General features: G+C 41.4%; 60 protein-coding genes (1 of these 60 cut by a window edge). 40 read left to right on the forward strand and 20 right to left on the reverse strand.

Annotated features, from left to right (window positions below):
* Positions 1–3,521, reverse strand: the 5' portion of a protein-coding gene (locus tag DFO72_RS09675) for a polysaccharide deacetylase family protein (protein WP_113881495.1). 169 nt of this gene lie to the left of the window's left edge; the window shows 3,521 of its 3,690 coding nt (coding positions 1–3,521); it begins with the start codon at positions 3,519–3,521; its stop codon lies beyond the left edge, outside the window.
* 238 nt (positions 3,522–3,759) lie between these two features.
* Positions 3,760–4,362 (reverse strand): TetR/AcrR family transcriptional regulator, encoded by a 603-nt coding sequence (locus DFO72_RS09680; RefSeq protein ID WP_113881496.1) that lies wholly within the window; start codon positions 4,360–4,362, stop codon positions 3,760–3,762.
* Between the two features lie 183 nt (positions 4,363–4,545).
* Between DFO72_RS09680 and DFO72_RS09685 the strand changes: the two genes are divergently transcribed.
* The 4 genes from DFO72_RS09685 to DFO72_RS30670 all read left to right on the forward strand — a co-directional run bounded on the left by DFO72_RS09685 (position 4,546) and on the right by DFO72_RS30670 (position 6,488).
* A complete protein-coding gene (locus DFO72_RS09685; protein ID WP_113881497.1) occupies positions 4,546–5,307 on the forward strand; it encodes an SDR family oxidoreductase in 762 nt (253 codons plus the stop codon).
* A gap of 316 nt (positions 5,308–5,623) precedes the next feature.
* A complete protein-coding gene (locus DFO72_RS30660; RefSeq protein WP_243856112.1) occupies positions 5,624–5,722 on the forward strand; it encodes an NAD(P)-binding protein in 99 nt (32 codons plus the stop codon).
* 192 nt (positions 5,723–5,914) lie between these two features.
* Entirely contained in the window at positions 5,915–6,127 is a 213-nt protein-coding gene (locus tag DFO72_RS30665) for an FAD-dependent oxidoreductase (protein WP_395858149.1), read from the forward strand.
* A 10-nt stretch (positions 6,128–6,137) separates the two neighbouring features.
* Positions 6,138–6,488, forward strand: coding sequence for a flavin monoamine oxidase family protein (locus tag DFO72_RS30670; RefSeq protein ID WP_395858150.1), 351 nt, complete (start codon positions 6,138–6,140; stop codon positions 6,486–6,488).
* A gap of 409 nt (positions 6,489–6,897) precedes the next feature.
* Here the strand turns inward: DFO72_RS30670 and DFO72_RS09695 are convergent, their stop codons facing one another.
* Positions 6,898–7,542, reverse strand: coding sequence for a 2OG-Fe(II) oxygenase (locus DFO72_RS09695; RefSeq protein WP_113881498.1), 645 nt, complete (start codon positions 7,540–7,542; stop codon positions 6,898–6,900).
* Positions 7,543–7,814: 272 nt separating this feature from the next.
* Here DFO72_RS09695 and DFO72_RS09700 point away from each other — a divergent pair, with 272 nt between their 5' ends.
* The 4 genes from DFO72_RS09700 (at position 7,815) to DFO72_RS09715 (ending at position 9,931) form a co-directional block, all read left to right on the forward strand.
* On the forward strand, positions 7,815–8,435 hold the full coding sequence (locus tag DFO72_RS09700) for a YitT family protein (RefSeq protein ID WP_113881499.1): 621 nt from the start codon (positions 7,815–7,817) through the stop codon (positions 8,433–8,435).
* A gap of 66 nt (positions 8,436–8,501) precedes the next feature.
* Positions 8,502–8,738, forward strand: a complete 237-nt coding sequence (locus DFO72_RS09705; RefSeq protein ID WP_113881500.1) for a hypothetical protein — start codon at positions 8,502–8,504, stop codon at positions 8,736–8,738.
* Between the two features lie 99 nt (positions 8,739–8,837).
* Positions 8,838–9,329: a MarR family winged helix-turn-helix transcriptional regulator gene (locus DFO72_RS09710; RefSeq protein WP_113881501.1), complete on the forward strand. Its 492-nt coding sequence runs from the start codon at positions 8,838–8,840 to the stop codon at positions 9,327–9,329.
* Positions 9,330–9,364: 35 nt separating this feature from the next.
* Entirely contained in the window at positions 9,365–9,931 is a 567-nt protein-coding gene (locus tag DFO72_RS09715) for a hypothetical protein (protein WP_113881502.1), read from the forward strand.
* A gap of 52 nt (positions 9,932–9,983) precedes the next feature.
* Here DFO72_RS09715 and DFO72_RS09720 read toward each other — a convergent pair whose 3' ends face one another.
* On the reverse strand, positions 9,984–10,436 hold the full coding sequence (locus tag DFO72_RS09720; protein WP_113881503.1) for a nucleoside deaminase: 453 nt from the start codon (positions 10,434–10,436) through the stop codon (positions 9,984–9,986).
* A gap of 213 nt (positions 10,437–10,649) precedes the next feature.
* Here DFO72_RS09720 and DFO72_RS09725 point away from each other — a divergent pair, with 213 nt between their 5' ends.
* From DFO72_RS09725 to DFO72_RS09755, 7 genes are all read left to right on the forward strand, one after another.
* Positions 10,650–11,375 (forward strand): GntR family transcriptional regulator, encoded by a 726-nt coding sequence (locus DFO72_RS09725; RefSeq protein ID WP_113881504.1) that lies wholly within the window; start codon positions 10,650–10,652, stop codon positions 11,373–11,375.
* Between the two features lie 191 nt (positions 11,376–11,566).
* Entirely contained in the window at positions 11,567–12,700 is a 1,134-nt protein-coding gene (gene ald, locus DFO72_RS09730; RefSeq protein WP_113881505.1) for an alanine dehydrogenase, read from the forward strand.
* A gap of 63 nt (positions 12,701–12,763) precedes the next feature.
* Entirely contained in the window at positions 12,764–14,125 is a 1,362-nt protein-coding gene (locus tag DFO72_RS09735) for an aspartate aminotransferase family protein (RefSeq protein ID WP_113881506.1), read from the forward strand.
* Positions 14,126–14,218: 93 nt separating this feature from the next.
* Positions 14,219–15,988, forward strand: coding sequence for a sulfoacetaldehyde acetyltransferase (gene xsc, locus DFO72_RS09740; protein ID WP_113881507.1), 1,770 nt, complete (start codon positions 14,219–14,221; stop codon positions 15,986–15,988).
* Positions 15,989–16,292: 304 nt separating this feature from the next.
* Entirely contained in the window at positions 16,293–17,753 is a 1,461-nt protein-coding gene (locus DFO72_RS09745; RefSeq protein ID WP_113881508.1) for a sodium:solute symporter family protein, read from the forward strand.
* A 15-nt stretch (positions 17,754–17,768) separates the two neighbouring features.
* Positions 17,769–19,433 carry an amidohydrolase gene (locus DFO72_RS09750; RefSeq protein WP_113881509.1) on the forward strand — a complete coding sequence of 555 codons (1,665 nt, stop codon included), beginning with the start codon at positions 17,769–17,771 and terminating at the stop codon, positions 19,431–19,433.
* A gap of 145 nt (positions 19,434–19,578) precedes the next feature.
* The gene (locus DFO72_RS09755) at positions 19,579–21,060 is read left to right on the forward strand and encodes an APC family permease (protein ID WP_113881701.1); all 1,482 of its coding nucleotides are present in this window, start codon (positions 19,579–19,581) and stop codon (positions 21,058–21,060) included.
* 594 nt (positions 21,061–21,654) lie between these two features.
* Here DFO72_RS09755 and DFO72_RS09760 read toward each other — a convergent pair.
* The 3 genes from DFO72_RS09760 to DFO72_RS09770 form a co-directional block, all read right to left on the reverse strand.
* A complete protein-coding gene (locus tag DFO72_RS09760; RefSeq protein WP_113881510.1) occupies positions 21,655–22,542 on the reverse strand; it encodes a selenium metabolism-associated LysR family transcriptional regulator in 888 nt (295 codons plus the stop codon).
* A 59-nt stretch (positions 22,543–22,601) separates the two neighbouring features.
* Positions 22,602–23,645, reverse strand: a complete 1,044-nt coding sequence (locus DFO72_RS09765; protein WP_113881511.1) for a YeiH family protein — start codon at positions 23,643–23,645, stop codon at positions 22,602–22,604.
* A 116-nt stretch (positions 23,646–23,761) separates the two neighbouring features.
* Positions 23,762–24,691, reverse strand: a complete 930-nt coding sequence (locus tag DFO72_RS09770; protein WP_113881512.1) for a DMT family transporter — start codon at positions 24,689–24,691, stop codon at positions 23,762–23,764.
* 101 nt (positions 24,692–24,792) lie between these two features.
* Between DFO72_RS09770 and DFO72_RS09775 the strand changes: the two genes are divergently transcribed.
* The 3 genes from DFO72_RS09775 to DFO72_RS09785 all read left to right on the forward strand — a co-directional run bounded on the left by DFO72_RS09775 (position 24,793) and on the right by DFO72_RS09785 (position 27,727).
* Entirely contained in the window at positions 24,793–26,178 is a 1,386-nt protein-coding gene (locus DFO72_RS09775; protein ID WP_113881513.1) for a PLP-dependent aminotransferase family protein, read from the forward strand.
* A 203-nt stretch (positions 26,179–26,381) separates the two neighbouring features.
* The gene (locus DFO72_RS09780; protein ID WP_113881514.1) at positions 26,382–27,176 is read left to right on the forward strand and encodes an extracellular solute-binding protein; all 795 of its coding nucleotides are present in this window, start codon (positions 26,382–26,384) and stop codon (positions 27,174–27,176) included.
* Positions 27,177–27,292: 116 nt separating this feature from the next.
* Positions 27,293–27,727, forward strand: a complete 435-nt coding sequence (locus DFO72_RS09785) for a hypothetical protein (protein ID WP_113881515.1) — start codon at positions 27,293–27,295, stop codon at positions 27,725–27,727.
* A 49-nt stretch (positions 27,728–27,776) separates the two neighbouring features.
* Here the strand turns inward: DFO72_RS09785 and DFO72_RS09790 are convergent, their stop codons facing one another.
* From DFO72_RS09790 to DFO72_RS09800, 3 genes are all read right to left on the reverse strand, one after another.
* Positions 27,777–28,526 carry an anti-sigma factor gene (locus DFO72_RS09790; protein WP_113881516.1) on the reverse strand — a complete coding sequence of 250 codons (750 nt, stop codon included), beginning with the start codon at positions 28,524–28,526 and terminating at the stop codon, positions 27,777–27,779.
* Positions 28,516–29,100, reverse strand: a complete 585-nt coding sequence (locus DFO72_RS09795; RefSeq protein WP_113881517.1) for an RNA polymerase sigma factor — start codon at positions 29,098–29,100, stop codon at positions 28,516–28,518. Before DFO72_RS09795 ends, DFO72_RS09790 begins: the two co-directional genes overlap by 11 nt.
* A gap of 130 nt (positions 29,101–29,230) precedes the next feature.
* Positions 29,231–29,740 (reverse strand): COG4315 family predicted lipoprotein, encoded by a 510-nt coding sequence (locus DFO72_RS09800; protein ID WP_113881518.1) that lies wholly within the window; start codon positions 29,738–29,740, stop codon positions 29,231–29,233.
* Between the two features lie 297 nt (positions 29,741–30,037).
* On the opposite strand from DFO72_RS09800, the gene eutH reads away from it, so the two are divergent.
* Positions 30,038–30,508: an ethanolamine utilization protein EutH gene (gene eutH, locus DFO72_RS09805; protein ID WP_258549809.1), complete on the forward strand. Its 471-nt coding sequence runs from the start codon at positions 30,038–30,040 to the stop codon at positions 30,506–30,508.
* 93 nt (positions 30,509–30,601) lie between these two features.
* Here the strand turns inward: eutH and DFO72_RS09810 are convergent, their stop codons facing one another.
* Positions 30,602–31,792, reverse strand: a complete 1,191-nt coding sequence (locus DFO72_RS09810) for a CynX/NimT family MFS transporter (RefSeq protein WP_113881702.1) — start codon at positions 31,790–31,792, stop codon at positions 30,602–30,604.
* A 249-nt stretch (positions 31,793–32,041) separates the two neighbouring features.
* Positions 32,042–32,548 carry a PadR family transcriptional regulator gene (locus DFO72_RS09815; RefSeq protein WP_113881520.1) on the reverse strand — a complete coding sequence of 169 codons (507 nt, stop codon included), beginning with the start codon at positions 32,546–32,548 and terminating at the stop codon, positions 32,042–32,044.
* A gap of 74 nt (positions 32,549–32,622) precedes the next feature.
* On the opposite strand from DFO72_RS09815, the gene DFO72_RS09820 reads away from it, so the two are divergent.
* Positions 32,623–33,372 carry an SDR family NAD(P)-dependent oxidoreductase gene (locus DFO72_RS09820; RefSeq protein WP_113881521.1) on the forward strand — a complete coding sequence of 250 codons (750 nt, stop codon included), beginning with the start codon at positions 32,623–32,625 and terminating at the stop codon, positions 33,370–33,372.
* Between the two features lie 98 nt (positions 33,373–33,470).
* Here the strand turns inward: DFO72_RS09820 and DFO72_RS09825 are convergent, their stop codons facing one another.
* Positions 33,471–34,205, reverse strand: coding sequence for an SDR family NAD(P)-dependent oxidoreductase (locus DFO72_RS09825; RefSeq protein WP_113881522.1), 735 nt, complete (start codon positions 34,203–34,205; stop codon positions 33,471–33,473).
* Between the two features lie 193 nt (positions 34,206–34,398).
* Here DFO72_RS09825 and DFO72_RS09830 point away from each other — a divergent pair, with 193 nt between their 5' ends.
* The 13 genes from DFO72_RS09830 to DFO72_RS09890 all read left to right on the forward strand — a co-directional run bounded on the left by DFO72_RS09830 (position 34,399) and on the right by DFO72_RS09890 (position 44,111).
* The gene (locus DFO72_RS09830; RefSeq protein WP_113881523.1) at positions 34,399–34,983 is read left to right on the forward strand and encodes a TetR family transcriptional regulator; all 585 of its coding nucleotides are present in this window, start codon (positions 34,399–34,401) and stop codon (positions 34,981–34,983) included.
* A 75-nt stretch (positions 34,984–35,058) separates the two neighbouring features.
* The gene (locus tag DFO72_RS09835) at positions 35,059–35,394 is read left to right on the forward strand and encodes a DMT family transporter (protein WP_113881524.1); all 336 of its coding nucleotides are present in this window, start codon (positions 35,059–35,061) and stop codon (positions 35,392–35,394) included.
* On the forward strand, positions 35,394–35,708 hold the full coding sequence (locus DFO72_RS09840; protein WP_113881525.1) for a DMT family transporter: 315 nt from the start codon (positions 35,394–35,396) through the stop codon (positions 35,706–35,708). Before DFO72_RS09835 ends, DFO72_RS09840 begins: the two co-directional genes overlap by 1 nt.
* Before the next feature lie 131 nt (positions 35,709–35,839).
* The gene (locus tag DFO72_RS09845; protein WP_113881526.1) at positions 35,840–36,289 is read left to right on the forward strand and encodes a MarR family winged helix-turn-helix transcriptional regulator; all 450 of its coding nucleotides are present in this window, start codon (positions 35,840–35,842) and stop codon (positions 36,287–36,289) included.
* Positions 36,290–36,358: 69 nt separating this feature from the next.
* The gene (locus DFO72_RS09850) at positions 36,359–37,738 is read left to right on the forward strand and encodes an FAD-dependent oxidoreductase (RefSeq protein WP_113881527.1); all 1,380 of its coding nucleotides are present in this window, start codon (positions 36,359–36,361) and stop codon (positions 37,736–37,738) included.
* Between the two features lie 50 nt (positions 37,739–37,788).
* Positions 37,789–37,998, forward strand: a complete 210-nt coding sequence (locus tag DFO72_RS09855) for a hypothetical protein (RefSeq protein WP_113881528.1) — start codon at positions 37,789–37,791, stop codon at positions 37,996–37,998.
* An 18-nt stretch (positions 37,999–38,016) separates the two neighbouring features.
* Complete coding sequence (locus tag DFO72_RS09860) at positions 38,017–39,267, forward strand: MFS transporter (RefSeq protein WP_113881529.1); 1,251 nt, start codon at positions 38,017–38,019, stop codon at positions 39,265–39,267.
* Positions 39,268–39,283: 16 nt separating this feature from the next.
* The gene (locus DFO72_RS09865; protein WP_113881703.1) at positions 39,284–39,778 is read left to right on the forward strand and encodes an arsinothricin resistance N-acetyltransferase ArsN1 family A; all 495 of its coding nucleotides are present in this window, start codon (positions 39,284–39,286) and stop codon (positions 39,776–39,778) included.
* Between the two features lie 491 nt (positions 39,779–40,269).
* Positions 40,270–40,614, forward strand: coding sequence for an ArsR/SmtB family transcription factor (locus DFO72_RS09870; protein WP_113881530.1), 345 nt, complete (start codon positions 40,270–40,272; stop codon positions 40,612–40,614).
* A 14-nt stretch (positions 40,615–40,628) separates the two neighbouring features.
* A complete protein-coding gene (locus tag DFO72_RS09875; protein WP_113881531.1) occupies positions 40,629–41,924 on the forward strand; it encodes an arsenic transporter in 1,296 nt (431 codons plus the stop codon).
* A gap of 28 nt (positions 41,925–41,952) precedes the next feature.
* Positions 41,953–42,372 carry an arsenate reductase (thioredoxin) gene (gene arsC / locus DFO72_RS09880; RefSeq protein ID WP_113881532.1) on the forward strand — a complete coding sequence of 140 codons (420 nt, stop codon included), beginning with the start codon at positions 41,953–41,955 and terminating at the stop codon, positions 42,370–42,372.
* 414 nt (positions 42,373–42,786) lie between these two features.
* The gene (locus DFO72_RS09885; protein ID WP_181782260.1) at positions 42,787–43,143 is read left to right on the forward strand and encodes a DUF5661 family protein; all 357 of its coding nucleotides are present in this window, start codon (positions 42,787–42,789) and stop codon (positions 43,141–43,143) included.
* Between the two features lie 122 nt (positions 43,144–43,265).
* Positions 43,266–44,111, forward strand: a complete 846-nt coding sequence (locus tag DFO72_RS09890; protein ID WP_113881533.1) for a class I SAM-dependent methyltransferase — start codon at positions 43,266–43,268, stop codon at positions 44,109–44,111.
* Positions 44,112–44,166: 55 nt separating this feature from the next.
* On the opposite strand, the gene DFO72_RS09895 is transcribed toward DFO72_RS09890, so the two are convergent.
* From DFO72_RS09895 to DFO72_RS09910, 4 genes are read right to left on the reverse strand one after another with little or no spacing between them, the layout of a single operon-like run.
* A complete protein-coding gene (locus tag DFO72_RS09895) occupies positions 44,167–44,565 on the reverse strand; it encodes a hypothetical protein (RefSeq protein ID WP_113881534.1) in 399 nt (132 codons plus the stop codon).
* A gap of 6 nt (positions 44,566–44,571) precedes the next feature.
* Complete coding sequence (locus DFO72_RS09900; RefSeq protein WP_113881535.1) at positions 44,572–45,966, reverse strand: sensor histidine kinase; 1,395 nt, start codon at positions 45,964–45,966, stop codon at positions 44,572–44,574.
* A complete protein-coding gene (locus tag DFO72_RS09905) occupies positions 45,963–46,634 on the reverse strand; it encodes a response regulator transcription factor (RefSeq protein WP_113881536.1) in 672 nt (223 codons plus the stop codon). The genes DFO72_RS09900 and DFO72_RS09905 overlap by 4 nt, the downstream gene beginning before the upstream one ends.
* 42 nt (positions 46,635–46,676) lie before the next feature.
* Positions 46,677–48,803: an MMPL family transporter gene (locus tag DFO72_RS09910; RefSeq protein WP_113881537.1), complete on the reverse strand. Its 2,127-nt coding sequence runs from the start codon at positions 48,801–48,803 to the stop codon at positions 46,677–46,679.
* Between the two features lie 196 nt (positions 48,804–48,999).
* Here DFO72_RS09910 and DFO72_RS09915 point away from each other — a divergent pair, with 196 nt between their 5' ends.
* From DFO72_RS09915 to DFO72_RS09930, 4 genes are read left to right on the forward strand one after another with little or no spacing between them, the layout of a single operon-like run.
* On the forward strand, positions 49,000–49,788 hold the full coding sequence (locus tag DFO72_RS09915; protein WP_113881538.1) for a hypothetical protein: 789 nt from the start codon (positions 49,000–49,002) through the stop codon (positions 49,786–49,788).
* Positions 49,789–50,241: a hypothetical protein gene (locus DFO72_RS09920; RefSeq protein WP_113881539.1), complete on the forward strand. Its 453-nt coding sequence runs from the start codon at positions 49,789–49,791 to the stop codon at positions 50,239–50,241.
* Positions 50,242–50,268: 27 nt separating this feature from the next.
* Positions 50,269–50,835, forward strand: coding sequence for a cysteine hydrolase family protein (locus DFO72_RS09925; RefSeq protein WP_113881540.1), 567 nt, complete (start codon positions 50,269–50,271; stop codon positions 50,833–50,835).
* Between the two features lie 56 nt (positions 50,836–50,891).
* Positions 50,892–51,581, forward strand: a complete 690-nt coding sequence (locus tag DFO72_RS09930) for a YetF domain-containing protein (RefSeq protein ID WP_113881541.1) — start codon at positions 50,892–50,894, stop codon at positions 51,579–51,581.
* Between the two features lie 24 nt (positions 51,582–51,605).
* Here DFO72_RS09930 and DFO72_RS09935 read toward each other — a convergent pair whose 3' ends face one another.
* Complete coding sequence (locus DFO72_RS09935; RefSeq protein ID WP_395858155.1) at positions 51,606–52,343, reverse strand: YqcI/YcgG family protein; 738 nt, start codon at positions 52,341–52,343, stop codon at positions 51,606–51,608.
* 1,385 nt (positions 52,344–53,728) lie between these two features.
* Between DFO72_RS09935 and DFO72_RS09940 the strand changes: the two genes are divergently transcribed.
* Positions 53,729–54,571, forward strand: coding sequence for an STAS domain-containing protein (locus DFO72_RS09940; RefSeq protein WP_113881543.1), 843 nt, complete (start codon positions 53,729–53,731; stop codon positions 54,569–54,571).
* Between the two features lie 56 nt (positions 54,572–54,627).
* Here DFO72_RS09940 and DFO72_RS09945 read toward each other — a convergent pair whose 3' ends face one another.
* Positions 54,628–55,203, reverse strand: coding sequence for a hypothetical protein (locus tag DFO72_RS09945; RefSeq protein WP_113881544.1), 576 nt, complete (start codon positions 55,201–55,203; stop codon positions 54,628–54,630).
* Positions 55,204–55,360: 157 nt separating this feature from the next.
* Between DFO72_RS09945 and DFO72_RS09950 the strand changes: the two genes are divergently transcribed.
* Together DFO72_RS09950 and DFO72_RS09955 are read left to right on the forward strand one after the other, a co-directional pair.
* Positions 55,361–56,077 (forward strand): TIGR02206 family membrane protein, encoded by a 717-nt coding sequence (locus DFO72_RS09950; protein ID WP_113881545.1) that lies wholly within the window; start codon positions 55,361–55,363, stop codon positions 56,075–56,077.
* An 83-nt stretch (positions 56,078–56,160) separates the two neighbouring features.
* Positions 56,161–57,132 (forward strand): HD domain-containing protein, encoded by a 972-nt coding sequence (locus DFO72_RS09955; RefSeq protein ID WP_113881546.1) that lies wholly within the window; start codon positions 56,161–56,163, stop codon positions 57,130–57,132.
* Between the two features lie 50 nt (positions 57,133–57,182).
* Here the strand turns inward: DFO72_RS09955 and DFO72_RS29430 are convergent, their stop codons facing one another.
* Entirely contained in the window at positions 57,183–57,341 is a 159-nt protein-coding gene (locus tag DFO72_RS29430; RefSeq protein WP_166672456.1) for a DUF1682 domain-containing protein, read from the reverse strand.
* Positions 57,342–57,671 lie beyond the last annotated feature (330 nt).

A 57,671-nucleotide genomic window follows, 5' to 3' on the forward strand; every position in this document is an offset into this window, starting at 1 on the left:
GGGCTTTCTTTCTCCAGCCTGAAAGCATATAGGGAGGCAAAGAAATCCATCAAGTAGAAAAGGACAAAGCCTATGGCTGCTTTTTCAGGCTTTGGGCTGAAAAGGGCAAAGATGAACAAGATATCTGCAATAGGTGAAATGGTTTGATAAACATATTGAAAAAGCCACATGTTAGGCAAGGCTACATACCCTAATGAATGGTGTTTTTTGTTAAATAATGCCGAGCGATGTTTCCAAAGGCATTGGAGAGTGCCATATACCCATCGGTATCGCTGCTTTGCCAGGCTTTTAATATCTTCTGGCACTTCTGTATAAGCATAAGCCTTTTCTTCAAACTCAATTTTCTTACCGTTTCGCAATAGTGCAAGCGTGATATCCGTATCCTCTGCAAGTGTATCCTCTCTAAAGTAACCAGCTTCTTCAACCGCAGACTTTTTCCATGCACCGATGGCACCTGGCACAACGGTAATGCAATTGAGAGCTGCAAAGGCTCTTCTTTCAAGGTTAAAGCCTGTCACATATTCAATATGCTGCCAGTTCGTCAGGAGATTTCCCTTATTGCCAACCTTTACATTACCGGAAACAGCAGCTACTTGATCATCTTTAAAATGGCTCACAAGCAAAGAGATGGCATTTTCAGCAATGAGAGTATCGGCATCTAAAGCAATTACAATTTCCCCCTTAGCTTCCTTAAATCCAAGGTTTACAGCCGAAGATTTTCCGCCATTGGGTTTTTTAATTAACCTGACGCGGGGGTTATCTGCAAATGCTTCTTCAACTGCACGGGCAGTATGATCTTTTGAGCCATCATCGATTATCAGTATCTCAAAATCCGGATAGTCACTGGATAAAATAGAATCTAAAGTTTTGCAAATTACTTTTTCTTCATTATAAGCTGCAATTACTACACTGACATAAGGAGTAAAGCCAGGGTCAATCTGGGTCTCTTTATACCTTTTGACCTGTTTCCTGGACAGGAAAACAAGAAAAATAATACGAAAAATACCTAAAAGAATGGCTGAGTAAAACAAAATGCTAATTCCAGTGTTCCAGCTTTTAATGACCTTAAATACCGCTTTATCATAAACAGAATAAGGGTTTTCCTGATCAGCAAAAGGCATGATTTCAGTATCGCTTTTCCCAATTAAACCAGCAGTCGTCGTAAATGTGTAGCCCCGACCTTTAAGTGTTTCAATAATAACCGGAAGAGCTTCCACTGTTTTGGAGCGGTCTCCGCCAGCATCATGAAGCAAAATGACGTTACCTTCGGACAGCTGATCCAATGTCCGATCTACAAGTTCATCTGCTGAAGATCCTTGCCAATCACCTGAGTCAATGGATTGGCCGACCATGGTATAGCCCAGCTTTTGAGCTTCCATTATAGGAAGCTGCTCCTTTCTTGTGCTCAGTTCCGTATCTGCTATATATGGAGGGCGAAAAAGAGTCGTAGAATGGCCGGTTATGCCTTGAATTAAGCGTTGTGTTGCATTCAACTCCATTCGTAAACGAGATGGTGTGATGGATGTAATATCAGGGTGTGTAAAGGTATGATTTCCGATTTCGTGCCCTTCATCATAAATCCTGTTAACCAGCTGAGGATGCATCATTGCATTTTCTCCAACGATAAAAAAGGTGCCTTTTACCTTATACCTCTTCAATATGTCCAATATTTTTGGTGTGTAGGCTGGATCCGGACCGTCATCAAAAGTAAGGACGATTTCTTTTTTGCTGGAATTACCATGGCGGATTACTTCAAAAGGCTTTGGATATTTGACATAGGATTCCTTTTTTATCATTCCATTGGAATCCATTTCTATCGTCCTTTTTCCTTTTTCAGTTTGTGAAGCGATTTTCAAAACCTCTCCGTTCCCTGTATGAAGTGCTGAGAAATGACTTTCAATAGTACTTAGCACTGGAGATGGATTAATGTTTTCCTTAGGATTGTTAAGAAATCTCCAGATAGAGGGATCTTCGGAACCGAGACGCCATATGGCTATTCCGGAAGAGCCGTGATTTATTGCAAGGTTCATCTGGTTATAAAATGTAGCAGCATCCAAAAACCAGACAGTATGATTTTTTCCATTTTGTCTGTACCGTAAGTACGGGTTTCCAGCTTCCTTACTCCAATTGATATTGAGGTTAGCCTCGCTCCCCAGCTTCATAATATCTCCAAAAGTCAAGTCAGCTGCGGGCTTACCAGAATCTTCTTCCCAGTCGTAACCGTATGTTCCTAAGCCTGCAACCAATTTTCCGGAGGGAATATCAGCTTGATTCAAGTTCTCCTTTACCCAATTGGTTTGAGCGACAGGACCTGGTGTGCTCCTGGAATAATGCTGGTCATAGAGCATGACAATCACACGGTCAGCGTATTTTGCTAAAGAAGCATAATCGTAGCTTTCATCATTCGGCGGAACATCCAATGTCACCATTAAACCTTCCGTGTGGAAGGCTTTATAAACCTTGCTCATGAACTGAGTAAAATGATCCTTGTCAGCTGGTTTAATTGCTTCAAAGTCAATATTAATACCTTCAAATTCATTTATTTTCACATAAAAAAGCATCTCTTCAATAAAGCGGTCTTCAGCACCGGGAGCCGTGAATAACCGGTGGAGAACATCTGAATCCCATTTGTTGTCTATAAAATTATTCACTAATGGCAGAATTTTGATTTCATGTTTCTTTGCTTCTTTTACAATGGACCAGTCAATTGAAGACTTGAGATATAGATCTGGTGTAACATGCATCCACTCAGGGACTAGAGTGGTTATGGACTCTTTATTTTTATTGAAGGATGTTTTGCTATTCTTGTCCCAATTGACATAGAATCCATACACCTCTTGTTTTTGTGTAGTTTGTGACATGTTTAGCTTTTCTGATTTATCTGCTTCAGAATTTATCTTTTGAATCTGAGATGCCAAAGCTTCTTCACTAAAGGCATTGTTAATCGGATCTATATCTGTACTTGATGGGCTTTGATCCAGATGCAGCTCAGGAAACTTGGGAGTTGTATTCATGCTCTCTATAAAAAATGTAAATATAATAACAATTAATAGAGTGAAGCCCGCACTCATTCGTTTAATGAGGGACCAGCGGCTTTTAGCAGGGTCAAGAAATATATATTCCTGTTTCCCCTCATTTTTTTTCAGCCCAAGGTTATAAAACCAGTGGAAGAAAAAATAGCAGACTAGTCCAACTAAACCTCCGAAGATTCCTGATGCAATTGATTCAGAAGTTAATATTTTGCTTTTAAGGGATGAAATTAGCCAGTAATCTTCAAATGGGCCTAAATCCATGTAGGGCAGCTCGTGTATGTATGGTATAAACACAGTAATCAGAGTGCCCAGGAATAAGGCAATAATATTAAGGCGCAGCAGCAGTGAACAAACAAACAATAATGGAATTCTAAAACTATCCAAAGGTAAAAATGCCAGAAAAAAACCTAGAGTGCTTGCAATTGCTCCCGCATTTCCGGAGACAGGTGCAAACAAGGCTCTGACAATCCACCTGAAAAAACGATCCACATTCATTCCCCCTAAGAAGTAATGTCGAATTATGTATAATAATTAATAGCTTAGGAGTGTAAATCCAATTTACTCCAAACATCCAGCGGATCATTATTTCGACAAAAAATGACCATCAACTAAAAATTTAGGTTGTCATTATATAATTTTGGGGGTGGGATGAAAAAATGTGTTTGTTTTTTTATGGTAATTAACGCGTTTAAGATGATTCAATGTAAATAGGTGATATTTGTTTCATTCAGGTTAATTTGAACACCACATCTCCTTGTCTGCTCTGTAAGATTTCGAGCAGCTGTTCCGACATATAATTCGAATCATATTTAAATTCATGATTTATCCATTCCGTAATCATTCCCAGTATGGCATGAACATAGAAGCTTGTCTGTAATTCACGATTGATTTTTGGGTTAGACTGTACACCTTTAAGGTCTTTTAACGTTACCTCTTTCAGTACATCGCACAATTTGCTTTGCAATCCAGATAATGCATTGGATTTTACCATTAGGGAATAGAATTCTTTTTTATGACTGACATGTTCAAAGATTTTAATGGCAGAAGAGGTAAGGGTCATTAACTCAAAGGTTTCTGTGTTCTTATACGGTTCGCGGTAGGAGGAGATTAGATCTGCTATAACATCATCGACAATTTCATCAAGGATATCTTCCTTGTATTCATAATGCTTATAAAAGGTTCCCCTGTTAAGATTGGCTGTCTTCACGATATCTGTTACGGTTATTTTTTTGAATGCTTTCGTCTGCATTAAGGATAATAGGGCATCCATTAAGGCTTGTTTGGATTTTGTTATTCTTCGGTCAATAGGTAGATTTTGCTTATTGGACATAAATGGCCTCCATTGTTGAAATAGAATGAAAAAATAATCAAAATACAATGAATGTGTTCATTAGTAGACAGATTGCCGTTAATTTGCTGATTGAATGGGCGTCTTTATTACCATATTATAAAGATGTAATAGATAATCAACAAGTGTTCATTAAATACATTCAGCCGAACGGAGGAAGTCTATATGAAGCTTCAGGATAAAGTAGCGATTGTAACAGGTGCAGCATCAGGGATGGGAAAAGCGATTGCGGAGTTGTACGCAAGGGAAGGTGCAAGTGTCATTGCAGCTGACTTGAACCTGGAAGGGGCAGTAGCTGCGGCAAAGGAAATTACTGAGAATGGCGGAAAAGCCAAAGCTGTTCAGGTTAATGTTTCAAAACAAGCAGATATTGAAAGAATGATAGATGCAGCAGTACATGAATTTGGAACGCTGGATATCCTGGTGAATAACGCAGGAATTATGGACGGATTTGAACCTGTTGGTGATATTCAGGATGAACGATGGGATTTAATATTTGATATCAATACGAAAGGCGTCATGCGCGCCATGCGAAAAGCCATCCCGCTCTTTTTAGATAAGGGGAAAGGGGTAATCATCAATACTGCTTCTACAGGCGGATTGAATGGTGCCCATGCGGGAGCTGCTTATGGGGCTTCAAAGCATGCAGTAATAGGGCTTACGAAAAACACTGCCTATATGTACGCAAACAGCGGCATCCGCTGTAACGCCATTGCACCAGGCGGTGTGGAAACAAATATCGCTTCTTCAATGAAAAACATGAATGAATTTGGATTCGGCCGAACAAAGGCTGTTCAGGGCGTTATGCCAAGGGTCGGAAAGCCGGAGGAAATTGCACAGGTCGCATTATTCCTGGCATCTGATGATTCCAGCTTTGTTAATGGATCCGTGATTGTGGCTGATGGCGGGTGGACCGCAGCATTCTAAAGCAAAATCATATTTAAAAGGTGAGGCATCAAATCGTAATGATTTGGTGCCTTTTTTGCAACCAGTAAACTAACTGGTATTGACCGCAATTGGATTCATGCAAGCTGTGAAAATAAAAGTTAAGTAAAAAGAATCATAATCTGCAGTTGTCCGGCAGTATGATGAAGTAATAACTTTTTGGCAGATCCCCAGGAGGAGAGTAGGAATGGTCTTTTATCGGGATCCACAGTTAAAAGCAGAAGAAATGCTATCCATCATCAGAAAAGGTCTCGGTATTTCCAAAGTCCAGAATTGAATAATCGTTGTCGGAGCCGGTATGTCAGGTCTAGTTGCCGCTGCCCTGCTGAAGGCAGCAGAGCATGATGTGACGGTTTTAGAGGCACACAAAGGGTTGGCGGCAGAATATTTACATTGAGAGAGCCGTTCATGGACGGTATATATCTGGATGTGGGAGCCCTTTTTTGACCCAGTTAAAAGAAGACCTTTATTTCGGTTCTCAAATGACAAAAATAGAACAGGATCATCAGCAGGTTACAATCCATGCCAGACATACATGGAGTCAAAGACCTTTGACGGTCAGTGGTGATCTTGACATCTTAACTATACCTTGTCCTTCGTTGAAATCGTTCACCGGCAAACATTTTCCCCTAATAAGTGGAAGGCTATCAGGGAACTGCATTATGTTTCCTCCACGAAAATGGGGCTGCAGTTTAAACAGCGGTTTTGGGAACGCGAAGGTTTTCAGGGTGGGAAGCTGATGACAGATCTGCCGGATTCGATTCGCTGCCTATCCGAGCCACCTGATTGGAACTGCAGGTAACGGCATCATTATGGCAAGCTATACATGGAAAGATGATACTTTATCCTGGGATAACCTGAAGGAAGGCGATCGGATTCGGAATGCCCTCGACAATTTATCTGTCGTTCATGGCAATCAGGTTTACGAGTATTTCTTAACAGGCGCCTCTCATAGCTGGTCACAGTATCCGTTTTCTGGCGGAGCCTTCAACATGTTCAAACCGAACCAGGAAACCGAGTTATTCCCATTTATTCCTGTTCCGAAGGGGAGAGTCCATTTCGCCGGGGAACACACGTCCACAGCCCCGGGATGGATTGAAGGGGCGATCCAATCAGGAATAAGGGTTGCACGGGAAGTAACCGACTTGCCCCGCAGCTATTAGGGGCTGCAAAAGCTAAAATGCGACAGGAATGTCTGTTTTTGACGTTAAAATGTGCCATTGGATAGGCACTTTCTAACGATTTTCCAACAAATTGTACAAGACAGCTGTAAACGCTTTCATTATAATTGAAGTAACAGATAGGAAAGGGGATGCGTTCAGGTGGAACTTTTAATGGGACAATGTGAACATGGCCAGCAGGAAGAACCTTGTGAAGAGTGTGCCCCTAATAAAGAAGGGGAAGAGAATTTTGACACCTCTGATTATGACTATCATAAGAGACTGTGGTTCTAAGAAAATCTGAAGCGCCCTGCCCACCCCCGTTTGTGACGCCGAGGGGGCAGGCGCTGAAGCTGGACAATTGTATGTTAAAAAACACTTGGAGAAAAAATTTTCCCAAGTGTTTTTCTATCTATATTTTCTTTCTCCTCATCCATTGCGTAGCAGCCCATTTATCACCAATGGCAACAGGTGCTCCGCCATGAAGTGTCAGGTCGTTTAAGTTCTGATCATTATAAAAGTATTCAAAATAAACAGCCATGCCTTTTTGTGGAGAAACAGAGAAGTTAAGCTTGGGAAAATACGTTTCCCCGCCCTGTTCCACATCATTCAGGTACATGACAAGCGTGCTGATTCTTGGATTGCTTGCTGCTCTGCTGGTCGAAGAGAAGAAGTCAAAATGAGCTTTATATTCCTGGCCAATTTTATAGTTAAGGATCTGCAGTCCTTCACCATGCTCAACTGGAATGTTCATGATTTGTGATATTCTTTTTTCAATTCTGGCGACAATTTCATTTTCCCCTTCATGAAAAAAAGTGCTGCTGCTGGTTCGCAGTTCATCAGCTTCAAGGGAGTTGGCAACTTTTGAACGCTGCATGCGATCTTTTGATTGCTGAATCAGCTGGTCACATTCTTCATCACTCAGCACATTTCCCAGAATCACGATCAATGGTTCTGCTAATTTGGCAATTATATGAATTTCCCGATCTTCTGTAATAATTTTATTTCCAACATGATCAAAAATCGTTTGTTCTTTAAAAGATGCATCCATTGCCATGTACATCAACCTCTTTTTATTTAGTTTTCTGAAAATTCAATATATTTAAAGGCTGCTTGAAGTATTCCTATTTTTACGTTCCTTCCTCCTATATAAATGGATGTCTGTGTCAGTTTTTCAACTGGCTGAATTTATTTTACACTTTGATATGAAGGAATTCTATCTTTTTTTTACTGGAAAACTATTAATATAGAAAGGAGGCTTCTGCATTTTATTGATTTTCCGGAATATATTTCAATACATAAGCCAATCTGAACAAAAGGAGATGGCCAGTGTATAGAAATAGGGTTCAATACTATTTAAGCCAAAGACGAAAGGACAATTTTTCCACCTTTAAAAATGGGCTGATTATCGTAGTCGGAGCAACACTTGTGGCTGTTTCCCTGCAATTATTCCTGGTGAAAAATTATGTTATTGATGGAGGAATTGTTGGATTGAGCATCATCCTTTCACATGTCTTTCATGTTGAAGTGGGTGCCTTGATCCTGCTGTTCAATCTCCCATTTTTAGTGGCAGGCTTTTTCTTTTTAGGGGGAAGATTTTTGGTGTTAAGCCTGTTTGCCAGTTCAGTTCTGGCAGGTGAGACATACATATTGGCCCCATTTGAGGAAGTGACGAACCATCCCCTGCTGATCATTATTCTGGGGGGCCTCTTACTCGGAATGGGAGTGGGCCTCATTATCCGGTTTGGAGCCTGCCTGGATGGTACAGAAGTTTTGGCGATTTTATTCAGCGAACGTTTGCCTTTAACCATCGGACAATGCATTCTTATAATGAATACCTTTATCTTTGGAAGTTCTGTTTTTTTATTCGGCATTACTGAAGCCGCATACTCCCTTGCCACATTTTTTGTTGCTTATAAAACCATAGATACCATTATAATGGAGACTTAAACATTTTCGAATAATTTGATGGGCCAGGTGCATCCTAAGTGGTAAAAAAGCTGAAGGAGATTTCCTGTGAATCGATACGAAATTACCAGCATGATTATTGATGATGAATTTGATGGAGAAGAATATGTCACAACTGAATTTCTCCTGGAGAATGATACTTATAGCATAACATTTAAAAAAGCAGATCTTGAGGTGCTCAATGCCTGGGTATTTAATGATGGCTCGTCGCTTCCAGCGAATTTGTCCGAGGAGATGATAGAGTCAATCAGAAACTCTGTGAAAAACAGAATAGGACGAAAATAGAGGCAGGAAATTAAACCTCTATTTTTTTTTGCATAAAATGAACCCTCTCTCAAACAATACTTGTAAATACAATTGTATCTGCAAGTTAGGGGGATAAGGGTGAACATTTTATTGAAACAGCAGACATTGCTTGTCATAAGGGCACTATATTTCTGCATGGAAAAGAAGTGGGCGGAGCTTGAAAGAAAGTTTAAGCTGACGCCAGCTCAGCAGCATATTCTGTTTCTGCTTGGCACTCATAACCAAAAACTAAGCCCCACCCAAATTAGTGATTTGGGATGCTGGCATCTATCGACTGTAACCAGGCTTTTAAAGCCGTTAAAGGAAAAGGGGCTGATTGAGATCACAGCCAATAAAGAACAGCTCCGTTATAAATGTGTGACTATTTCTAAAAGCGGAAAGGAAGTATTGGATCAGATTATGGATGAGGTAAAAGAGATGGAACAATTTCCGCTGAATATGAGTCATTTATCGGAAAACGAGCTTTTGTCTTTCCTTGAATATGGCCAGAAGATATTAGGAGTTCAAAAAGGAGATACATTTAGAAAAATGCTGATTGAGGCACGAGTAGAAAACTATGATTATGCATGATTCTTTTAAGATGCTGCGTTTTAGGAGGTTATTCTATGAGTTACAGCGAATATTGGGAGCAAATATATTCACGAAGCGAAAAGATGAATGTCCTCATTTCTTCATACTGGAGAGAATATTCAGGTCTTGGAACCTGGCAATTTTGGGTGGTTTTGGCACTTATGGTGCTGCCTCTTGTTATTGTATATCTATCAGTAGACCGGAGCAGGATATTTGAGATTTTCTTTTTTGGATACACCGTGCATATTCTATGGACTTACGCCGACAGCTTTTTGGAGCGATACAGTTATTTTGTCCACACCTATTTTTTATTGCCCATGTTTCCTTATGCCATGAATATGACAGCCGCTGCGTTGCCGGTCGGTTTCCTGCTGATCTATCAGTACTGCACGAACAAAAATAAAAGCTTTTTGCTTTACACGATTTTAGCAAGTGCTGTTTTTGCTTTTGGATTTGCCACACTTGAAGGTTGGGCAGGTATGGTGCATTTTAATAAGGGAATGAATCAATTTTACATTTTTCTGATCGATATCGCTATTGCTTATGCAGCTTATTTTTTAACGATATTTGTTAAGAAAATCAGCGGGAATGGCACAGGCTGAAATGCTGGAGAACTAGGTAGCCTCCCATCTGCTTAGAGATGGAAGGCTTTTGTTAAACGTTCTCTTTCCAAAGCTTCATTGGATTGCTTTGATTCCTATTTAATGGAATTTGCACCATATTTAGTCCCCGGTCTTCTCTTGCGTTTTTCAAATCCTCATAAATCATTTTAGATTTGCCTAGACCTGCATTGAAAGCGTCATCTATTGATTGGCAATAGTACACCTTATCAATGCCTGCGAAATACATGGCAGTTAAACACATCGGGCAAGGTTCCCCGCTTGCATATATCGTAAAGCCGGCTAAATCATTCGTTTGCAACTGCTCCTGTGCCCGCCGGATTGCAAGCATTTCAGCATGCCCGCTGACATCATGCACTTTATGCAATTCATTCACGCCTTCAGCAATGATGTCCTGATCTTTCACCAGGACTGCACCGAAGGGCTGGCCGCCGTCTTTTACATTATTAATGGCCAGTTCTATAGCCCGTTTCATGAAGTGATCCATTATTAATCATCCTTTTTCAATTAATTGACTTCAATTAAATTATTATCATGTTTCCGTTGGTTCTCCAAATAATCTGCTGACTTTACAACCGATCAATCGAAAAATTTTTAAATTCACGCATCAGGATCTGTAAAAGGATGGATATTCATTTAGGTAATCAATATAATTAATTATACATTTTGTATTTATAAACATAATAAGGAGGCATCCATTATGACAGAGTTAGATTCCAAAAGTCCTATTCCGCTTCACATACAACTAAAGAACAGGCTGCAGGAGTTAATAGACAATCGATCTTTCAATGAAAAAATTCCAAGTGAAAGAGAGTTGATGGATACCTATAAAGTGAGCAGAAGCACTGTGAGAGAAGCAGTTTCCCATTTAGTAAACGAAGGTGTGCTAAAGAAAGTTCACGGAAAAGGCACTTTTATTTCAAAGAAACCTATTGAGGAGTGGCTTGGGAATATTACCAGTACAACAGAAGTAATTAAAAAAATGGGGATGAAGCCGGATGCAAAATTATTGGACAATGGCATCGTTGTTCCAGCAAAAGAAATTGTAGAAGCCAGCGGACTTACAGAGGCATACTTTATAAAGCGAATTCGTTATGCAAACGATAAGCCATTGGCTCTTGAAAGTCAATATTACCCTATTGAAATTGGTGAAAATCTCGCCCAATATGATATTGAAAAGGGGACACTGTATGATCTGCTTGAGCAAAGTTTAGACTTAAAGTTTGCAGAAGCCGAACAGATGATTACAAGTACTTATTTATCTAAAGAAGAAGCCGGCCAGCTTGGTGTTCCTTGTTCCTTAAGTGTGCTTCACATTGAACGGTTATTATCAGACATAAATGGTAACTTAATAGAATACTATTCTGCTTATTTTCGTTCGGATATGTACTCATTTCGAATAAAACTTTCAAAGAATTATAGTTAAATTCAGTATTATGCAATTTTGCAATAATACCTATTAATAATTCCGATAATATAAAATTTTTAGAAAATATTGAAAATGAATAATAGTTGTGTTTTAATACAACTGAGGCTAGTCACACAACAACTGGTACGGACGACATGACGTCATGATGTGAAGGATAATGTTTTTATTTTGCAGGATGGAGTGATGACATGATTATTGGTGTGCCAAAGGAAGTAAAGAATAATGAAAACCGTGTTTCCGTTGTACCAGCAAGTGTTTCTGCATTTACAGATGCCGGTCATATGGTCCTGATTGAGAAAGGTGCAGGTGCAGGGTGCGGAATCTCTGACCAGGAATATGAAAAAGCAGGTGCAACAGTTGTTACAAGTGCAGAAGAGGCCTGGTCTGCGGATATGGTTATGAAGGTTAAGGAGCCGCAGCCAGATGAATACCAATATTTTCGAAAAGGTTTGATTCTCTTTACTTATTTGCATCTGGCAGCGGAACCTGAATTGACAAAGGCTTTGGTCGAAAAAGAGGTTACCTCGGTTGCGTATGAAACCATCCAGCTGGATAACAGGTCGTTGCCTCTCCTAACTCCTATGAGCGAAGTTGCGGGAAGGATGTCTGTCCAGCTAGGAGCTCAATTTCTTGAAAAGATTCATGGCGGGAAAGGAGTCCTATTAGGCGGAGTTCCCGGTGTGAAGCCTGGAAAAGTGGTGATTATCGGCGGTGGAGTGGTAGGGACGAATGCCGCAAAAATGGCAGTTGGCCTCGGTGCAGAAGTTAGTATCATTGACATAAGTGCTGAAAGACTCCGCCAGCTGGACGATCTTTTTTCTGGCAGGGTGAGGACGGTCATGTCAAATCCGTTCAATATCTCCCAGGAAGTAAAACTTGCGGATTTAGTGATAGGGGCTGTTCTCATCCCTGGTGCAAAAGCACCTCAGTTAGTAACCGAAGAAATGGTTATGCAAATGGAAAAGAATTCGGTCATTATTGATGTTGCCATTGATCAGGGCGGTTCAATTGAAACCATCGATCATATTACCTCACATGATTCTCCAACATATATAAAGCATGGTGTTGTGCATTATGCGGTTCCAAACATTCCGGGCGCTGTAGCAAGAACTTCCACCTATGCCCTCGCCAATACTACAGCACCATATGCCTTAATGCTCGCTAATACAGGGATTGAAAATTCTATTGTTAAGTATCCTTTTCTTGAAAAAGGGGTCAATACCATGAATGGAAAGGTCACTCATCAGAGAGTTGCAGAGGCGCATAACTACCCTTATACACCCACCCATGAATTAATAAACAAAATTGCAGCCGCAACATGATTCCCTATTAGAAGAGACACAATGCAAAACTGAATCTTTACTAAATAGAAGGAGGAAAGCAATATGTCTACAGTAGAACTGAATGATAGCAAAAAGTTAACTGATCAGGATCAGGAACACTTATGGCATGCGATGAGCCGGCATACAGAAGGAAGCAGTCCGATGATTGCCAAATCAGGTGAAGGCTCATGGTTTACTGATATGGATGGCAATCGATATTTGGATGGCGTATCCGGTCTTTGGTGTCTGAACCTGGGACATGGACGGAAGGAAATTGCAGAGGCGGCAGCAGAGCAAATGATGCAGCTGTCGTATTTCCCTCTGACATTAAGCCATGCACCAGCCATTAAGTTATCTGCAAAAATTAGTGAATTACTGGGGGATTCATATAAAACATTTTTCTCAAATAGCGGTTCCGAAGCGAATGAAACCGCATTCAAAATTGCGAGGCAATACCACAATCAGAATGGCAATCCTGGTAAATATAAATTTATTTCGCGCTACCGTGCCTATCATGGTTCAACTTTAGGTGCATTAAGTGCTACTGCACAGGCCAACAGGAGAGTGAAATACGATCCTGGCATGCCGGGATTCCTGCATGTTCCGCCTCCTTACAGCTATCGCTGTCCATTTGGCGAGGATGTAAAGGATTGCGATAAAGTCGCAGCTGACATGATTGACCAGGTCATCCAATGGGAAGGGGCCGAAACGGTTGCTGCGGTCATAATGGAGCCTTTCATTTCAGGCGGGGGAGTTATTATCCCATCTCCTGAATATCTGCAGAGGGTAGCACAAATCTGTAAAAAGCATGATATCCTCCTGATTATGGATGAAGTTGTATCCGGATTTGGGCGAACGGGCAAAATGTTTGGATTTATGCATTCGGAGGGTGTTCAGCCTGATATCGTAACGATGGCAAAAGGGTTGACCAGCGGCTATCTGCCGCTTGGTGCTACGGCAGTTCATTCCAGAATTTATGAGAAATTTAAAGAGCAAGGTACAGATAACCATTTCCGCCATGTTTCAACCTATGGGGGACATCCGGCAAGCTGTGCGGTTGCATTGAAAAATATCGAAATCATCGAAAGAGAGAATATTGTCAGCAGGGTAGAGGTGCTGGGTGAAAGCATTTTAAGCAGCTTAAAAGATTTGCAGACTCATAAAAATGTAGGCGAAGTCAGAAGTGCCGGTTTCTTGTATGGTATTGAAATGGTTGAAGACAAGGAAACGAAACAGCCAGCTTCAGATCAATTAATGGCAAAGATCATTGCACTATGTAAAGAAAAAGGCTTGATCATTGGCAGAAACGGTGATACAGTGCCTGGTTTCAATAATGTCCTTATTATAGCTCCGCCGCTTTCATCTACAGAGGAAGATTTAAAATTTGTTGTTAAGACGGTCCAAAGGGCATTTAAGGAAATTTAGATAAAAAAGTTAATCTGGGTCAGAGCTCTTTTTTACAGGGCTCCTATCCATTTAAATATATGGAACATATAAACCGGAAAGGGAGTGCCCGTAATGGCAAAAGCAGAAAAAGAATTAGCAGAAATCAAAACAAAAAAGGTGAAAATGACACCAAGTGAGGCTATTGTAGAAACATTAGTCAAGGAAGGTGTCACACATATTTCCGGGATTTTGGGATCCGCCTTCATGGATCTATTAGACTTGCTTCCAACTGCTGGAATCCGCTTCATCGGCGTACGTCATGAACAAAGCGCAGCCCACATGGAAGATGCCTATACTCGAGTAAGCGGTGTAGCCGGGGTTGTTATTGGCCAGAATGGACCAGGAATCACCAATATGGTAACGTCCGTTGCAGCTGCGAATCAGGCTCACACACCTATGGTCGTCATTTCTCCTTCAGCAGGAACCCCTACAGTCGGATGGGACGGTTTCCAGGAGTGCGACCAGGTTTCAATATTTAAAGCAATTACGAAGGAAACGGTTCGGGTCACACATCCGGGGCGTGTGGCGGATTGCCTGAGGACTGCCTTCAGAATTGCTTACGCGGAGAGAGGTCCAGTGCTCTTTGATATTCCGCGGGACTATTTTTATGGGGAAGTGGAAGATGTAATTCTTGAACCGCATCAGTATCGTGTTGATAATAGGGGCTGCGGATCATTAGAGCAGGTTGACCAGGCCGTGGAATTGCTTGCTTCTGCCAAGAACCCTGTCATCATTTCAGGCAGGGGGGTAGTGGATTCAGATGGAATAGAGGCAGTGAAGGAAATTGCCGACCACTTAACGATTCCTGTAGCTGTTTCATATATGCATAATGATGCTTTTCCGGCAAATGAACCTTTAGCAGTTGGACCTATTGGCTATATGGGGTCAAAAGCAGCTATGAACACATTAAAGGATGCAGATGTGGTGCTGGCTATCGGTACTAGATTATCTGTATTTGGAACATTGCCATGCTATGACATTGATTATTTTCCGAAAAACGCAAAGATTATCCAAATTGATATCAATCCACGCAATATCGCCAGGACCCATCCAGTAGAAATTGGGATCATTGGAGATGCCAAAGCAGCTTCAGTTGAAATCGCAAAACGCCTAAAAGAAAAAGTACCAAATAAGCAATTCAATTCTGAGAGAATGGCAAGAGTGACAAATGAAAAAGAGCAATGGGAAAAAGAACTTGTCGATTTGGCCATGGTGGAAGGAAATCCAATTAATCCGCGCAGGGCGCTCCTGGAGCTTACGAAGGTCCTTCCGGAAAACGCAATTGTTACGACAGATATCGGGAATGTATCTTCTACCGCAAATGCCTATTTAAAGTTCAATTCCGGCCGCCAGCATGTTGCAGCCTTAACATTTGGGAATACAGGTTTTGCCTATCCGTCAGCATTAGGTGCAAAGCTTGCAAATCCAAATAGCCCTGTAGTAGCTATCGTAGGTGATGGAGCATGGGGAATGAGCCTGCATGAAGTAAGTACGGCTGTTGAGGAGAACATACCAGTAGTAGCATGTGTTTTTAATAATAATGCCTGGTGTGCAGAAAAGAAAAACCAAGTAGATTTTTATAATAATCGCTTTGTAGGAGCAGATATCCAGAACCCTGACTTTGCAGAGGTGGCAAGGTCCATGGGGGCACAGGGAATTAGTGTAGATAAACCTGAGGATGTAGGGCCAGCTATTCTCCAGGCAATAGAATCCAATAAACCGACAGTTATTGATATTCAGGTGGATGGCACGCAATTGGCACCTCCTTTCCGTAAAGATGCGTTAAAGATGCCGACTCGTCTTCTGCCGAAATATGCTCACCTTGATCATAAAAACTGGTAGGTAAAATGGAAGGAGCTTAATAGATTTTTGATTAAGCTCCTTTTTAAAGGAAAGCTTACGAGTTTGAATATATCGTTACTGTGCAGATGTTAGAAATTTCCTATGACACGGACCGACCGATATAGTGGAAAAGTGTCCGATAAAAATAAAAAATAACCTATAAATAGTAAAGTTGACCGATAAATTCGAAATCTGACCTGTAATCATAGGAAAGTGACCGATATAGTGGAATTAAATAGAAGATGTGCAACATATTACTGCCAATAATTTACAGAATATTGAGAAAAAATAAAGGGGGCAGTCGATGAGCTGGTATTTTGGATACATTTTGGCTTATTTCATATTCATGTTCGCAATTGGAATCTATTATTTTACAAAAATTAAAACCTCTGACAGTTATTTAATTGCAGGCTGGAATATGGGTTTTTGGAATATTGTCGGCACAATCATCAGCACGAATTGCGGCGCTGCCGTTTTTATTGGCTGGATTGGAATGGGATTCACAATGGGGATATCGGGATTTTTAAAATTTGCTTTACCAGCCATGCTTGTCAGTATGCTCTTGATCTTCTTCTTTAGCCGTCCATTAAGAAGACAGAGGCTGTATACACTAGCGGACCTTTTTAGTGAAAGATTTGGATCAAAAACCGGTATCATTCCATCAGTATTATCTGCTTTCATTTACTCAGTTCCCACTACTGCCCTGCAGATTGTAGGGATGAGTACCGTATTCAGCATTGCTTTTAATATGAACGTGAAAACTGGAATTGTGCTGTCTTTCATTTTGATTCTCGGCTTTACGATTTTGGGCGGCTTAGTAGCGACAATTGTAACGGATGCCATTCAAAGCGTAATTCTGATTGCAGGGATTGTTATGCTTGCATATGCCGCCTTGCAATTTGGCGGAGGCATGGAACACATTCTCAGTAACACGCCGAGAGATTTTTTGACTCCGCTTGGTGCCAATGGGCTTGGGGATGTTCTGCTGTTTGCCCTTTCTGTCGCTCCGTTCTACTTAGTTTGGCAATCCACATGGCAGCGGATCTTTGCTTCCAAGACAGAAGATATTGCCATTAAAGCCGGCTTAACCGGTTATGCCATTACTTTATGTATTTCTGTGCTTCCTTATAGTATAGGAATTATGGCAAGGCAATTTGTGCCAGCCGATATTCACCCAGATTTAATTTTCTCCTATGTAACCGTGGAAATGCTTCCTCCGTATATTGGAGGCATTATTCTGATCGGACTCCTATCAGCACTTATGACGGGTGCAGACTCCTTCATTTTACAAGGAAGCTCTAATATTACTCAGGATTTGTATCACCGGCTATTAAATCCCAATGCTACGGAAAAGCAAATGATGTTTGTTTCCCGCTTGAGTGTAGTGATTATATCGGTATTATCATTGTTAGTCGCCTTTGCATTAACAGATATAGTCAGCATGTATCAATGGGCACTCAGACTGTCAGCAACAACTCTTGTGTTTCCGTTTCTGGCCATTATGTTTTGGAAAAGGACAACGAACACCGCTGTCATTTCCAGCATGCTTCTTGCCTGCTGCACGACCATTCTGTGGCCTCTTCTTCAAACAGGTATAGATCAGACAATACCTGGCTTTATCATATCTTTTTGTTCACTTGTCATAATTAGTCTCTGGACAAAACATTCATCAACAGAAAATGTAAAGGCTGTTTACTGGGAAGACCTTCCTTCAGCAAATAGAAAGATAGACGATATTGATTCAGCAGAAAACAAAGCTGTCTAATAAGGAGGGATAAGGGTGAGTATCCTTATCATAAAAAATGCAAATATCATCACGCTTGATCAACATAATACTAAGGCAAAATCATTGCTTGTCAGAAATGGCATCATCGAAAAAATTTGGGATAAAACCGAACCGGACTATTCGGAAGTTCCAAACAGTCCTGATATTGAGATCAAGGATTTAAAGGGAGCTGCGTTGCTTCCGGGTTTTATTGACACACATAGTCATTTATTAATGTACGGGCAAATGCTGAATTATGTTGATTGCAGATCCCCACGGAATAAAAACATTGGTGATATAAAGGGAGAAATAGCAGAAAGGGCCGGTAAAGCGAAACCTGGGGAATGGATCATGGGGTGGGGTTATGATGATACCCTCCTGGAGGACAAGAGGCATCCGAACAGGTCCGATTTAGACCAAGCAGCCCCGGACAATCCCGTTTTTATCCGGCATATTTCAGGACACTTTGGTGCTGCAAATTCCAAAGCTCTTGAATTGGCTGGAATCGATGAAAGCATTTCAAATCCGCATGGCGGGTACTTTACACGCGATGATAATGGAAGGCTGGATGGTGTCATTCATGAAATTCCTGCCCTGGAATTTATTTTTCCGGTCCTGCCTTCTCCGTCAAGCGATGAACAAATCAAAAATATCGGGAATGCGGCTGAGGTGTACCTTTCTCAGGGGATCACCACATGTACAGATGCCGGTGTGGGTCTTGACAGAGGAATAGAGGAATTAAATGCACATATCGCGGCCATTAATTCAGGAAAGAATCCCATGAATATGCGGCTAATGATCCTGCATCATCTTCTAAGAGAGGGAAGTGCTTTTTCCGGTTATACTGCAGATCAGCTGGATCTTGAATTAAAGAGACGCACTAAAAACAGAGTTTCACTGGATAGTGCCAAATTATTTCAGGATGGATCCATCCAGGGACTTACAGGTGCACTCCGCGAACCTTATCATTGTGATGAATCTGTATATGGTGAGCTGCTGCATGATCAGGATTCATTTGCAGAAGAAATGATGGATCTCCATAATAGAGGATTTAGGATTGCGATTCATGGAAATGGAGATCGGGCAATCGGATCCATCCTTGAGGCTTTCGATTATGTTTTGTCAAAAAGTCCGATGGAGGACCACAGGCATCGAATTGAACATGTACAGACTGCAGGCAGAGAAGACCTTGATGCCATGCAAAGATTGGGTGTAGCTGCTTCGTTTTTCATCAACCATGTTTACTTTTGGGGAGATCGGCACCGCAGAATATTCCTGGGTGAGAAGAGAGCGGCGAGAATTAATCCTTTGGCTGATGCGGTTGACCGCAATTTGCTGTTCACACTGCATTCTGATTGTCCTATTACCCCAATTTCGCCCCTGTTTTCCATATGGGCGGCTGTGAACCGCGTCACTTTAGAAGGTGATGTGCTTGGTAAGAATCAAAAAATTGAAGTTCTGGACGCTTTAAAAGCGATGACATCTTACGGGGCAGCTCTAAACTTCGAAGAAGATTCAGCTGGCACCATTGAAGAAGGAAAAAGAGGAGATTTTGTTGTCCTGGATGCCGATCCTCTTACTTGTCCAGCAATGGAATTAAAAGATATTCCCATATTGGCGACCATAATTTCCGGTAAGGTTGTGTGGGAGAATACAGAAAACGCTTATACTCATTCATAGATAACCGCTATTTAATAAATCCTCAATACTGAAGCAAAAGCTGGGGGTCAGTTTTTTGCTCCAGTTTAAGGATAAGGCATTAGCTCAACAAGATAAAGCAGTCCTTAATAGATTTGAGAGAAGCCTTAATAATGGAGGGGAAAACATGGAAGAAAGGGTACAGCTTGAAAAAACGTTTAAGCCGCAATGGGTGTGGGCGATCGCGCTTGGTTCTGCCATTGGCTGGGGAGCCTTTATTCTGCCGGCTGAATGGCTGGGGAAAGCAGGGCCGATTGGTGCGGTGATCGGGTTAATCATTGGTGCTTTATTAATGATGGTGATTGCTGTCAGTTATGGGGTTTTAATTGAAAAGTATCCTGTTTCCGGCGGAGAATTTGCTTATGCATATATCGGGTTTGGGAGGAATCATGCTTTTATTTGCGGATGGTTTCTTACTCTTGGTTATATTTGTATTGTCGCCCTGAATGCATCTGCATTGGCCCTGCTCGGAAAGTTTATGCTTCCCTCGCTGACAAACATCGGTTTGTTATATGAAATAGGCGGCTGGCAGGTTTATCTGGGAGAAGTAGTGATTGCGACTGCAGCACTCCTGATCTTTGCCTATTTTAATATAAAGGGTGCTTCCATTTCTGGCAGTCTCCAATATATATTCTGTATTATCCTTGTTGCCGGTGTGTTTCTGCTCACCTTAAGTATGTTATTAAGTCCATCCTCAGATCTGTCAAATCTTCAGCCTTTTTTTAAGCCCGAGATACCTGCCCTTACTGGAATCATCGCAATCATCGCTATTGCTCCATGGGCATATGTTGGTTTTGATAACATCCCGCAGGCTGCTGAAGAGTTTAATTTTCCTCCTAAGAAGGCATTCATGCTTATCATATATTCCTTAATTGTAGCTTGTATCTTATACTCTTTCATGATTATTGCCACAGCAGTGGCAATGCCATGGCAAAACCTGGTTGCCGGTAAGCCGATTTGGGGAACTGGTGATGTCATCTCTGATACTTTAGGTGCTTTCGGAGTGCTTCTGCTCGCAATCTCCCTTTGTATGGGTGTATTCACCGGGCTTAACGGATTCTATGTATCTTCCAGCCGTTTATTGTTTGCGATGGGGAGAGCTAAAGTAGTTCCTAAAGCATTTTCCAGGCTTCACCCAAAGCATGGCACCCCATATATAGGAGTTTTGTTCACATGTGCCCTGTGCCTGTTTGCTCCATGGTTTGGGCGTCCCGTCCTATTATGGATTGTTGACATGTCAGCAACAGGGGTAACTATTGCCTATTTTTATACTTGTTACACAGCCTATAAGCTATTCAGCTGGACAGAAGCAGCCGATGGAAGAATGGTCTCACCCGGCAAAAAACTGGTTGCTCTGATCGGTGCACTAAGCGGACTTTCATTTTTGGGATTGCTGCTCGTTCCTGCGTCTCCATCAGCACTTGGAGCACCTTCACTGATCGCCTTAATCGTTTGGGCAGTATTAGGATTAGCTTTCTATCTATATAAAAGGAAAGAATACAATCAAATACCTAAAAGCACACTTGATTATTATATTTTAGGCAATACAGAGACAAATGGGACGGAGGATAAGACTGATAGCCAGGTTAGTATAAAAATAGATGCTTAATAACATACTGACAGCACCTGAGAAGTTCCGATAATGTATGGAAATACTATTGAACATGGATAAATCTATTAAACTGCTGTATCAAATTAACAGGGAATTGAAGGTTTAGCAAAAATAGAGCTGGATTTTCATTTCTAGTTCGGGGACGGGGCGGATTTAGACAGGAGAGACCCGGAAAAAGCCAGTTTGTGTCCGAAGACGGGGCAGGTTCAGACAGGGAGACCCGGAAAAAGCCAGTTTGCGTCGGAGGAAGGGGCGGGTTCAGACAGGAGTACTAAGAATTGGCCTGCTTGTCTGAAAATGGAGCAGTGGAACAGGCAGATCCGCATCAATCCAACTCTTGTCCAATAAATGGGATATTACGAAAAAGCCGCAATTAAATACAAGGCTGATATCTTAATGAACATATAGTTATCATGATGAATAGGTTTTTCCGCCTGCTGCTCCTCATAGCCCAAAGCTCAATTAATAATAACTTTAACAGGAATAATTAGAGCCCCAATCATTATGTGATTGGGGCTCTTTGTTATTTATAAAGTTTATCACAAAAAACAGCCTGCAGCTCTGTGTCCTACTATCATCTTGCCACCGTCTTTATTGTTTTGATGATATAAATTCCATCAGTTTCCTGCTGGTATGTTTCAGGGCCTCCTCATGATAAATCATGTAAAAGTCCCGCTGCATTGTAATTCCGTCTATATTTAATTGCTTTAAAGTCCCGAGCCGAAGTTCTTTTTTTACAGCAGACTTTGAGATGATGGAAATTCCTAATCCTGCCTCTACGCAGGATTTAATGGCTTCGGTGTGTTTCAGTTCCATAATGACATTCAGTTTGGATGGATCTACATGGCACTTTCTAAAGGAATCCTCCATCACTTGCCTTGTTCCAGATCCTTTTTCACGGATAATAATAGGAACTGACAGCAGCTCCTCGATGGTTATATTGTTCGTTTTAATGAATTGATTGTCAGGAGAAGCTATGATAATCAACTCATCTTTGGCGAAAGGAACTTGTTTTAGGGCTGGGTAGGAGAGCATGGATTCAATGAACCCTAAATTGATTTCATGATTTAACAGCTTCTCAACGATATGCCTGGAGTTATATACATTTAAATGGAGGCTGACTTTTGGATAGAGACTCGAAAAGTCGGCTAATAAAAAGGGGAGGACATGCTCCCCGATAGTTAGGCTGGCTCCGACTTTTAAGTCCCCATGTACACTTCCCTTAAGTTCTTCAAGTTCATTTTCAGTTTCATTCATTAAAGCTATCAGCTTTTTGACTTTATGATAGAGGATTTCGCCTGCAGGAGTCAGAGAAATTTTTTTAGTTGTCCGTTCAAAGAGCTGACAATCCCACTGTTCTTCGAGTTGTTTGATTTGAAGGCTGACACTTGATTGAGAGAGGTGAAGATCCTTTGCAGTCTGGGAAAAACTTTTATTATTTGCGGTGACATAAAATACTTTTAAATAGTCGAGGTTCATACGTATTCTCCTTCAATCCTGTAACTTCCCTCTATCTATTGTAATCGATTAGAGGACATTTAAAAAATTTTATATAGTAAGAGAAGCAGAGGCGTTATGGCAAGAAGGCCCAGAAAGCCTGCTATGGCAACTGCTACTGGTTTAAAGCCTACTTTCACAAAATCTTTCCATTTAATATTAAGCCCAAGCCCTGCCATTCCCATTGCGAGGAGGTAGGTGCTAAGCAATAAGAAGATGCTGATGATGCTGCCGGGTATGGAGAAAAGAGTATTAATCAGGCTGGTAAGCAGAAAACCAAAAATAAACCACGGGATTGGCAGCTTCCCTATATTCCGGCTTTTGCTGCTGTTTTTTCTGCTGTAAACAAAACTGATAATAAGGGCAACTGGTATCAGCAATAATACTCTTCCTAGTTTAACCAGTATGGCAGAGTCACTGCTGGCATCTCCGCCTGGAACACCTGCCGCCACTACATGGGCAAGTTCGTGCAGTGTTGCCCCGGCTAATACACCATATTCCTGATCGCTAATAGGCAGCAAGGGAAATAAAACAATATACAAAATGGCCCCAATGGTCCCTAAAACGGCTATGCATGAAACTGCAACAGCGGTTTGCTCTTCCTTGCTTTTGACAATAGGAGAAATCGCAATAATGGCTGCCGCTCCGCAAATAGCAGTGCCAGCAGCAAGTAAAGCTGACAATTTCTTATTGATTCTAAACGCTTTGCCCAAAAGCAGGATGAAGCTCATGGTAAAGACGATGACCACAACATCGATGATTATGATTGAAAAACCAGCAGATATAATTTCCTGCAAATTTAACCTAAAGCCCAGTAAAATAATCCCTGCCCGAAGCAAAACCTTGCTTGAGAACTGAATTCCTGAATGAGCGTCCGCAGGTACAGATAGCGTATTTCCCCAAATGCCTCCCATCAGAATGGAGAGGATCATGATTCCGAGAATGGAGAAAAAGGGAAGATTGGCAATTTGGCCAGCCAGAACCGCAAGGAGGAGGGTCAGCAATAATCCTTTCGCAAACCCGATAGCCTTTTGTTTTTTTTTAGGTTCTTCTATTACATATTCTTGAATTTTTTGTGCTTCCACAGAAAGTTCCCCTTTCGTTCATTTGATACCTTAACCGTATCATAGGAAAGGGAAACCGCTTCACCGATTGTTTAATAAGGCTTATTGGATTTCTTAATGATTCAAAATGGTATGACTTAAGCCCCTTTTTGCTGCAAAATAATGACTTCCTCTTCTTTTTCTTTCATTGATAGGAATAGTACTCCTGAAATAATCAGAACACCACCGAGCAATTGATAGCTTCCGAAGGTTTCTTTTAGCCACAGGAAGGATATCAAAGCTGCCACAAGCGGCTCAATACTGGATAAAAGACTGGTTTCTGTGGGGGAAAGATACTTCAGACTTCCTATATAGAACAAAAAGGAGAGGGTGCTGATCACAATAATGGCAATTAACATAGATAATGTACCAATATTAAGGGCTCCTGCCATGTCGGCAAAGCTGAATGATGGCATCAGCAAATATAGGACAATTCCGCCGAGCAGCATTCCCCAGCCTATGATAGTCATCGTTCCCCAGGTCTTAATGAGGGAAACAGGCTGCAATGTATAAAAGGCAAATCCAAGCGCCGTTAAAATCCCGATCCATAAAGCCTTATCTGATAAGAGAATTTGGTCCAGAGATCCATTTGTAATTAGCAGAAAAATTCCTGAAAGAGCGGTGACAATGGCCAGCAAATGGATCGTGGATGGCCATCTTCTGGACTCAATGGCCACATAAATCGTGATCAGCACCGGACCTGCGAATTGAAACAGGGTTGCTGTAACGGCATTGCTCACCTGAATGGTTTCAATAAAACCATATTGCCCTCCAAGCATCCCCAAAACAGCAAAAAGAAGAAGCTGTATCCAGTGGCGGGGATGTTTCCATATCGCAAATATATTTACTTTCCGGCATGATAAAAAAATGAGTGTGAAAATGCCTGCCGCAATCAATCTGATAACTAAATAATCGCTTGATGATAAGTGGGTTTCCTGAAAAAACCACTGCAGCATCGGGCCAGATAATCCCCACAAGGAAGCTCCGCTTATAATCATGGCCAGTCCCAGCTTGCGTGAATTGCTCATGTTGTGTGTCTCCTTACTATATTTGTAATTATCAAGTATTATAGATAATAACTGGTGTTGTTAGAAGGGTCAGATTTTTATTATTGAAAGGGGCCAGATTAATGTCCGAGTTAACGCCGAATCTAGATTTTACAAGCGGTGAGCCACTTTATGTGCAATTATATAAATATATTAAAAACGAAATTAAGACAGGCAATCTGGCGGTAATGACAAAGCTCCCTTCCAAAAGGAAATTTGCCAGATATCTTCAGGTCAGTGAGAACACAATTGAATCTGCATATGAGCAGCTTATAGCTGAAGGATACATCGAATCGAAGGCGCGTAAAGGATATTTTGTCTGTGAAGTGGAACAATACCATTTTTCTTCAGAAAATGAAGTGCCTCTCGCCGAAGAAAAGCAGCATTTAGAGGGTAAGTACATGTATCATTTTACTCATTCAGGGGTGGATATCAGGACGTTCCCATTTTCTGTATTTCGGAAATTAACCAATCAAGTCCTGACAAAGGATAATGGCGAGGTTCTTATGCTTGGCCATCCACAAGGCGAGCTGAAATTGCGGAACCAGATCGCGGGGTATCTGTATAAATCCAGGGGGGTAAATTGTTCCCCAATCCAAATCATTCTTGGTTCAGGAACACAATATCTAATGAAAACGTTATTGCAGCTGCTGGATGGAAGTATTTTTGCTGTCGAAAATCCGGGATATCACCGTAAGCTCGTCATCTTTGAAAAAGGAATGGATAATGTGAGGGACATTCCTCTGGATAAAGATGGACTTGTTTTATCCAAGCTGAAAAAGTCAGGAGCAAACATCGTCTTTGTCACTCCATCACACCAATTCCCTTGCGGAATGATTATGCCTATTGCCAGAAGGATGCAGCTATTAAAATGGGCAAAGGAAAACCCTGGCCGTTATATCATTGAAGATGATTATGACAGTGAATTCCGCTACACGGGCAAGCCGATTCCGGCCCTGCAGGGATTGGATAAGGATGAAAAAGTAATTTATATGGGCACATTCTCGAAAGCCCTGCTTCCCTCTCTAAGGATTAGTTATATGGTCCTCCCAAGACCTTTGCTGAAGATTTATCAGGAAAATTATTTCTTTTATGCGCAAACTGTTTCCCGGACAGATCAGGAGATTTTGATTAAATTTATTCAGGAGGAATACTGGGATAAGCATATCCAGAAAATGAGGGTCGTTTATCGAAAGAAAAGAGATATCCTAATTGCTGCCATATCGAAGTATTTTCCACCAGGTTCTGAAGTAATCGGACAGGACTCAGGTTTGCACATATTGCTTCGGCCGAATAATGCAATGAATGAACAGCAGCTGATCAGGAAAGCCTTAGAGGCAGGAATAAAAATTTATCCTGTATCTCAATTTGGAGAAAATGACGGTCACACCGTATTGCTTGGTTTTGCCTTACTATCTGAAGAAGAGTTATTTGAAGCAATAAGGGTATTGGCCAGGGCATGGTATTGAATGAAATGAATAACCTTGTAAACCTGAGAAGTGGTGATCTAGCATGCGCAGCTAGTCCAGAACCATACTGTGAAGAATATTTGAAGGATTCTAAAGTAGTTATTAATGCTCATTTTACCAAGTAAAGCGAACTGTTTGTCCATTCAGTACGTTTCCATTTATAACAGGCGTTAGCCTGAAAAAATAGATGGAGGTTTTCTTGAATGAAAAAGTTTCCTATTCTGATGGTATGTCTATTTTTTTTGGCAGGTGCAGCGGGTTTCACAGCATATTCGAATTCTGGAGAGCAGGCAAATTCTTCAGTTGAAGCCTCACAGGCAGAAGCTGTTCAAGTTTATGGTCCAGGAGGTCCTTTGGGCCCGATAAAGGAGGCTGCAGAAAAGTTTTCAGTGGAAACAGGAATCAGGGTGAACGTTACTGCTGGACCTGAATCCAATTGGATTCAGCAGGCAAAGGAGAATGCGGACATCATTTATGGCGGTTCAGAGTATATGATGCAAAACTTTGTGTTTAACCATCCTGGAATGATAGACGAAAAATCACGAACAGAACTGTATCCTCGTGCTGCTGGTATTCTGGTGAGAAAAGGAAACCCCCAAAAAATAGAGTCGCTTGAGGATTTAGCAAAGCCAGGAGTTAATATAGTGGATGTTAACGGTGCTGGCCAGCTTGGCCTTTGGGAAGACCTGGCAGGAAGTAAGGGGCTGATCGCTGGTTTAAATCAAAACATTGATATTTCAGTCAAAACCAGTGCTGAAGCCATTGATCTTTGGAAAACAAATTCAAAGCTGGATGCATGGATCACATATGAGTCCTGGCATTATCGCTTAAGAGATGAAACGGAATTAATTGAATTGCCTGATGAGGAAAAGATATACAGAGGAACACCCATTGCTATTGTCAAAGCGTCGCAGAATAAAAAAGAGGCAAAAAAATTTATAAAATATCTGCAAACTGAATCATCCCATAAGATTTTCCAAAAATGGGGATGGAAGTAGGATGCGAATCTTCAATTAAAGATGACTATATTTTTATCGAAAAACAACAGTCTGTGACTTCTTATCCAGTTTGAGGATTCAAAGTAGAGGGAATGAAATGGGCGAGGAGGGTTCAAGTGAAAAAAATACTTCTATATATATCAATAGTAATGGTCGTTATAATGGCAGCTGGCTGCAATTCAAATGGAGAGAATAAGACACAGGAAAATTCAAAAGCGAACAATTCAGACGGAGAAATGGCTGATGAGCTTTTAAATGGCAGTGATGAGGTAATGGCAGTTCTGGATGATTTACAAGCTAATTTGGAAAATAAGGATGAAAACTCGGAACTGATACAAAAAACAGGCAAAGACCTTGAGGAAAACTGGGATGAGATGGAGAAGAAAGTGGAGGAGAATTTTCCCGAAGACTATGAAAGGATTGAAGAAAGCTTATATCCGCTAATTAGTGAATCTCAAAAAGATCAGGGTGACTCAGCAAAAATGAAGGTACTGGTTACCCAAACAAAGGAAAAATTAGAGTCCTTTAATGAGAAATTAGCTAAAGAGTAATGAGTTCAAACCTGCCCTAAATACTTTTGGGCAGGTTTATTTCTTCATGTTAGGTCCCCAGCACTTTTTGCCCTTGCGGCTGAGTGTTAAATGGATTAGGTTCCAATGTAATCCCAATATCTTCAAACGAATATTCTGGAGGCAGGCGGTAGGTGATAAGTCCGCTGCCGTTTTGATCAGGTATCAAAGTGCCAGCACTTTGCCGGTTTCCGTTTTTTAACAGCCATACTTGGTAAACCTCATTACCCTTCGTAATAGGCATATTGTTCAAAGCAATGACTAGACTTGTTTCCGTGCCTTCCTGAAGAAGGTATGCGCTGCCGGTAGCAGAAGCAGCTAAGCTTTGCCCTGTTAAGGAATAAGTCGTAACAATTTGTGTCGGATCAGCAGCTTTATTCTCTAATGACTTAATCGTATCTTTCAATTGAAGGCTGTTCCAATAAAACCCAATTAAACAAATGATTAAAATAGCTGTTACAGCAGTGGATATGGGTGAAAAGTGCCTTTTGGCAACTGATAAAATTCGTTCTTTAAAGCTAATCGGTTCGGCTTCTATTTTTTCTTCGTGTTTAAGAAATTTATTTTCTTCAAAGACAAAATCCATCACTTGTGACTTCAATGATTCCGGTACTTCTGTTTCTTCTACATCATAAGAAAGCATTTGCCATGTTTCTTGTATAGATTTCAGTTCCTGCTGGCATTTTGCGCATTTTAGCAGATGGTCTTCAAACTGTTTTTTATCATGATTTGTAAGTTCATTTATAATATATAAAGATAAATTATCACATTTATTCCCCATGCCGAACACCTCCTATTTTCCCGTTGAAATTATTCCGCAGTTTTTTTAAGGCCTGATGCAGGCGGCTTTTAATCGTACCCAGCGGCTTTTGTTCAAGTTCTGCAATTTCACTTAAGGAGTAGCCTTCCCAATATAATAAGTTGATCAGGCGCTGCTGAGGTTCAGAGAGATGTCGTTTTGCTTCTTGAATCTGCTGTTTTAGCAGATTTCTTGTAACTTGCTGCTGGACATCATCAGCTTGAAGGCCTTGCATTTGCTGCCATTCTTCAAGCTCCAATTGGACCGTTCCTTTATATTTTTGTTCTTTACGGATGAGATCTATGGAAATGTTTCGAGTTATGGTGAGCAGCCAGTTCACAAACTGTCCTTGGGATGGATTATAGGTGCTTTTTGTCGTCCAAAGCCGAAGGAATACCTGCTGAACAATTTCTTTCGTTTTTTCCTTATCTCCCTTGGTTATTTTTATGGAGAAGCTGTAAATAAGTTTTACATATCGGTCATACAGCTCTTCAAGTGCTGGCCGGTGATTTTGAACAATTAATTCTATTAGTTCTTCATCTGACTTGGACTTCATTGACTGAAATCTCTCCCTTGTTAAACGAAATTATTTAGTATAGATCTTAACATAGATTGGCGGGGAAATTTGATAGGGGAGGAAAAAGAACTGCCGATAAACCAGGCAGTTCCTTCAGTAACAACATGCATTATTGTGTAAATTTCGTTCCGCTGTTTACAATAAACCAAACATCTTTGACGCCTTGTCCTTTTACATCACCAGATGCTCCGTCCTTTACGAAGTAGTAAAGCGGATAGCCCTTGTAGGTCGTTTGTTTCTCACCAGTGTCAGCACGAGTAATCGTTCCGAAGTCTTCTTTATTAAATCCTTCCGGAACGGCAAGGTCTTCAGTGTAGAAAGCAGGCCAGTTTTCAAGGCAATCTCCACTGCAATTTGATGTATTAGGCTGATCTTTTGCAAAGTAGTAAAGTGCCCTGCCTTCAGCATCTGCAAGATAATTGCCAATTTCCTCATTTTCCATCAGCTGAAGTTCTGTATCCGATTCTGCAAGATCTTTTTCTGTCTCGTTGTTTACCGCTGTTGTTGCTTCTTGTGCTTGTTCCTTTGCACTTGTGCTTTCTGGTTTTTCCTGAGAGCTGCATCCTGCAAGAATAATCCCTGCTAAAAGGAATGTGTAAAAATGAACTGTTGTTTTCATAATTAATCCCTCCGTTTTTTTCTTATCAAATACAGGTAACGCAGGGAAGACTTAAAAGGTTTGATATAAATTAAAATTTTTTGAATTTCTTCTAACAGGGGCTGAGTCGACAACCTTCAATTTGAAATTGATAAGCGAAACATTTCATTATTGTTTATATACATTAAGACGGGAATATTGGTTAACTTTACAAGCCTTGCAACTTACTTTTCCTGACAAAATGGCAGAAACAGTTATCTAAATGGATTTATAAAAAACTGAATAATAAAATTATTCTGCCGTTTTGCTGCCCATTGCATTGGGTTCTCAAAAATCATTGAGGTTGTATTAATATCAGGCTTAGTCATTGTGATTTTCCAAACCCTAAAAGGAGTAGAAGTTTTTAAGAACTTAGTTCCTATTCATGAGAGCTTTAAAACCATCGGGGATATTACCATTATACTTGCCGGTGCATTTCCATTGGTCTTCTTTCTGCAGCATGTGCTGAAAAAGCCATTTGAAAAAGCAGGCAATAAAATTGGCCTCACGCATCAATCTCTAGTCGGATTATTATCATCATTGGCCTGCCATGTTCCCGATGTTCTCAAAGTTCGACCTTTTGATGCGAGGGGGAAAGTCATCAATACAGCTTTTGCAGTAAGCGGTTCCTTTGTGATGGGGAGTCATCTGGACTTCGTTGCTCCTGTAGTCAAAAGCCTCATTGTTCCAGTGATTTTTGGAAAGCTGACTGCTGGAATTTTAGCCGAATTTATATTTTGTTATGAATGATTAGGTTAGGGATAACAGTATTTTACCCCCTAATATACTGACTGAAAGTAAAACAGCAGCCGGTTCTAATGGACCCGGCTGCTGTTTTATGATTTATGCAATTGTCGAAGCTGTCTTCTTCTGTTTATGGTGCTTATCCTGCAGAACAAATTGAGCTCGGCCTGCCCCAATTCCGGAAATAGTAAAGATGGCAGTAATGACCATAAGGAAGATCAGTGGAACGGTCCAGGTGTGGAACAGGTCATAAAGTGAGCCGATGAGTATCGGTCCTGCCGCGGCAAGCAGGTAGCCGACGGATTGTGCCATTCCTGAAAGACTGGCTGCCTGTTTGGCATTTTCAGCACGAAGGCCGATCAGGGTTAAGGAATGACTGATTGCAGCCCCAAGTCCAATCCCGAGGAGAACGATACTGATGTTAGAGATGATGGCATTGACATTCATCAGGAGCCCCGTTATGCCGGTGAAAGTAAAAATGCCGATGCCAAGAGCAATCCCCTTTTGGTTAGGCAGCCGATCGGCAAGAACCGGAATAATAAAATTAACAGGAAGTCCTGAAAACTGGAAAACCGTTACCATCCATCCAGCGGCGGCTATTTCCCGTCCCTGGCTATGAAGAATTTCGGGGAGCCAGGTGGTGGTGCTGAAATAGACCATTGACTGCAATCCCATAAACAGTGTGACCTGCCAGGCGATGGGTGAAGACCAGATAGAACCCTTTGGTGCAGAGCCTTTAGGTACTCCCGTTTTTTTCTTTCGCAATCTGATCTGAGGAAGCCAGACAATAATGGCGATAAGTATTAAGATGGTCCATATGCCAAGAGAAAGCCTCCATCCCAGGCCAAGGTCTTCTGCAATCGGGATACTGAACCCTGGTGCAAGACCTGCACAGACCCCCATTGAAAATGTATAAATGCCTGTAAGCAGGCCAACCTTCTGCGGAAACTTTTCTTTGACCATTCCAGGAAGAAGCACATTGCAAAGACCTACGCCTAACCCTATTAAAATAGTTCCTATGTACAAAGGCGGAAGCATTCCCAAAGAACGGGCCGCAATGCCGGCTCCCAAAATAGTCAAACCCAAAAGAATGCTCCATTCACTTCCAAGCTTTTGTGCAATCCTCGGAACAAAAGGAGAGAGCAGGGCGAAGGCAACGAGCGGAAGGGTAGTCAGAAGGCCTGCAGCACTATTGGAAATTCCCGTTTCATCCCTGATTGCTCCGATCAATGGCCCAACTGATGTAATCGCAGGGCGTAAATTAAAAGCCACAAAAATTATGCCGGCCATCAGGAAAAAGGTTTTTGAATCAAATTTTGCTGAACTTCTCAACTAAAGACACTCCTTAAAGGTATTTCAAACATCTTTCGCATTACTAAAAGACAATATTCAGAATAGTATAATTGTTTTCAGGCTAAAAGTACATAGCTTTTAAGCAAAATAGCAATATTTTTACAGTTTATTAGAGAGGGTAAACATGAGGAAACAGCCGGATATATAAATATAAAAAGCAAGGGGAGGCCCCCCTTACTTCTATTTTTAAACTGATTCTAATTCATCGAGAATTTTAGTAAGCCAATTCATATAAAACTCATTTAATCCTTTATAATGCTCCTGGATCAGGTTCGGAATGGCGTCTTGGTACTCATGCTTCACTTCACTTTCTGCCTTCAGCTCGGAGATCCAGGATGTAATATGCTCTGCTGCTGCAGGGACTTCGGGTGATTCGATAAATAATAGGGCTGGATAAAGGGAGCGCGGTTCAGGCATCCGCTTTTTAAACACTTCAATGATCTCTTCTGAAAGCTGATTTTTTCCTTCTTCAGTAATTTGGTAGACAGTACGGCTTGGCCGGTTATTCACCTGTTCCTGCTTTTCCGCCTGGATCCATTTATGCTTTTCGAGTTTGCGGATGGCGTGATATAAATTGCCGTCCGTAACTGGGAATAGCTGATCCCATTTGTGTTCTAAAATGACTTTTTTCATTTCATATGGATGATATTCTTTCTCTTTTAAAAGACCGAGAATTACGATTTGCATGGACATAGCAGCAGCTCCTTTTAATAATTACTTTGCGCAAAGTAATTAATGATTTATAATAAAGATGAGGAGGAGATCATATGAATCTAAAGGACAAAGTTGCATTAATTACTGGCGGTGCCGGCGGCATTGGCAAGGGGATAGCCACAGCCATGCTGAAACATGGCGCTAAAGTCGTGATTGCAGATATCAACCGGGAAGCCGGAGAAGCGGCTGTACAGAAATTAAGCCAGTTTGGATCGATTTATTTTATTGAAAAAGACATATCCCGCAAGGAAAATGCCGTAGAGCTTGTGCAGGAGACAATCTCACAGTATGGAAAATTGGACATCCTTGTCAACAACGCCCATGTTTCCAGACAGATGCCATTTGTGAATACGACACTGGAAGACTTTGAATTATCCTTTAATACAGGATTTTACCCTACTGTCCATTTAATGCAAGCCTCATACGAGCAGCTTAAGAAAAATAAAGGATACGTGATTAACTTTGCTTCAGGTGCCGGTATTTCGGGCCAGGTTAACCAGGCTTCCTATGGATCTGCAAAAGAAGCGATTCGCGGTTTGACGCGAACCGTTGCAAATGAGTGGGCTAAGGATCAGATTAATGTAAATTTAATCTCACCAATTGCTTATACTGAAGGCGTGAAAAATTGGAGTGAGAACTTCCCTGATCAATATGAGCAGGTACTCAATGGAATTCCGCTTGGCCGCATGGGAGATCCTGAAAAGGATATTGGGGAAGCGGCGGTATTCTTAAGCAGCGAAAGCAGTTCCTACATTACCGGGCAGACAATAATGGTAGATGGGGGAACGCAAATGTTAACTTAAACAAAGAAACTGTCCGCTTGGACAGTTTCTTTGTTTAGGATAGGCTTATCTGCTCTGAAAGTTAGATAACTGTCTAGCTTAATGAGCCTTCCGCTTTTCTATTGTGCGGAAAATCCGCCGTCAATAACTAATTCTGCTCCTGTAATATATGAAGAATCATCTGAAGCAAGGAACAATACAGCGCGTGCCACGTCATCAGCTTCCCCAAGTCTTTGGAGCGGAGTGGCCTGAATTAATCTTTGCAGCACTTCACTGGATTCTGACAGGTTTTCTGTCATTGGCGTTTTAATAACACCAGGGAAGACGGCATTAACCCTGATGCCGAAACGGCCATACTGTGTGCTTGCCGCTCTGGATATGGCTCTGACAGCCCCTTTTGAAGCAGTGTACGTGTTTGTCCCCATTCCAACCATGGCTGTGTAGCTTGAAATATTCACAATAGCACCGCTTTGCTGTTTGACCATCTGCGGCAATACATGCTTCATTCCTGCAAATGGCCCGAAACCATTAATGCGCATCATGAGATCCCAATCTTCAATGGTCACCTCATCCATATGCTTCTCACTTGAAATGCCGGCATTATTAATAAGAACATCGATTCTTCCATGATCGGCAACGATTTCTTCCACTGCCTTTTTCCAATCATCCTCTGACATGACATTCAGCAATTTGCCTTCCACTGAATCATTTTGGCTGACAACGTCCAGGAGCTCTTTTTTAATGTCAGCTGCAATAACATAAGCGCCTTCTTCAACTAAAAGCTCAGTCATTCGTTTTCCCATTCCGGATGCTCCGCCAGTAACCAATACAATTTTATTATCGAATTTACCCATTATATTTCCCCCTTAATTTATCTATTTATAAATCGTTTACAAATCAAGTATAATCAATAATATACTTTGTGCAAAGTAATTAGTTTTGGAAAAATACCAAGTTTTAAGGGACTTTTCATTATTCTTGATAGAAAGGGAAAGGATTGGTATAATGAATGACAGTCAGTCACTTATGGAGGAGGAGGAGATATCCATGCAGGATCGGCCAGATGATAAATACAGTAGAATACTGAACGCTGCTATAGAGGTTATTTCTGATAAAGGCCTTGAAAAATCCTCCGTATCAGAGATCGTAAAGAAAGCAGGCATCGCCCAGGGAACGTTCTATTTATATTTTTCTTCAAAAAGTGATTTGGTTCCTGCGATCGCCAATTCACTTCTCACCAAAATACTGGATCGGATGAAGAGGAAGGTGCAGGGAGCTGAAAGCTTCTGGAGTACGTTAGATGCCGTCATTGATGTGACATTTAAGGTTACAGATGATCATAAAGATATCATAGTACTTGTATACTCAGGACTTGCTGTCAACCATTCCCTTGAAAAATGGGAAGAGGTTTACCGGCCATATTACGAATGGCTTGAGATAGAAATCAGCAAGGCAGTTCAAAAAGAAGAAATTTATGCAGACATTAATGTAAAGTGGACCTCAAGGACCATTATTAACCTTATCGAAAATGCTGCTGAAAGATATTATATTGGCGGCGAGCAGGATGAGTCCCTGACTGTTTATAAAGATGAGCTTTTTAAATTTATCAGGAAATCATTAATCACTGACTAAAATTATTGGACCGCTTCCAATAATTTTTCTTTAAAGAAAAAATGACTGACTGTCATTCATGGGAGTTGAGAGAAAATGAAATGGATGTTAGTATTTGCAGCCGGCATCCTGGAAGTGATGTGGGCTTCAGGTTTAAAATATGCAGATTCAATTCTGGATTGGACGATTACCACTGTGCTGATAGCAGCAAGTTTCATGCTATTGATCCGCTCATATAAGGTAATTCCTGTTGCTGCTGCTTATACTGTATTCGTCGGGATTGGAACTGTAGGCACTTATATTTTAGGTGTGATAATGGGGGAGCCTTTTTCGGTAAATCAAGTATTCTTTCTGATGATATTATTGACTGGGATCATTGGCATGAAGACATTTACGAAACAGGAAAACACTGAAGCGAGAGGTGAATCATAATGGCTTGGGGATTATTGGTCCTGGCGGGGATCGAAGAAGTGATCGCTACAATTGCCATGAAATACATGGATGGAACGAGAAAGAAATGGCCAATCGTTGTTATGGTAGTTGGTTTTATTTTCTCTTTTTTCTGTTTATCCATGGCCATGCAAAGGATTCCAGCAGGTGTGGCCTATGCTATTTGGACAGGAGTGGGGAGTATTGGCATTACGCTGGCTGGTTTGTTTTGGTTTAAAGAAAAATTTGGATATAAGCAATTTATATCCCTGGCATTCATCTTAGTTGGAGTTATTGGGCTGGGGATGACGTCTTAAGGACTATTAAACTATGATAATATGGGAAGCAGACTTGAAATATGCTGGTCTGCTTTTTTTGGTAAAAAAATTTAAAAAATAGTTGCAAACTACAAATAACAAAACTATAATATAACCAAGAGGTGAAAATAATGGAAAATCTTCGCAGTTTGTTTCAAGTAATGACGCGCCGTTTTGGCTTACTCAATAAAAATTGCTGCAGTGTCGGCGGATGCGATATTTCCCTCATTCAAAGCCATATTCTTTATGAGATTGACAATCAGCATAACCCGTCCATGCAGCAGATTGCAGATACGTTAGGGACGGATATTACTACTTTCAGCAGGCAGGTTCAATCTTTGGTGAAGATGAAGTTAGTTAAGAAAACGCCGGATCCTGCTGATAAGAGAATCAGTATCCTTTCGTTGACTGCTGAAGGCAAATACATTGCAGGTTCAATAGATCAGCAGATGAATTCATTTTTACATGAGGTTTTTTCACAAATGAATGAGTTTGAAAAAGAAACAGTCATCCGCTCAATTCATTTGTTAAATAATGCAATGGCAAAGTCCAGTGCATGCTGCAAGCCAATTCAGGGGTAAAACCCCTGGGTATAATACTTGTATTATGCAAGTAAAATCAATCGAATTTTTGAGAAAAGAGGAGAGAGCATGAATAATCAGAATGAACTTTTTATTGCCAAAGGCTGTTGCACGGCTAAGAAAAACTTGTCAGAAAAGGCTTCACAAAGCAAGGATGAAGGAAGAGAGTTGCCTGTGGCTATAATTGGCGCCGGACCGGTTGGACTGGCAGCTGCTGCACACCTGTCAAGCAGGGGGCAGTCATTTATTCTGCTGGAGTCGGGGGAGCAAGCAGGAGCCAATATTAAAAGCTGGGGACATATTCGGTTATTCTCACCATGGAGATACAATATTGATAAAGCGGCTGCCAGGTTATTAAGCGCCAATGGCTGGGTACAGCCGCAGCTGGAAGCTTTGCCTACAGGGGAGGAGCTTGTTGAACACTATCTAAAGCCGCTGTCCAGGTTACCTGAAATAAAGCCTTTTATTCACTTAAATACGAAAGTTTTGTCAGTGGGCAGAAAAGACACCGATAAAATGAAAACTGCAAACCGGGAAAATACTCCCTTTGTTATCCATGCTGAACAGAATGGCGAGTACAAGACATACGAATCAAAAGCAGTCATTGATGCTGCAGGCATCTGGGGAAATCCAAATCCAGCTTCGTCAAGCGGTATTTGGCTGGCTGAAGAACAGCAGCTGAAGGAAAAAATATTTTATGGAATACCCGATATATTAGGGAGTGAGCAGCAGCGGTATAGGAATAAACGGATAGCAGTTGTCGGGGGAGGCCATTCAGCCATTAATGCCTTGCTGGATTTAGCCGCATTGAAAGAGTCTTATCCCGAAACAGATATTCTCTGGATTATGAGAAGAAATCAGGTTGAGGATGCCTACGGAGGAGAAGAAAGGGATGCGCTGGAAGCACGCGGCCGCCTCGGAAGCAGAATCCATCAATTGGTTGATAACGGGCAAGTGATGGCCATTACTCCATTTCGTATCCAGCTGGTCAAAAAGTCAGAAACGGGAATTGAGTTAATAGGCAGTCAAAATGGCAAGCATAGCAGCCTGGATGGAATCGATGAAATGATTGTCAATACAGGAAGCCGTCCGGATTTTTCAATCATAAGTGAACTTCGAACTTCCATTGATTCTTCAACTGAAAGCGTAGATGCATTAGCACCATTAATTGATCCTAATATTCATAGCTGCGGTACGGTTCGCCCGCATGGAGAAAAGGAGTTAAGACAGCCTGAGAAGAATTTATATATCGTGGGTTCAAAAAGTTATGGCCGTGCTCCAACCTTCTTAATGGCGACAGGCTATGAGCAGGTTAGGTCAGTGGCAGCTTATTTAAGCGGTGATTTCGCCGCTGCTGAAAAAGTGGAGCTCGATTTGCCGGAAACGGGTGTTTGCAGCGTTAATCTAAAAAGTTCCTGTGATGAACCTGCATCTTCTTGCTGCAATTAATTAAGGGGAGGGTATTTCTTCCCCTCATGACGAATTTATAGGTGATGACAATGACCATCAATCATGCTGGTGTACTTAAAAAAGAATATTTTATCTCATATATGAAACTAATCATGAATGCTTTCGGATGTTCTGTTGAGGAAGCTAAAGATAAAACGTTTGAAAGGCTGTTTCGATTGCGTGAAATTGAAATGGGGCAGGAAACGTATGCACAATTTCTTTTGGCCTATCGGGATTTAATGAAACATTCGAATGATTAATAAAGGAGAGAACGACTTATGGTTGCTATTAAAAATCATTTATCTTCAAAACCTATAATAATAGTCGCCATAGTCACAGCACTAAGTCTCTTAGGTGATTCCATGCTGTATATTGCCTTGCCTATTTATTGGGAAAATACAGGTCTGGAGTCTATCTGGCAAGTGGGTGTGCTTCTATCCATTAACCGTTTCATACGATTGCCCTTTAATCCAATAGCAGGCTGGATATATAAACATATTTCATTAAAGGCTGGCCTTATCATTGCTGTTCTTTTAGGCGGATTCACAACGATAGGTTACGGTGTTGTCGAAGGGTTTACGGCATGGGTGATCCTCCGTGCATTATGGGGGATTGCCTGGTCATTTTTTCGAATAGGCGGATTATCGGTTGTGGCCGTATATGCTGATGCCAATAAGCGGGGAAGTTCCATGGGGTTATATAACGGGCTATACCGAACAGGAAGCCTGGTTGGAATGCTGATTGGCGGCTTGCTCGTTCCGATTATAGGCTTGAGCACGGTTTCAATTTCATTTGGGCTATTATCCCTATTGGGGCTTCCTTTAATGCTGAAGTCTAAAATTAATCAGGATGATGAGACTCCTGAAAAGAAAGATAGAATGGCTAAAGAGACGCCTTTCATTGGAAAGGCAGGATATAAAGCCTCGATTATTGTTTCAGGCTTTCTCATTGCCATGTTATATCAAGGAATAGTGACATCCACACTGAGCTCTTTAATTGAACATTTTTACGGAGAGAGTATATCTATATGGAATGTGGTTATCAGTGTTACATTATTATCTGGCATCATCCAAGCGGTAAGATGGTCGTGGGAACCTTTTCTGGGAAGGACAGTGGGGCACTGGTCTGATGGATCACGGGGGAGACTGCCGATTTTTATCGTTTCTTTAATCTCTGCAGGCTTTGTCTTTGGAATGGTATCCATTAGACTTCCATTAGGGCTGTGGATAGCCGTTACTCTTCTAGTAATGGCTGGTGCTACCATATTATCTACCATTCTGGACACGATTGCTCTGGACACAGCTAAAACGGTAAACGTGGTTTCTTTCCTTACGGTATACTCGATCTCTCAAGATGTGGGGGCAGCTTTAGGGCCGGCACTTAGTTACATATTAATCCAATTTGAGGCAGGGTTTACATTTTTGTATTGGGGCGGCTCAATAATCCTGCTTATTTTAGCCATAATTTGGTCAACTTTAGCAAGGAGGTTGAACACATCAATAAAAAAAGAGATCTATGAATTCTACTAGGGGGGAAACTGAAATGTTGAGTGAGATTGTTATTCGTGAAGCCAGAAAAACAGATTTAGAGGATATTCTGGCGATTTATAATCAGGGAATAGAAGATCGCATCGCTACATTGGAAACAGAGGCAAAAGATCTTTCCTTTATAACAAACTGGTTTGAACAGCGTCAAGGCCGATATAGCGTGCTTGCCGCTGAAAAAGGGGATCAAGTGATTGGGTGGGCTTCCTTGAATCCGTATAACAGCCGCTGTGCTTATGATGGAGTGGCAGATCTATCAGTCTATATCTCCAGGGCATTCAGAGGCAAAAGAGCGGGCGGTAAGCTGCTTTCTGCTCTCGAAATGAAAGCAAGAGAAAATAAGTTCCATAAGCTGGTTTTGTTTACTTTTCCATTTAATGGCCTTGGACAGGGACTGTACAAGAAAATGGGGTATCGTGAAGTTGGCATATTTCAAAACCAGGGTGTTTTGGATGGAGAATTTGTTGATGTGATGGCTATGGAAAAACTGCTTTAAATTAGGGTGCGGCTATAGTTTAGCCGTTTTTTTGTGAGGTTTTACTTAAAAGTTCGGTGGGGAAAGAGGTTTGTCCGAAGTTGGACAAAGTCCGGACAGGAATTCCCGTCTTTTTTGTTTACCTGTCCGAAGTTGGACAAAGTTCAGACAGGATTTCCCGGATTTCCTTTTTATCAGACCGAAGTTGGAATAAGTTCAGACAGGATCTCTCAGATTTCTTCCTTGCCTGTCCGAATGAACGGAGAGCTATCTTTAGTCAGCTCTTCATAGACTCATTCGCCCGTTCGAAAAAGCCTTAAGTAGGGCAGCCACACAAATAAAACGTTTCTGTTCCAATAAGCTCATTTGTCAAAACCAGCAAAACAAAATGAATACGGCGAAAATAAAAAAAGCAAACTATAGGTAAAGATTTTGTAAATAAGAAAAAAAGCATTTACTTATATAAGTAAATTATTATATATTAATATGTGCAAAGCGGAGGTGATAAGATCATGAGAGTGTCCTCAGTTGAAATCGACAAAGCAGCATCCATTTTAAAATTATTAGGCGATAAAACACGGCTCACAATGGTCAAACTTTTAAATAACCATGATTGTTGTGTGTGTGAGTTTGTGGAGATTTTTAAAATGAGCCAGCCAGCCATTAGCCAGCATCTCAGGAAACTAAAAGATGCAGGTGTGGTAAGGGAAACCAGGAGAGGTCAGTGGATTATTTATTCATTGAATCAGGATAATGATTACTACCCATTGGTTCGGACTGTGCTCGATCACCTTCCAAGCCAAGATAATTTATTAGAAGAATTAGAAGAACAGGGATTACGAATTTCCTGTGAGTAAGAGGGGGGAACACATTGACTCAAATAGTTTTAGCATCGGTGATTTTCTTGGTCACCCTCATATTAGTCATTTGGCAGCCAAAAGGGCTATCGATCGGCTGGTCAGCATGCGGCGGAGCTATCCTGGCCCTAATTGCTGGTGTGGTGGACTTCAATGATGTCATAGATGTTACGTCCATTGTCTGGAATGCCACATTAACCTTTATTGCTATCATCATTATATCTCTTATTTTAGATGAAATCGGGTTTTTCGAGTGGGCCGCTTTACATATGGCGGGAGCGGCAAAGGGCAGCGGAGTGAAGATGTTCATTTACGTTTCGATTTTGGGAGCGGTTGTTGCAGCATTCTTTGCGAATGATGGAGCGGCACTTATTCTCACGCCAATCGTCCTCGCAATGGTCCGGAACCTTCAATTTGAAGAAAAATTGGTTTTTCCGTTTATCATTGCGAGCGGATTTATTGCAGATACAACGTCCCTGCCATTGGTTGTCAGCAACCTTGTCAATATCGTCTCAGCTGACTTTTTTGGCATTGGCTTTGTGGAATATGCGTCCCGCATGATTATTCCGAATTTCTTTTCACTGGCAGCCAGCATTTTAGTCTTATTCTTGTACTTTAGAAAAAGCATACCAAAAAATTATGATTTATCCCATTTGAAGGAACCGGCTGAAGCAGTTCGTGACAGCAAAATGTTCCGATTGTCATGGCTTGTTTTAGGCATCTTATTAATAGGTTATTTTGCAAGTGAATGGATTGGGGTACCCGTTTCACTCATTGCAGGCATTATAACCATTTTCTTCCTGGTTATGGCACGAAGAAGCCCGGCCGTGAATACACGCACTGTCATCAAGGGTGCTCCATGGGCTATTGTTTTCTTTTCTATTGGCATGTATGTTGTGGTTTACGGATTAAGAAATGCGGGTCTTACAAATGTATTGGCAGACTTGATTCAAATGACAGCTGACCAGGGACTATTCGCGGCAACGATCGGAATGGGATTCATTGCGGCCATCCTTTCTTCTGTCATGAACAATATGCCAACCGTTATGATTGATGCCCTGGCCATTGCTGATACGAATACTAGCGGAATCATGCGTGAAGCCCTTATTTATGCGAACGTGATTGGATCTGATTTAGGCCCGAAAATCACGCCGATTGGTTCTCTTGCAACCCTGCTATGGCTGCATGTATTGTCCCTTAAAGGAGTAAAAATCTCGTGGGGAACGTACTTTAAAACTGGAATTGTTTTAACCATACCAACTTTATTTATAACATTAGTTGGTCTATATATTTGGTTACAGATACTTTAAAAAATTTACCTAAAAGGAGAAATTCAACATGACTAAAAAAACAATCTACTTCCTATGCACGGGCAACTCATGCCGCAGCCAGATGGCGGAAGGATGGGCAAAGCAGCATTTAGGTGAGGACTGGAAGGTTTATAGTGCAGGCATCGAAGCACATGGCTTAAATCCTAACGCTGTAAAAGCAATGAAAGAAGCAGGCATTGATATTTCAAATCAGACTTCTGATATTATTGACCCGGAAATCCTAAATAATGCTGATTTGGTAGTAACGCTTTGCGGAGACGCAGCTGATAAATGCCCAATGACTCCTCCTCATGTGAAGCGCGAACACTGGGGATTCGATGACCCTGCAAAAGCAGAAGGAACAGAAGATGAAAAATGGGCTTTCTTCCAGCGTGTTCGTGATGAAATTGGCGGACGCATTAAAACATTTGCCGAAACTGGAAAGTAAATAATATACTAAAAAACATCCAAGGGAGGGAACAGACATGATGATTACAGACAATGCGCGTGATGAATTAAGAAAAATGCTGGAAGAACAAAATGCCAGCGGTATCCGCATCTTTTTTGACGGCTATGGCTGAGGACAGCCAAGAATAGGACTGGCTCTGGATGAGCCAGCAGCAGATGATATTATAGTCACAATCAATGAAATCAAAGTAGCAATCGACCCTATTATTGAACCAAACACCGAAGACCTTGTTTTAGAGCGAAGCGGGAACGGGAGCGGGATTTCGATGATCGGGAATACGGGAAGATGCTGTTAGTAAAGGGCCTTTTAGGCCCTTTTTTATTTGATCTAGTCCATGCTCCTAAGTAGATCATTCACATACATTATGGTAACTAGCATTGAGGAGTGATGTAGTTGTATTACTCATATAATCCGTATGTACATTCCTTTAATAACTGCCATGTTAACCATCAAGCTTCGCTAAGCAATCATTTCAAAAGAGCAAGAGTAAGCTTTTCCAAGGAGGAAGCGGCAGCCATTGCATTACTGTCAGGAATCGATTTTACGAAAAGCAAGTTTGATTTGAATGAATTCTGGATGGGCGTAAATGTAGAACTTGAACATGGGAAACAGTCAAGCCGAACAGACGTTACAGGAGATGATCCGCTGCTTACGGGAAAAATTGCATTGGCCCATCTTAACGAGTTTCCTGACTATTATCAGAGGTTGAAAGTTCTGGAAGCTGATGCTAAAGCCTATTGGAACAAATGAAATTGAGCTGCTCGCTGGGCAGCTTAATTCTTTTAGCCCATATTGGATCTGGAGAAGGATAATGCCAGAATCTATAGAATTTAACTGTCAGCAGCAAAATTCCCGAAGGAGCAAATAAACCCATGAATGAAAATGAAATAAAAGCTATAGTTGACTGCATGGCCGCTAGCAAAAAAGCATATGAAGTACAGATGGTTCAGACGAGGCATCGCATAAAGCTTGTGGATTTCTGGGATATAAAAGCTGAAAGCCGAATTCTGGAAATCGGGTGCGGACAGGGAGATACAACCGCGGTGCTGGCTGCCTATATTGGTGAAAAGGGGCTTGTACAAGGGATTGATTCGGCTTCACCTTCATATGGAAGTCCGGTTTCACTCGGTGAATCAGCTGAATACCTGAACCATTCCAGAGTCGGCAAGCAAATTAAATTAGATTTTAATTTAGATATTTTAGATGAGAATGTGGATTTTCAGGAAAACTTCTATGACTATATCGTATTCTCTCACTGTTCATGGTACACGAAATCTTCTGCCGAGCTATTAAGGATCCTCGAAAAGGTGAAAAAATGGGGAAAGCAGCTTTGCTTTGCAGAATGGAGCACCGAAATAAACACAATCGAACAATATCCGCATTTATTATCAATCCTCATTCAGGCACAATATGAAGCCTTTAAACAAGAAAGTGATTCTAATGTGAGAACTCTGCTGACTCCCGGCGATTTGAGAGATATTGCGGGACAAGCAGGATGGCGAATCATAAAGGATTCTAACATAGATTCCCCTGATTTGCAGGACAGCCTTTGGGAAATAGATAAGGTGCTGATGGACTTTAACGATGAAATAAAGGGAGTAAAGAATATGCCGGAAAAAATAACAGATCTTCTGCATTCTGAGGTTTCGATACTGAGAGCGCTAACAGAATCAAGAGAAGTTAAGCCTCTATCCGTATATAGCTTTATAGCTGAATAGCTGACAAAAAAAGAGCAATGCAGCCTCTAAAACAGGATTGCATTGCTCTTCTAACTTAACGTTCTGATGTTTTTTCAGTCAAAAAGGTAATCGCCACAAACAGTGCAAAGGCTAGCAACAGCAAGGTTCCGCCCGCGATGAAGAAGATTAGAATAAAGGTATCCCCTAAATTAAACGGATTTAATGTGTACATCCACATTCCGATTGTCAATCCGAGTGCTCCTGCCATTCCAAGTATGCTGTGAATGGAAACGAGCTTTTTATATTTTACACGGTATACTTTATAAAAGATTCCCCATGCAAATACAGAAAGCCATCCTACCAGCAGGATGTGGGCGTGAATAGGCCTTAAAGAATAATCCATCTGCCCGGACATATGCGATCCAAGATAGGTCCCGATAATGCCAAAGATGGCTGCAAATCTTATTAATCTGATGCTCCATTGTTGTTCCATAGTTTTTTATTCCTCCCGTTGTTTCTCCCTGAAAAATGTGATGGTAAAAGAGGTTCCTTTGCCAGCCTGGCTGACTGCCTTTATTTCCCCATAATGCAGTTCAATAATCTGTTTCACAATCGAAAGCCCGAGTCCTGTGCCATCTCTTTTTCTTGCCGAGTCCACCCGGTAAAAACGGTCGAAAATCTGGCTGATTGTATCCTCGGATATTCCAATCCCGGTGTCTTTAAAAACAACTACAATCGCTGTTTCAGTTTGAGACAGGCTGATTAAAATGCTCCCGCCATGAGAGTTATATTTTATCGCATTCGTCAGCAGATTGTCCCAGATATTCACCATCAGCTCTGGATCCCCCTTGAAAATGACAGGCGCAAGCTTATAGGAAACCTCAATCTCTTTTTCTTCCAGCCGCCATTGATGCCTGCGGATGGTTTCCTTGATCTGATCGTCCAGTTTCACTTCCGAAAGCTTCATCGGATATGATTTCTGGTCAAGTGAAGTCAAAAGCAAAAGCTGTTTGGTCAGGTTGGAGAGCCGCTTCGACTCCTGATCGATGATCTGCACATATTCGAAATGTTCTTCTGCAGACAGTTTCTGTGTCTGCAGAAGTTCTGCATATCCTTGAATATTCATAAGAGGGGACTGAAAGTCATGAGACACATTGTTGATGAATGACTTGCGGGCCTCGTCATTGTGCTGCAGCTGCTCCTGCATGCGGCTAAAGCTTTCTGCCAGCTGTCCAATTTCATCTCTGCGAGCAATATTCAATGGGAAGTTGAAATTTTCCCGTGTGATTTCCCTGGTTGCTTCCGTCAGCTTCGTGATCGGCTTGATAAGGTGCTTGGCGAACCAGATCACTCCTGTGATGCTGACAACAGCAATGGCGACAAAGAACCATGCGAAAATCATATGAATGTCCGAGAAAAGCAGCTTATTATTCGGGCGAAGAAATAGCCCGTAATTCTGGTCGTTCATAGTAAAAGGGACACCAACGGTATTTTCCAGATCGTTTGAAAAATGGCCCATCATCAGAAATTGGCCGGCAAAGCTATCCATACCATGATAAACATCATGATCGGTCAGGACTTTGGAAGCTTCCTCTGGCAATTCTGTCTTATTGAACGGCTGCCCGAAGAATTCCCCTTCACCTGATTCAGTTACGATATAGATCTGATAGCCGAGCTTGCTCATAGAATTTAAGTAAGTTTCATAAGTAGGGCCCGAGGAATGTATATTCTCCAGACCATGAGCGATTTCCTCTGCAATTACAACATTTTGTCTGTCGATTTTCCCCTTTGTTGAAGTCATATAGACCCAATTGGTTAAAATGAAGGAAAGCACGATGCTAATGGCTAAAATCACAAGTGTGGCTGCAATGAATTTCCGGTAGAGGGTTTTCATTTTATTTCCTCAAGCTTATACCCGATTCCGCGAACAGTCTGGATTTCAACGCTTGCGCCATATTTTTTCAAACGGTCGCGAATCCGGTTGATATGGGTATTTAAAGTCTGTTCGCTGCCCTCATAATCCGCTCCCCAAGCCTGTTCGATCAATGCAGCGCGCTGTGTGATTTTATTTTTTCGTGCCGAAAGTAAGCTTAGCAGCTCAAATTCCTTTAATGGAAAAAGGATGGTCTCCTGATCGATTTCCACTTCAAAGCTTTTTCTGTCCATTAACAGGTTTCCGGCTTTGACGACTGTTTCCATTGCCCGCTCAGCTCTTCTTAACACCACGGCTACCCGGAAAAGGAGCTCCTTCACTTCAAACGGCTTTACAATATAATCTTCAGATCCGGCTAAGAATCCCAGTTCTTTATCACACAGCTGTCCCTTCGCCGTTAATAGGATAACAGGGATTCCGAAGTCCTTAGTCAGAAGCCTGGTGAGTTCGAAACCGTCCATACCAGGCATCATGACATCGACAACTGCTAAATCTGCGGTTTGTTCCTCTAAAAGTGCTAGAGCTTCTTGTGCATTGTGTGCGCGCAGGACCTGATAGCCCTCACGATTTAGATGGATTGTGACGAGTTTTTGTATATTTACATCATCGTCTACGACAAGTATCTTCATATCAGGGCCTCCTCACAGGGGAATAGGGAGGTGACCCTCTCTCTATTCCGAAATTTTTTGCCGGGAAGTCTCCTTGTCTTTTTCAAAAAACAGAATTAATGCCGGAAGCAGCATTCCTCTAACAAGGAAGGTGTCAATCAATATTCCCATGGCAACGATGAATCCAAAAACGAATAGGTCCGCTATCGGCATGGTCATCAGGGCAGCAAATGTAGCTGCCAGAATGAGGCCAGCTGAAGAAATGACGCCTCCGGTATTCCGGATGGCAATTTCAAGAGCGTCCTTGATTCTATGTGTCTTCCTTTCCTCGATAAAGCGTGAAACAAGGATGATGTTATAATCAATGCCCAATGCTACAAGGAAAATGAATGAATAAACAGGAACACGCGAACTGATGGATTCAAAGCCGAATAATACATCAACAAGGAATATCCCCAGTCCTAAAGCTGAGACAAATGAAAGCAGAATGGTTGCCATCATATAGATCGGCATCTTTATGGATTTCGTAAGCGCAAATAACAGCGCAAGAATCAGAACCGTCTCCAGCAGAACAATTTTTATTATATCACCGTTGTTGATATCCTGTTCGTCCACTATTTTCGCAGTGACCCCGCTGTAGTAAGATTCAGCTTCCACGCCGGCTTCTTTCAGCAGCTCCGGTGTGTCGTCACGCAATTTTTCCATAAAGGTTATGGCTTCAGTCGAATAGGGATTAATGGATAAAGCGACACTGATTTTAGCAGCCTTGCCGTCTTCTGAAAATGCTGAAAGGCGGACAGAGGCTATTTCATCATATCCCTGCAGCTTATCAGATATTGCAATTGCATCGGTTTCTTCCAATTTTTGATCACTGACAATCAGAAGTGTCGAAGGAGCCAGTTCTCCTTTGTCAAATCTGGATTCCACAATTTCATAGCCGACACGGGACGGCAGGTCATCCGGGAATTTTTTTACCATATCAAATTCATAATCTAGGTTAAAGATATTAAGCGCTGTGATGAGCATAAAAATGCCGACCATACCGCCAGAGAGACCAGGCTTATTCACCACAAATCTGGCAAGCGGTCCCCAGACTTTATGTTTAACTTCCGTTTCCGTTCCGTATTGAGGAACTTTCGGCCAAAAAGCCTTACGCCCGAACAGGGTGAATAAAGCAGGAACCAGCGTAACGGACGCGAGCATGATAAAGAACATGGCAGTTCCAAAAATAGGAGCAAAGTTCTGATAATCCCGGAAATCCGCGAAGAACAGAACCAGCATAGCAGCAAGAACGGTTCCGCCCGCAAAGAAAACAGGCTCGCCTGTTGCGCGCATCGCATGCTTCATCGCTATATATTTGTTTTCGTAATGGTTGAGCTCCTCCCGATAACGGGAGAAAACAAATAATGAATAATCAATGACAGCAGCAAACAGCAAAATACTCATGATCGAGGTTGTCTGGTTATTGACCTCAAGTCCGCCAGCACCCATTAAAGCTATGCTCTGGTTTACGACCTGGTAGACAATCGCCGTTGCCAGAAGCGGTATAACTGCAAGCAATGGTGAGCGGTAAATCGCTATAAGCAATACTAGAATGATAAGAACGGTGGCAATCAGCAGAACAAAGTCCGCCTGTTCAAAAAGTTTAACCGTGTCTCCCGCTATACCGGCCGGGCCAGTAATATAAAACGCAGTACTCTCGAGATCCTCTGCAATTTTATTGCCTGTTTCAGAAGCATGGTCGTTAATTTTGGAATACTGGTCATTGCCAAGTCCGTTTTCAAGCTCCATCGGCACAATCATCGTGGACTTGTCTTCAGAAATGAAAGAACCCAAGGCTTGAGGAGGAAGCTTGCTGATATCGATAATCGTCTTGATTCCATCGATGTCCTCCAGCATGATTCCATCTAATATCTGTTTAGCTTCTTCGATATTCACCTCGCCATTTTCATTATGGAAAACCAGGATGCCAGGAGTTCCTTGTTTGTTTGGAAAATATTCCTCGGTTTTATTTTCGGCAATAATGGATTTCGCCTCATCAGGAAGTGACTGGAAATTATTTGTTTTATAATCGCCAAGCTTTGGACCTGCACTTAAGCCAATCATCAGCACAAGCCAGGCGATAATGGTAATCCACATTCCCGGTTTGGTGGAAACCCAATCTGTAATCGAATGCAGCAGTTTTTTCACATGAATGCCTCCTAAATTTATTTCAATGCCTATCTTACAAAATGAAAATAAACTTAAGATCAACTTTTGTTTACAGTTGAATGGTGAGGGCACAAGGTAATGATTTTGCATTGAACTAGCATACTGGATAAAGTATGAAAAAAATCTTTTTGCAGAAAATAGCCATAATGATTTTCGCTGTCTTGGGAGGAGAATTATGGCTCTTATATTCAGGAACCAGAAAGAGGCTTCAAAGCTTTCCCATTTAAGTATTTTTGGTACAACACAAATCCATTTGCGGAATCCATATATTATCGCAATGTGGTCAGTGGTGTTTCCAGGTTATGGACATCTGCTATTAAACAAATTTTTGAGGGGGTTTTCCCTGGTTATTTGGGAATTATTCATAAACCAAATGATCCATTTGAATTCTGCAATGGTTTATAGCTTCATAGGGGATATTCAAAAAGCAAAAGAGGTAATAGATATCAGATACATGCACCTGTATATACCTGTATATATTTTCGCCATCTGGGATAGTTACCGGACGACTGTAGACATGAATAAAATTTTTCTGCTGAACGAAAAAGACGCTAAGGCAATTGAGCGATTAGTGATAAAACCATTTGAAATCAATTACCTGGATAAGAGAGACCCAATATCCGCTGTTCTTTGGTCAATGACCATCCCAAGCCTTGGCCAATTGTACATCCACAGAATTTTCAGCGCTTTTTTTACATTGGTTATGACGGTGGTACTTGTGCATTTTTCTCATTTTATTGAAGCATTCCATTACCTGCTGATAGGGGATCTTAAAAAATCATCTCAAGTGTTAAATGCACAGTGGCTGCTTTATCTGCCTTCATTTTATTTTTTTACAATTTATGATACCTATATGAATGTTGTTGAAAACAATAAATTATACGATACCGAGCAGAAGAAGTTTTTGAGAAAGTATTACCAATCGAATTCATTCCATTTAAAGAAAGGTATGAAGGTGAAGTAAATGCAGGTATTTGCAACATTTGACCATTCACCCTATCTTGAACTTGCAATCAGGAAGCTGGAACAGCAGGGAATAACCGACATATACTCGGTCCCGCTGGATAATCGGACGGAAGAACCAAGGATGATAGACTCGATTCACCAGTCAGATGGAGTATCACTTATAAATAAAGGGATGGTACTGGCGGTAATGTTCTCGGTTGTTGGAGCCAGCAGAGGATTTATATTGGAATGGGGGCCAATTTATTGGGGCATGATTGGGGCTGCGGCCGGATTTCTGCTTGGCTTTGCGATTGATTTCATCCTTTTAAAGCTAAGGACTAGAAATAAGCGGCTGTTAAAAGGAGCAAAGTCAGAGGTTATTCTTATTATTGGCTGCCAGGAAGAAGAAGGGAAACAGGTTGAAGCAATCCTCTGGGAGCATCTTGCAAACGCAGTCGCCAGAGTAAAATAAATAAATATCCTTTTTGGAGGACGTGAGATGATTCAATTTGCTAATGCACCAGCATTAATGGTATTAGATATGCAAAAAGGCTTTGATGATCCGTATTGGGTGAAGCGAAACAATCCCCAGGCTGAAAACAATGCGTTCCGCCTGCTGACAGAATGGAGGAAACGGCAGTGGCCCATTTGCTTTTCAAAGCACTTGTCTCTGGACCCGCAATCACCTCTTTTTCATAAAAATGAGCAGGGAATTCAATTTAAAGACCTATTGGCTCCTAAAGCAGGGGAAAAGGTTTTTACAAAGAATGTGAACAGTGCATTCATAGGCACGGAGCTTGAGATCCATCTTCGGCAGAGGGGGATCAAGTCTGTTGTCATCACCGGCCTGTCAACACAGCATTGTGTTTCAACTACAGCCAGAATGAGCGGAAATCTTGGCTTTGTTACCTATTTGGTGTCGGATGCGATTGCCGCTTTTGAAATCACCGATCATCTGGGGACAGTCCATCCCGCGGAGACGGTACAAGAATTGGAGCTGGCTGCTTTGCATAAAGAGTTTGCAGTGATTGTGACAGCCGATGAAGTGATAGGGGAATTGATTTAAAGGGCTCTGGCAGCTGTTCTGAAGGCGCAGGCCCATAATGTGTGGGGTGAATTTTTATGACGGTAAACGAGACGATCCTTCGTGTAACTATCTCATTTCTAGTACTTTTCTTATTAGCCAGACTGATGGGACGCAAGGAAATTGGGCAAATGACCTTTTTCAACTGGGCTACAGCAATTGGAATCGGGTCTATCGCCGGAAATCTTGCTGTGAATGAGAGTACCCGCATTAAAGATGGAGTAATTGCACTGATTGTCTGGACACTTTTTACCATCCTTATGGACATGATTGACCTTAAGTCGAAACAGGGGAGGACAGTCACAACAGGTGAGCCATTAATAGTCATAAAAGCTGGCAGGATAATGGAAAGGGCGCTCAAAATATCGAGGGTGGACCTGGATGAACTGCAGGCGTTATTAAGGCAAAAGGACATATTTTCCCTTAACGATGTCGATTACGCGATCCTGGAAACAAACGGAGAGTTGTCCGTTTTGAAAAAGGAAAGTCAACAGCCTGTTACCAAAAATGATTTAAATATTATGAGTCCAATAAAAGATCTCATTCCTTTACCTACAGAAGTCATAGCAGATGGAAAGGTCAATTCAAAAAATCTTTCTAAATTAAAATTAGACAACAACTGGCTTGACAGGGAACTGCAAAAAGCGAAGATCCACTCATCCGAAGATGTATTTTTTGCACAAGTCCAGCAGGATGGCACTCTTTATATCAATAGAAAAAACAAATAGAGAACAGAAGCGGCTTCTGTCCTCCTATTTATTCTTGGAATTTCCCTGGAGACGATGAAAGGGGCATTTAGAAATTGTGGTGTCATCGTCACGAAGAAAATATTGTTTCCATTCGAAGTTGTCATCGGCTCCATAACTGTTCAAATCCGGGTGTATCGCAATGTTGTCATATTTTTGAAGCCGTTTGTGGACCTGACTTTTAATTCGTGATGCTAAGCGTCCTTTTTTCATAAACTCTTGCAGTACCCACCTCGGTGTGATGGCGAGCATCATCGTATCAAAATGCCGGCTCTGCCGATTTTTATGCGCAGGGGTGGCACAATAGACAAAGTACTTTTCTCCGTGAAAGCAAAACTCCCAAAGTGGATCATGCGGGTCTTTTGGGATTTCGTTTGGCCACTCAGCATTATCCATCTCAGCTAACCCTGTGAGCTGTTCCCAAAAGAGCTGTTCATATTCCTCCACACTCAATTTATCCCTTGTTTTGTAAAAAATGATCAGCGAAGTGTAGCTTCCGAACTCTCTTGAATGTACAGAGAATTCCTTCAGTATGTCTGCGGTTTGCTGAATGGCGGCCGGATCCCTTGGGTCATCTGCAAACCCATAACGGAGCTGGTTTTTGGCAAACCCGATAGTTGCAGGTATGCAGGGAAAAGGCCTTTCTTTATCCGTCATCTTTGTCTGAAATCTATCAAAAGCAAGCTGCTGCCAATCTTCTAAACTATGCATACCGGAGGAGTTCGCAGTATATAGACTGTTGATCTTAGTCACCCCCTTCTGACTCCTACACTATATTCAAAATGGGATAAGGCAGGTGAGTGTCCATTGTGAAAATGGGCGGACAGAGGTGGTGACGGCATGTGGCGTTGTGGGTTTTGCGGGGGATAGCGACGAGAAATAGGAGTGGGCTGGGAAATCGCAGCCATGGACACAGCGATAACGACGAATAATCCATAGATCAGGAAAAGTGGTAAAAAATCAGAGCGAATAACGACGAAAAAGCGGAGTGCTCAACGAAACTGGTAGTTAAACAGGATGAATAACGACGAAAAAGCGGAGTGCTCAACGAAACTGGTAGTTAAACAGGATGAATAACGACGAAAATCGGAAAGCTCAGCAAGAATGGTAGTTAATCAGAGCGAATAACGCCGAAAAAGCGAAATGCCCAGCGTAGTTAAACAGAGCTAATAACGACGAAAAAGCGAAATGCTCAGCGAAACTGGTAGTTAAACAGAGCGAATAACGACGAAATAACGGAATGCCCAGCGAAACTGGTAGTTAAACAGAGCGAATAACGACGAAAAAGCGAAATGCTCAGCGAAACTGGTAGTTAATCAGAGCGAATAACGACGAAAAAGCGGAATGCTCAGCGAAACTGGTAGTTAATCAGAGCGAATAACGACGAAAAAGCGAAATGCTCAGCGAAACTGGTAGTTAAACAGAGCGAATAACGACGAAATAACGGAATGCCCAGCGAAACTGGTAGTTAAACAGAGCGAATAACGACGAAAAAGCGAAATGCTCAGCGAAACTGGTAGTTAATCAGAGCGAATAACGACGAAAAAGCGGAATGCTCAGCGAAACTGGTAGTTAATCAGAGCGAATAACGACGAAAAAGCGAAATGCTCAGCGAAACTGGTAGTTAAACAGAGCGAATAACGACGAAATAACGGAATGCCCAGCGAAACTGGTAGTTAAACAGAGCGAATAACGACGAAAAAGCGGAATGCTCAGCGAAACTGGTAGTTAATCAGGGCTAATAACGACGAAAAGCGAAATGCTCAGCGAAACTGGTAGTTAAACAGAGCGAATAACGACGAAAAAGCGAAATGCTCAGCGAAACTGGTAGTTAATTAGAGCAAATAACTACGAAAAATCGGAATGCTCAGCGAAACTGGTAGTTAAACAGAGCGAATAACGACGAAAAAGCGGGATGCTCAGCGAAACTGGTAGTTGATCGAAATGAATAACGACGGTAAGGCCGCGAACCAAAGAAAATTCACAGTTAATCACCACTCTTCCTCACTTACCTCCAATAATTTTAAATTCAGATGTTTATTCAAAAACATGCTCGGGTAAAGAGATATGTTTAGGATGAATCGGACCCATTCTTAATAGATTAAATCAAAGTACTATAGGGGGAGAACATGAGTAATCAGATGCGTCTTTTAGGGGAAAAGATTTTAAGAGAGAAAGATATGATAGCAGAAAAACTGCATAAGGATCGAATGAGCGATGTTGAGATGACGGAAATCGAGAGAATGCAGGCTGACAAAATGGAAGCGCAGATTATTCATATTCGTGCTGAGTTTATTGGGTTGTTCGGTGAAGCATTGCTGAACCATGAAAATAAAGATAAAATGATGGAAAAGATTGAGAAATGGTGCAAGGAGACAGGAGAGTATTTCTTTAAGCTTGGAATCCCCTTGGATGAAGCGTTAAAGGATGCGGGTTTTTATAGGAAACATATCTGGAAATCTTTAGAGGAATCTATGATGGAGCTTGAGATGCCAGCATCAGAGGTTTTTAAGGTAATCTATTTGATAGATCCCCTGCTGGATCATTCCATCCATTGTTTCAGCATGTCTTATGTTAAATACCATCAGGTAACACTCGAAAATGCAAAGCAGGCTTTTCTTGAGTTATCAGTCCCGGTTGTCCCGCTTTCAAAAGGAGTTGGCATCCTGCCGCTAATTGGCAACATTGATACAGAGAGAGCGCGGCTTCTGATGGAAGAAACGTTAAAGCAGTCTGCGAACCTGAAGCTGTCGCATTTAATTTTAGACATTTCAGGCGTGATGATTGTTGATACGATGGTGGCAGATCAGCTGTTTAAAGTAATTGAAGCACTCGCACTGATTGGGGTAAAAACGATTATTACCGGAATCCGTCCAGAAGTGGCCCAGACGATTGTCTCGCTCGGCATAAAGCTGAATGGCATTCAGGTAAAAGCCAATGTGTATCAGGCTTTTGAAGAACTGCATGGGTGAGGAAAGAAAAATAGCAGAGTAATTCGAAATGAATTTACTCTGCTATTTTTTTGATTTTACAGATTGGGTTTTCTTGCCCAAAAATTGATATAAAGGTTTGAAAGAGTAATCTCAACAGCCTCTTCATTTTCGGGATCAACATCTGAAGCATATAAATAGAAACTGAATTCATCCCCATCCTTGTATTTTAATGGAGCTGAGCCCGCAGGAAATAATTCAAATGTTCGTCCCTGATAAGCTACAGTAGCTTTTGCCTGCAGGATATCTGTATATCCATTATTTTGTCTGGCGTGTTCAATTCCGGAAACCAAGGTTGCCCCACTGAAATTATAGTTACCGCTGGAGCGAAAAACCACCTGATAATTTGAATTTGTGTCGATAAATACCTCTGAAACGTAAATCTTATTGTTTTCTTCCTCATAAAGAACCTTTCCCTCATTTTTTTCCAAATTGCTTAAACTTATTTTTACAGTGTAATTACCTTCAACAGGATAGGCTTGAGTAAAAATATCCCCAGCATCTTCCGAAACAGCCTTTATTCCATGTATCCAGATTCCGAAGAAGCCGGTTATCCAAAGGAAACCAAGTAAAGCAACGACGTTAATGAACAAAAGAGGAGACTTAAAATTCATTACAATCCCCTTACCCTTTTACTAAAAGATTAACATAATTTTCCTTATTGGCGGGCATAAAATCCGGTTTTTCCGCATATTAACCGTGTTAATTTTCCTCACTGTGAATACAATGAATCAAACAGCACTTCAATGCCTATTGAGGGGTGATGACATCATGTTTTCGGTAACGGGTATGCAGGGGTTTGAAATGTTTTCGGTTATACACCTGGTTACACTGTTTCTTTTCTTTTTTTCCGCCTGGTGGCTTGTATATTACAGGCAGGCGCTAAGGGCCTATCATAAAATTATAAAATGGTCGCTGTTTGGTGCACTGCTGGCTTGTGAAGTGACGCATCATATATGGCTGATTCTGACAAATCAGTGGGATGTGGCAGATCTGCCGCTCCAGCTTTGCTCTTTGAGCACTTTCATTGCTCTTTACTTGTTTTTAAAGCCTGCTGAAAAGGCTTTTTGGCTGCTTTATTTTATTGGAACAATACCTCCCATTTTAAGCATGGTGACACCTGATATGGTTTACCAATTTCCTCATTACCGCTACATCAAATACTTTCTTCATCATTCAGCCATTCCGCTTGCCGTATTATATTTTATTCTGTTTGAAGGATACAGGGTGCCTAAAAAAGCAGTGCTGACAGGCTTTTTAACACTCAACGTAATTGCGGTGCCAGTCTTCTTTTTAAATAAGCTGCTTGGTACTAATTTCTTTTATTTGGCCAGCCCGACAGAAACTAAAACGCTTCTGTCGTTTTTCGGGAACGGTGTCTGGTACTATGCAGCACTTGAAGCTGCTGCGCTGATTGTCTTTTTTATTACCTATTTACCTATGCATTACATGCAGGCAGCCGAACAAAAAAGGGTCCGGGGAAAATGAAAGCCTTATTCCTGCAGGGATTAAGGCTTTTTTCTTTAAAACATATATAATATAGGTACATATTTATCAAAGCAGGAGGATTTATGCTGATTAAAGATGAGCTATATGGAGAATACAAGCTTGAACACGTGCTGGAAGAATTAATCAGCAGCAGGCCGGTGCAAAGGTTAATGGGTGTACACCAGGGCGGAGCAGGCTATCTTGTCAATGAAAAATGGAATGTAACAAGGTATGAACATTCATTAGGCGTGATGCTGTTAATAAGGAAACTGGGTGGATCTGTGGAAGAGCAGATTGCCGGTTTGCTTCATGATGTTTCTCATACTGCCTTTTCCCATGTGGTTGATGGGGTTTTGGAAAATGAAGCAGAAGATTATCATGAACATATTTTTGAACGTGTTGTCCTTGAATCTGAGATCCCGGCCATTTTGAAAAGCCATCATCTTGATTATGAAAGGATCCTTTTTGAAGATTCACAATGGACATTATTAGAACAGCCTGCACCCGAACTTTGTGCAGACCGGCTGGACTACACGTTACGGGATATGTACCGATATGGCTATATTTCTTTAGGTGAGGCACACAGATTTCTGAACCATTTGATCGTTGTTGACGGTCAGATATATATTTCTGACCTGCAGGCAGCTGAGTGGTTCGTAAAAACTTACTATAAAGAAGTTATTGATTTCTTCATGAAACCCTTAAATATTTTTGCAAATGACTCACTTGCAAAGGCCCTAAAAAGATCTCTGGAAAAAGAAATTATTCATTTGGGTGATCTCCTTGGCAAAGATGAAGAGGTATTAATGAAAATGTGGGAATCAGGGGACCAGGAAGTAAGGCGTCTGCTTGAAAAAATGGAACATAACGTCAGGGCAGAAGAAAACAAGTTAGACTACGATATTCATTTCAAAGGGAAAATCAGATTGATTGATCCTTCCGTTATGATTAACAGCAAGCTCATCAGGGCATCCAGCCTATCAGATGATGTTAAAAACAGTGGACAAAAAGCATATGAAAAAGCTAAGGAAGGTGTGTACATAAAAATTCAATAAGGATGGAAGCCTTATCACTGCATTTCGGGCAGGAATAAGGCTTTTCCATTTTATCGTTTATTCTGTTCCTTCTCTTTTTCATACTGCCGCTGCGGAGTCATTTTGGAAATGGCATCTTCCACAATTTCCTGTGCTTTCTTCGCTTCACGATCCTGTTTTTGTGCTTCTTCCTGAATGCGGTTTACATCCTGTGGAGTTTTTTCGCTCATATCATTTGCCTCCCTTTTTCCGTATGTTTTTAATGTTTCCGTTTTAGAAGGAAATAAACAATCCGGATAGAGATGAAACCAAAAGCAGCTAAAAGGTAAAATGAAAGCGAAGGGGCTGAGATGATGACAGATTTCATATTGATGTTTATCTTATTTATTCCTGTATACGGGGTGCTGATCTGGAGTTATTATGATCCGGAAGAAAGCCTGCTGTAGGGAAAGCGGTGGATGTATAAGGAAGAGCCCGAGATATCGGAAGGGCCATTCGCTTTACAAAAATGATGTCTTTGGTCAGTATCATCCTTCTAACTGCCATTTTTCCATTTGCTT

This window comes from Cytobacillus oceanisediminis (genome assembly GCF_004366035.1).
Taxonomy (GTDB): Bacteria; Bacillota; Bacilli; order Bacillales; family Cytobacillaceae; genus Cytobacillus; species Cytobacillus oceanisediminis_C.

Coding starts and splice junctions, on each gene's coding strand:
- DFO72_RS09680 (WP_113881496.1), bottom strand. CDS start 4,362: ATGTCCAATAAGCAAAATCTACCTATTGACCGAAGAATAACAAAATCC.
- DFO72_RS09685 (WP_113881497.1), top strand. CDS start 4,546: ATGAAGCTTCAGGATAAAGTAGCGATTGTAACAGGTGCAGCATCAGGG.
- DFO72_RS30660 (WP_243856112.1), top strand. CDS start 5,624: ATGTCAGGTCTAGTTGCCGCTGCCCTGCTGAAGGCAGCAGAGCATGAT.
- DFO72_RS30670 (WP_395858150.1), top strand. CDS start 6,138: ATGGCAAGCTATACATGGAAAGATGATACTTTATCCTGGGATAACCTG.
- DFO72_RS09695 (WP_113881498.1), bottom strand. CDS start 7,542: ATGGCAATGGATGCATCTTTTAAAGAACAAACGATTTTTGATCATGTT.
- DFO72_RS09715 (WP_113881502.1), top strand. CDS start 9,365: ATGAGTTACAGCGAATATTGGGAGCAAATATATTCACGAAGCGAAAAG.
- DFO72_RS09720 (WP_113881503.1), bottom strand. CDS start 10,436: ATGGATCACTTCATGAAACGGGCTATAGAACTGGCCATTAATAATGTA.
- DFO72_RS09725 (WP_113881504.1), top strand. CDS start 10,650: ATGACAGAGTTAGATTCCAAAAGTCCTATTCCGCTTCACATACAACTA.
- ald (WP_113881505.1), top strand. CDS start 11,567: ATGATTATTGGTGTGCCAAAGGAAGTAAAGAATAATGAAAACCGTGTT.
- DFO72_RS09735 (WP_113881506.1), top strand. CDS start 12,764: ATGTCTACAGTAGAACTGAATGATAGCAAAAAGTTAACTGATCAGGAT.
- xsc (WP_113881507.1), top strand. CDS start 14,219: ATGGCAAAAGCAGAAAAAGAATTAGCAGAAATCAAAACAAAAAAGGTG.
- DFO72_RS09745 (WP_113881508.1), top strand. CDS start 16,293: ATGAGCTGGTATTTTGGATACATTTTGGCTTATTTCATATTCATGTTC.
- DFO72_RS09755 (WP_113881701.1), top strand. CDS start 19,579: ATGGAAGAAAGGGTACAGCTTGAAAAAACGTTTAAGCCGCAATGGGTG.
- DFO72_RS09760 (WP_113881510.1), bottom strand. CDS start 22,542: ATGAACCTCGACTATTTAAAAGTATTTTATGTCACCGCAAATAATAAA.
- DFO72_RS09770 (WP_113881512.1), bottom strand. CDS start 24,691: ATGAGCAATTCACGCAAGCTGGGACTGGCCATGATTATAAGCGGAGCT.
- DFO72_RS09775 (WP_113881513.1), top strand. CDS start 24,793: ATGTCCGAGTTAACGCCGAATCTAGATTTTACAAGCGGTGAGCCACTT.
- DFO72_RS09780 (WP_113881514.1), top strand. CDS start 26,382: ATGAAAAAGTTTCCTATTCTGATGGTATGTCTATTTTTTTTGGCAGGT.
- DFO72_RS09790 (WP_113881516.1), bottom strand. CDS start 28,526: ATGGGGAATAAATGTGATAATTTATCTTTATATATTATAAATGAACTT.
- DFO72_RS09795 (WP_113881517.1), bottom strand. CDS start 29,100: ATGAAGTCCAAGTCAGATGAAGAACTAATAGAATTAATTGTTCAAAAT.
- DFO72_RS09800 (WP_113881518.1), bottom strand. CDS start 29,740: ATGAAAACAACAGTTCATTTTTACACATTCCTTTTAGCAGGGATTATT.
- DFO72_RS09810 (WP_113881702.1), bottom strand. CDS start 31,792: ATGGCCGGCATAATTTTTGTGGCTTTTAATTTACGCCCTGCGATTACA.
- DFO72_RS09815 (WP_113881520.1), bottom strand. CDS start 32,548: ATGTCCATGCAAATCGTAATTCTCGGTCTTTTAAAAGAGAAAGAATAT.
- DFO72_RS09820 (WP_113881521.1), top strand. CDS start 32,623: ATGAATCTAAAGGACAAAGTTGCATTAATTACTGGCGGTGCCGGCGGC.
- DFO72_RS09825 (WP_113881522.1), bottom strand. CDS start 34,205: ATGGGTAAATTCGATAATAAAATTGTATTGGTTACTGGCGGAGCATCC.
- DFO72_RS09830 (WP_113881523.1), top strand. CDS start 34,399: ATGCAGGATCGGCCAGATGATAAATACAGTAGAATACTGAACGCTGCT.
- DFO72_RS09835 (WP_113881524.1), top strand. CDS start 35,059: ATGAAATGGATGTTAGTATTTGCAGCCGGCATCCTGGAAGTGATGTGG.
- DFO72_RS09840 (WP_113881525.1), top strand. CDS start 35,394: ATGGCTTGGGGATTATTGGTCCTGGCGGGGATCGAAGAAGTGATCGCT.
- DFO72_RS09845 (WP_113881526.1), top strand. CDS start 35,840: ATGGAAAATCTTCGCAGTTTGTTTCAAGTAATGACGCGCCGTTTTGGC.
- DFO72_RS09850 (WP_113881527.1), top strand. CDS start 36,359: ATGAATAATCAGAATGAACTTTTTATTGCCAAAGGCTGTTGCACGGCT.
- DFO72_RS09855 (WP_113881528.1), top strand. CDS start 37,789: ATGACCATCAATCATGCTGGTGTACTTAAAAAAGAATATTTTATCTCA.
- DFO72_RS09860 (WP_113881529.1), top strand. CDS start 38,017: ATGGTTGCTATTAAAAATCATTTATCTTCAAAACCTATAATAATAGTC.
- DFO72_RS09870 (WP_113881530.1), top strand. CDS start 40,270: ATGAGAGTGTCCTCAGTTGAAATCGACAAAGCAGCATCCATTTTAAAA.
- arsC (WP_113881532.1), top strand. CDS start 41,953: ATGACTAAAAAAACAATCTACTTCCTATGCACGGGCAACTCATGCCGC.
- DFO72_RS09890 (WP_113881533.1), top strand. CDS start 43,266: ATGAATGAAAATGAAATAAAAGCTATAGTTGACTGCATGGCCGCTAGC.
- DFO72_RS09895 (WP_113881534.1), bottom strand. CDS start 44,565: ATGGAACAACAATGGAGCATCAGATTAATAAGATTTGCAGCCATCTTT.
- DFO72_RS09900 (WP_113881535.1), bottom strand. CDS start 45,966: ATGAAAACCCTCTACCGGAAATTCATTGCAGCCACACTTGTGATTTTA.
- DFO72_RS09905 (WP_113881536.1), bottom strand. CDS start 46,634: ATGAAGATACTTGTCGTAGACGATGATGTAAATATACAAAAACTCGTC.
- DFO72_RS09915 (WP_113881538.1), top strand. CDS start 49,000: ATGGCTCTTATATTCAGGAACCAGAAAGAGGCTTCAAAGCTTTCCCAT.
- DFO72_RS09920 (WP_113881539.1), top strand. CDS start 49,789: ATGCAGGTATTTGCAACATTTGACCATTCACCCTATCTTGAACTTGCA.
- DFO72_RS09925 (WP_113881540.1), top strand. CDS start 50,269: ATGATTCAATTTGCTAATGCACCAGCATTAATGGTATTAGATATGCAA.
- DFO72_RS09930 (WP_113881541.1), top strand. CDS start 50,892: ATGACGGTAAACGAGACGATCCTTCGTGTAACTATCTCATTTCTAGTA.
- DFO72_RS09940 (WP_113881543.1), top strand. CDS start 53,729: ATGAGTAATCAGATGCGTCTTTTAGGGGAAAAGATTTTAAGAGAGAAA.
- DFO72_RS09945 (WP_113881544.1), bottom strand. CDS start 55,203: ATGAATTTTAAGTCTCCTCTTTTGTTCATTAACGTCGTTGCTTTACTT.
- DFO72_RS09950 (WP_113881545.1), top strand. CDS start 55,361: ATGTTTTCGGTAACGGGTATGCAGGGGTTTGAAATGTTTTCGGTTATA.
- DFO72_RS09955 (WP_113881546.1), top strand. CDS start 56,161: ATGCTGATTAAAGATGAGCTATATGGAGAATACAAGCTTGAACACGTG.
- DFO72_RS29430 (WP_166672456.1), bottom strand. CDS start 57,341: ATGAGCGAAAAAACTCCACAGGATGTAAACCGCATTCAGGAAGAAGCA.